At 49.9% G+C, this 57190-nt stretch carries 60 protein-coding genes, 2 tRNA genes and 1 pseudogene (2 of these 63 cut by a window edge); 15 read left to right on the top strand and 48 right to left on the bottom strand.

Annotated elements, in window-relative coordinates; all coding sequences use genetic code 11:
- Positions 1 to 82 carry the beginning of a peptide MFS transporter gene (locus tag AB3Y96_RS09860; protein ID WP_367299088.1) on the bottom strand. It extends 1400 nt beyond the left edge of the window, so only the first 82 of its 1482 coding nucleotides appear in the window; the start codon lies at positions 80 to 82; the stop codon falls past the left edge of the window.
- 317 nt (positions 83 to 399) lie between these two features.
- On the opposite strand from AB3Y96_RS09860, the gene AB3Y96_RS09855 reads away from it, so the two are divergent.
- From AB3Y96_RS09855 to AB3Y96_RS09845, 3 genes are all read left to right on the top strand, one after another.
- Complete coding sequence (locus tag AB3Y96_RS09855; RefSeq protein ID WP_367299087.1) at positions 400 to 1581, top strand: ABC transporter substrate-binding protein; 1182 nt, start codon at positions 400 to 402, stop codon at positions 1579 to 1581.
- Positions 1582 to 1733: 152 nt separating this feature from the next.
- A tRNA-Ser gene (locus AB3Y96_RS09850) sits at positions 1734 to 1823 on the top strand.
- Positions 1824 to 2052: 229 nt separating this feature from the next.
- Positions 2053 to 3084: an HNH endonuclease gene (locus AB3Y96_RS09845; protein ID WP_367299086.1), complete on the top strand. Its 1032-nt coding sequence runs from the start codon at positions 2053 to 2055 to the stop codon at positions 3082 to 3084.
- Between the two features lie 85 nt (positions 3085 to 3169).
- Here the strand turns inward: AB3Y96_RS09845 and AB3Y96_RS09840 are convergent, their stop codons facing one another.
- Positions 3170 to 3595: an organic hydroperoxide resistance protein gene (locus AB3Y96_RS09840; protein ID WP_072307485.1), complete on the bottom strand. Its 426-nt coding sequence runs from the start codon at positions 3593 to 3595 to the stop codon at positions 3170 to 3172.
- A gap of 225 nt (positions 3596 to 3820) precedes the next feature.
- Between AB3Y96_RS09840 and AB3Y96_RS09835 the strand changes: the two genes are divergently transcribed.
- Positions 3821 to 3910, top strand: a tRNA-Ser gene (locus tag AB3Y96_RS09835).
- Positions 3911 to 4024: 114 nt separating this feature from the next.
- On the opposite strand, the gene AB3Y96_RS09830 is transcribed toward AB3Y96_RS09835, so the two are convergent.
- From AB3Y96_RS09830 to AB3Y96_RS09810, 5 genes are read right to left on the bottom strand one after another with little or no spacing between them, the layout of a single operon-like run.
- Positions 4025 to 6109 carry a heavy metal translocating P-type ATPase gene (locus AB3Y96_RS09830; RefSeq protein ID WP_367299085.1) on the bottom strand — a complete coding sequence of 695 codons (2085 nt, stop codon included), beginning with the start codon at positions 6107 to 6109 and terminating at the stop codon, positions 4025 to 4027.
- Positions 6106 to 6441, bottom strand: a complete 336-nt coding sequence (locus AB3Y96_RS09825) for a YtxH domain-containing protein (protein ID WP_367299084.1) — start codon at positions 6439 to 6441, stop codon at positions 6106 to 6108. Before AB3Y96_RS09825 ends, AB3Y96_RS09830 begins: the two co-directional genes overlap by 4 nt.
- Complete coding sequence (locus AB3Y96_RS09820; protein WP_004090330.1) at positions 6428 to 6742, bottom strand: hypothetical protein; 315 nt, start codon at positions 6740 to 6742, stop codon at positions 6428 to 6430. Before AB3Y96_RS09820 ends, AB3Y96_RS09825 begins: the two co-directional genes overlap by 14 nt.
- The gene (locus tag AB3Y96_RS09815; RefSeq protein ID WP_072307483.1) at positions 6726 to 7448 is read right to left on the bottom strand and encodes a YtxH domain-containing protein; all 723 of its coding nucleotides are present in this window, start codon (positions 7446 to 7448) and stop codon (positions 6726 to 6728) included. The genes AB3Y96_RS09820 and AB3Y96_RS09815 overlap by 17 nt, the downstream gene beginning before the upstream one ends.
- 11 nt (positions 7449 to 7459) lie before the next feature.
- Entirely contained in the window at positions 7460 to 7792 is a 333-nt protein-coding gene (locus AB3Y96_RS09810; protein WP_367299083.1) for an HMA2 domain-containing protein, read from the bottom strand.
- A gap of 249 nt (positions 7793 to 8041) precedes the next feature.
- Here AB3Y96_RS09810 and AB3Y96_RS09805 point away from each other — a divergent pair, with 249 nt between their 5' ends.
- The 3 genes from AB3Y96_RS09805 (at position 8042) to dauA (ending at position 11936) form a co-directional block, all read left to right on the top strand.
- The gene (locus tag AB3Y96_RS09805; protein ID WP_072307481.1) at positions 8042 to 8407 is read left to right on the top strand and encodes an HMA2 domain-containing protein; all 366 of its coding nucleotides are present in this window, start codon (positions 8042 to 8044) and stop codon (positions 8405 to 8407) included.
- A 183-nt stretch (positions 8408 to 8590) separates the two neighbouring features.
- Positions 8591 to 9067, top strand: a complete 477-nt coding sequence (locus AB3Y96_RS09800) for a heme-degrading domain-containing protein (protein ID WP_367299082.1) — start codon at positions 8591 to 8593, stop codon at positions 9065 to 9067.
- Between the two features lie 1162 nt (positions 9068 to 10229).
- Entirely contained in the window at positions 10230 to 11936 is a 1707-nt protein-coding gene (gene dauA / locus AB3Y96_RS09795; RefSeq protein ID WP_367299081.1) for a C4-dicarboxylic acid transporter DauA, read from the top strand.
- Between the two features lie 77 nt (positions 11937 to 12013).
- Here the strand turns inward: dauA and kdsA are convergent, their stop codons facing one another.
- From kdsA to hemA, 6 genes are all read right to left on the bottom strand, one after another.
- Positions 12014 to 12868, bottom strand: a complete 855-nt coding sequence (kdsA, locus tag AB3Y96_RS09790) for a 3-deoxy-8-phosphooctulonate synthase (protein ID WP_040045137.1) — start codon at positions 12866 to 12868, stop codon at positions 12014 to 12016.
- Between the two features lie 161 nt (positions 12869 to 13029).
- A complete protein-coding gene (sirB1, locus tag AB3Y96_RS09785; protein WP_072307478.1) occupies positions 13030 to 13839 on the bottom strand; it encodes an invasion regulator SirB1 in 810 nt (269 codons plus the stop codon).
- On the bottom strand, positions 13836 to 14234 hold the full coding sequence (locus AB3Y96_RS09780; RefSeq protein ID WP_025801852.1) for a SirB2 family protein: 399 nt from the start codon (positions 14232 to 14234) through the stop codon (positions 13836 to 13838). Before AB3Y96_RS09780 ends, sirB1 begins: the two co-directional genes overlap by 4 nt.
- A gap of 59 nt (positions 14235 to 14293) precedes the next feature.
- Positions 14294 to 15130: a peptide chain release factor N(5)-glutamine methyltransferase gene (gene prmC, locus AB3Y96_RS09775; protein ID WP_367299080.1), complete on the bottom strand. Its 837-nt coding sequence runs from the start codon at positions 15128 to 15130 to the stop codon at positions 14294 to 14296.
- Positions 15130 to 16212, bottom strand: coding sequence for a peptide chain release factor 1 (prfA, locus tag AB3Y96_RS09770; RefSeq protein WP_025801849.1), 1083 nt, complete (start codon positions 16210 to 16212; stop codon positions 15130 to 15132). The genes prmC and prfA overlap by 1 nt, the downstream gene beginning before the upstream one ends.
- 33 nt (positions 16213 to 16245) lie before the next feature.
- The gene (hemA, locus tag AB3Y96_RS09765) at positions 16246 to 17523 is read right to left on the bottom strand and encodes a glutamyl-tRNA reductase (RefSeq protein ID WP_025801847.1); all 1278 of its coding nucleotides are present in this window, start codon (positions 17521 to 17523) and stop codon (positions 16246 to 16248) included.
- Positions 17524 to 17893: 370 nt separating this feature from the next.
- On the opposite strand from hemA, the gene lolB reads away from it, so the two are divergent.
- The 3 genes from lolB to prs all read left to right on the top strand — a co-directional run bounded on the left by lolB (position 17894) and on the right by prs (position 20624).
- Complete coding sequence (gene lolB, locus AB3Y96_RS09760; protein WP_282814641.1) at positions 17894 to 18514, top strand: lipoprotein insertase outer membrane protein LolB; 621 nt, start codon at positions 17894 to 17896, stop codon at positions 18512 to 18514.
- On the top strand, positions 18511 to 19383 hold the full coding sequence (gene ispE, locus AB3Y96_RS09755) for a 4-(cytidine 5'-diphospho)-2-C-methyl-D-erythritol kinase (protein ID WP_367299079.1): 873 nt from the start codon (positions 18511 to 18513) through the stop codon (positions 19381 to 19383). The genes lolB and ispE overlap by 4 nt, the downstream gene beginning before the upstream one ends.
- Positions 19384 to 19676: 293 nt before the next feature.
- The gene (gene prs, locus AB3Y96_RS09750; RefSeq protein WP_008813270.1) at positions 19677 to 20624 is read left to right on the top strand and encodes a ribose-phosphate diphosphokinase; all 948 of its coding nucleotides are present in this window, start codon (positions 19677 to 19679) and stop codon (positions 20622 to 20624) included.
- Positions 20625 to 20821: 197 nt separating this feature from the next.
- Here the strand turns inward: prs and ychH are convergent, their stop codons facing one another.
- Positions 20822 to 21094: a stress-induced protein YchH gene (gene ychH / locus AB3Y96_RS09745; protein WP_025801841.1), complete on the bottom strand. Its 273-nt coding sequence runs from the start codon at positions 21092 to 21094 to the stop codon at positions 20822 to 20824.
- 313 nt (positions 21095 to 21407) lie between these two features.
- Here ychH and pth point away from each other — a divergent pair, with 313 nt between their 5' ends.
- The 3 genes from pth to AB3Y96_RS09730 all read left to right on the top strand — a co-directional run bounded on the left by pth (position 21408) and on the right by AB3Y96_RS09730 (position 24857).
- Positions 21408 to 21998, top strand: coding sequence for an aminoacyl-tRNA hydrolase (pth, locus tag AB3Y96_RS09740; RefSeq protein ID WP_367299078.1), 591 nt, complete (start codon positions 21408 to 21410; stop codon positions 21996 to 21998).
- 135 nt (positions 21999 to 22133) lie between these two features.
- Positions 22134 to 23225, top strand: a complete 1092-nt coding sequence (gene ychF, locus AB3Y96_RS09735) for a redox-regulated ATPase YchF (protein ID WP_025801837.1) — start codon at positions 22134 to 22136, stop codon at positions 23223 to 23225.
- Between the two features lie 309 nt (positions 23226 to 23534).
- Positions 23535 to 24857 (top strand): hypothetical protein, encoded by a 1323-nt coding sequence (locus AB3Y96_RS09730; RefSeq protein WP_367299077.1) that lies wholly within the window; start codon positions 23535 to 23537, stop codon positions 24855 to 24857.
- Between the two features lie 63 nt (positions 24858 to 24920).
- Here the strand turns inward: AB3Y96_RS09730 and eutR are convergent, their stop codons facing one another.
- From eutR to eutS, 19 genes and pseudogenes are all read right to left on the bottom strand, one after another.
- Positions 24921 to 25970, bottom strand: a complete 1050-nt coding sequence (gene eutR / locus AB3Y96_RS09725; protein WP_072307471.1) for an HTH-type transcriptional regulator EutR — start codon at positions 25968 to 25970, stop codon at positions 24921 to 24923.
- Between the two features lie 26 nt (positions 25971 to 25996).
- The gene (locus AB3Y96_RS09720) at positions 25997 to 26584 is read right to left on the bottom strand and encodes a BMC domain-containing protein (RefSeq protein ID WP_367299076.1); all 588 of its coding nucleotides are present in this window, start codon (positions 26582 to 26584) and stop codon (positions 25997 to 25999) included.
- Positions 26585 to 26590: 6 nt separating this feature from the next.
- Positions 26591 to 27943: a 4Fe-4S dicluster domain-containing protein gene (locus AB3Y96_RS09715; protein ID WP_367299075.1), complete on the bottom strand. Its 1353-nt coding sequence runs from the start codon at positions 27941 to 27943 to the stop codon at positions 26591 to 26593.
- Positions 27936 to 28502: a BMC domain-containing protein gene (locus AB3Y96_RS09710; protein WP_072307468.1), complete on the bottom strand. Its 567-nt coding sequence runs from the start codon at positions 28500 to 28502 to the stop codon at positions 27936 to 27938. The genes AB3Y96_RS09715 and AB3Y96_RS09710 overlap by 8 nt, the downstream gene beginning before the upstream one ends.
- Before the next feature lie 12 nt (positions 28503 to 28514).
- Complete coding sequence (gene eutL, locus AB3Y96_RS09705) at positions 28515 to 29174, bottom strand: ethanolamine utilization microcompartment protein EutL (RefSeq protein WP_072307467.1); 660 nt, start codon at positions 29172 to 29174, stop codon at positions 28515 to 28517.
- Positions 29175 to 29186: 12 nt separating this feature from the next.
- Complete coding sequence (gene eutC / locus AB3Y96_RS09700) at positions 29187 to 30068, bottom strand: ethanolamine ammonia-lyase subunit EutC (protein WP_072307466.1); 882 nt, start codon at positions 30066 to 30068, stop codon at positions 29187 to 29189.
- Positions 30069 to 30086: 18 nt separating this feature from the next.
- Positions 30087 to 31448, bottom strand: coding sequence for an ethanolamine ammonia-lyase subunit EutB (locus tag AB3Y96_RS09695; protein ID WP_025801782.1), 1362 nt, complete (start codon positions 31446 to 31448; stop codon positions 30087 to 30089).
- A gap of 12 nt (positions 31449 to 31460) precedes the next feature.
- Positions 31461 to 32873 (bottom strand): ethanolamine ammonia-lyase reactivating factor EutA, encoded by a 1413-nt coding sequence (gene eutA, locus AB3Y96_RS09690; protein ID WP_072307465.1) that lies wholly within the window; start codon positions 32871 to 32873, stop codon positions 31461 to 31463.
- A gap of 1 nt (position 32874) precedes the next feature.
- Entirely contained in the window at positions 32875 to 34122 is a 1248-nt protein-coding gene (gene eutH, locus AB3Y96_RS09685) for an ethanolamine utilization protein EutH (RefSeq protein WP_367299074.1), read from the bottom strand.
- 34 nt (positions 34123 to 34156) lie between these two features.
- The gene (locus AB3Y96_RS09680; protein WP_367299073.1) at positions 34157 to 35371 is read right to left on the bottom strand and encodes an iron-containing alcohol dehydrogenase; all 1215 of its coding nucleotides are present in this window, start codon (positions 35369 to 35371) and stop codon (positions 34157 to 34159) included.
- Positions 35364 to 36206 (bottom strand): ethanolamine utilization protein EutJ, encoded by an 843-nt coding sequence (eutJ, locus tag AB3Y96_RS09675; protein ID WP_367299072.1) that lies wholly within the window; start codon positions 36204 to 36206, stop codon positions 35364 to 35366. Before eutJ ends, AB3Y96_RS09680 begins: the two co-directional genes overlap by 8 nt.
- An 11-nt stretch (positions 36207 to 36217) precedes the next feature.
- Complete coding sequence (locus AB3Y96_RS09670) at positions 36218 to 37645, bottom strand: aldehyde dehydrogenase family protein (protein ID WP_367299071.1); 1428 nt, start codon at positions 37643 to 37645, stop codon at positions 36218 to 36220.
- A 58-nt stretch (positions 37646 to 37703) separates the two neighbouring features.
- The gene (gene eutN, locus AB3Y96_RS09665) at positions 37704 to 37991 is read right to left on the bottom strand and encodes an ethanolamine utilization microcompartment protein EutN (RefSeq protein ID WP_025801770.1); all 288 of its coding nucleotides are present in this window, start codon (positions 37989 to 37991) and stop codon (positions 37704 to 37706) included.
- A 135-nt stretch (positions 37992 to 38126) separates the two neighbouring features.
- Positions 38127 to 38420, bottom strand: coding sequence for an ethanolamine utilization microcompartment protein EutM (eutM, locus tag AB3Y96_RS09660; RefSeq protein ID WP_005189879.1), 294 nt, complete (start codon positions 38418 to 38420; stop codon positions 38127 to 38129).
- 74 nt (positions 38421 to 38494) lie between these two features.
- Positions 38495 to 39547, bottom strand: coding sequence for a phosphate acetyltransferase (gene pta, locus AB3Y96_RS09655; protein WP_367299070.1), 1053 nt, complete (start codon positions 39545 to 39547; stop codon positions 38495 to 38497).
- Entirely contained in the window at positions 39537 to 40391 is an 855-nt protein-coding gene (gene eutT, locus AB3Y96_RS09650) for an ethanolamine utilization cob(I)yrinic acid a,c-diamide adenosyltransferase EutT (protein ID WP_072307459.1), read from the bottom strand. Before eutT ends, pta begins: the two co-directional genes overlap by 11 nt.
- A gap of 37 nt (positions 40392 to 40428) precedes the next feature.
- Complete coding sequence (gene eutQ / locus AB3Y96_RS09645) at positions 40429 to 41178, bottom strand: ethanolamine utilization acetate kinase EutQ (protein ID WP_367299069.1); 750 nt, start codon at positions 41176 to 41178, stop codon at positions 40429 to 40431.
- Positions 41153 to 41639 (bottom strand): annotated as a pseudogene (eutP, locus tag AB3Y96_RS09640) (EutP/PduV family microcompartment system protein). Before eutP ends, eutQ begins: the two are co-directional and overlap by 26 nt.
- Positions 41640 to 41641: 2 nt before the next feature.
- Positions 41642 to 41977 carry an ethanolamine utilization microcompartment protein EutS gene (gene eutS / locus AB3Y96_RS09635; protein WP_025801761.1) on the bottom strand — a complete coding sequence of 112 codons (336 nt, stop codon included), beginning with the start codon at positions 41975 to 41977 and terminating at the stop codon, positions 41642 to 41644.
- Positions 41978 to 42376: 399 nt separating this feature from the next.
- Between eutS and AB3Y96_RS09630 the strand changes: the two genes are divergently transcribed.
- Both AB3Y96_RS09630 and AB3Y96_RS09625 read left to right on the top strand, forming a co-directional pair.
- The gene (locus AB3Y96_RS09630; protein ID WP_367299068.1) at positions 42377 to 43711 is read left to right on the top strand and encodes an AppA family phytase/histidine-type acid phosphatase; all 1335 of its coding nucleotides are present in this window, start codon (positions 42377 to 42379) and stop codon (positions 43709 to 43711) included.
- 94 nt (positions 43712 to 43805) lie between these two features.
- Positions 43806 to 44306 carry a YbjP/YqhG family protein gene (locus tag AB3Y96_RS09625; RefSeq protein ID WP_072307455.1) on the top strand — a complete coding sequence of 167 codons (501 nt, stop codon included), beginning with the start codon at positions 43806 to 43808 and terminating at the stop codon, positions 44304 to 44306.
- Between the two features lie 64 nt (positions 44307 to 44370).
- Here AB3Y96_RS09625 and AB3Y96_RS09620 read toward each other — a convergent pair whose 3' ends face one another.
- From AB3Y96_RS09620 to AB3Y96_RS09550, 15 genes are all read right to left on the bottom strand, one after another.
- Positions 44371 to 44766, bottom strand: a complete 396-nt coding sequence (locus AB3Y96_RS09620) for a helix-turn-helix transcriptional regulator (protein ID WP_367299067.1) — start codon at positions 44764 to 44766, stop codon at positions 44371 to 44373.
- A 384-nt stretch (positions 44767 to 45150) separates the two neighbouring features.
- Positions 45151 to 45663, bottom strand: a complete 513-nt coding sequence (locus AB3Y96_RS09615; protein ID WP_367299066.1) for a hypothetical protein — start codon at positions 45661 to 45663, stop codon at positions 45151 to 45153.
- Positions 45664 to 45676: 13 nt separating this feature from the next.
- Positions 45677 to 46570, bottom strand: coding sequence for a hypothetical protein (locus tag AB3Y96_RS09610; protein WP_367299065.1), 894 nt, complete (start codon positions 46568 to 46570; stop codon positions 45677 to 45679).
- A 3-nt stretch (positions 46571 to 46573) separates the two neighbouring features.
- On the bottom strand, positions 46574 to 47287 hold the full coding sequence (locus AB3Y96_RS09605) for a hypothetical protein (RefSeq protein WP_367299064.1): 714 nt from the start codon (positions 47285 to 47287) through the stop codon (positions 46574 to 46576).
- Positions 47274 to 49838, bottom strand: coding sequence for a TcfC E-set like domain-containing protein (locus AB3Y96_RS09600; protein ID WP_367299063.1), 2565 nt, complete (start codon positions 49836 to 49838; stop codon positions 47274 to 47276). Before AB3Y96_RS09600 ends, AB3Y96_RS09605 begins: the two co-directional genes overlap by 14 nt.
- A 16-nt stretch (positions 49839 to 49854) precedes the next feature.
- On the bottom strand, positions 49855 to 50370 hold the full coding sequence (locus tag AB3Y96_RS09595) for a hypothetical protein (protein WP_072307449.1): 516 nt from the start codon (positions 50368 to 50370) through the stop codon (positions 49855 to 49857).
- 53 nt (positions 50371 to 50423) lie between these two features.
- Positions 50424 to 50966, bottom strand: coding sequence for a hypothetical protein (locus AB3Y96_RS09590; RefSeq protein ID WP_025801741.1), 543 nt, complete (start codon positions 50964 to 50966; stop codon positions 50424 to 50426).
- 374 nt (positions 50967 to 51340) lie between these two features.
- On the bottom strand, positions 51341 to 52591 hold the full coding sequence (locus AB3Y96_RS09585; RefSeq protein WP_367299062.1) for a pilus assembly protein TadG-related protein: 1251 nt from the start codon (positions 52589 to 52591) through the stop codon (positions 51341 to 51343).
- Entirely contained in the window at positions 52567 to 52938 is a 372-nt protein-coding gene (locus tag AB3Y96_RS09580) for a hypothetical protein (protein WP_367299061.1), read from the bottom strand. The genes AB3Y96_RS09585 and AB3Y96_RS09580 overlap by 25 nt, the downstream gene beginning before the upstream one ends.
- Positions 52939 to 53526, bottom strand: coding sequence for a tight adherence pilus pseudopilin TadF (tadF, locus tag AB3Y96_RS09575; protein ID WP_367299060.1), 588 nt, complete (start codon positions 53524 to 53526; stop codon positions 52939 to 52941).
- On the bottom strand, positions 53489 to 53980 hold the full coding sequence (locus tag AB3Y96_RS09570; protein WP_072307446.1) for a TadE/TadG family type IV pilus assembly protein: 492 nt from the start codon (positions 53978 to 53980) through the stop codon (positions 53489 to 53491). Before AB3Y96_RS09570 ends, tadF begins: the two co-directional genes overlap by 38 nt.
- Entirely contained in the window at positions 53980 to 54717 is a 738-nt protein-coding gene (locus tag AB3Y96_RS09565; protein WP_072307445.1) for a lipopolysaccharide assembly protein LapB, read from the bottom strand. Before AB3Y96_RS09565 ends, AB3Y96_RS09570 begins: the two co-directional genes overlap by 1 nt.
- A complete protein-coding gene (locus AB3Y96_RS09560; protein WP_367299059.1) occupies positions 54704 to 55543 on the bottom strand; it encodes a type II secretion system F family protein in 840 nt (279 codons plus the stop codon). Before AB3Y96_RS09560 ends, AB3Y96_RS09565 begins: the two co-directional genes overlap by 14 nt.
- The gene (locus tag AB3Y96_RS09555; RefSeq protein WP_367299058.1) at positions 55543 to 56415 is read right to left on the bottom strand and encodes a type II secretion system F family protein; all 873 of its coding nucleotides are present in this window, start codon (positions 56413 to 56415) and stop codon (positions 55543 to 55545) included. The genes AB3Y96_RS09560 and AB3Y96_RS09555 overlap by 1 nt, the downstream gene beginning before the upstream one ends.
- A gap of 3 nt (positions 56416 to 56418) precedes the next feature.
- Positions 56419 to 57190, bottom strand: partial view of a CpaF family protein gene (locus AB3Y96_RS09550; protein WP_025801730.1) — the 3' portion only. Its footprint extends 509 nt past the window's final position; 772 of the gene's 1281 nt are visible here — the last part of the coding sequence; the start codon falls outside the window, past its right edge — the gene reads right to left on this strand; the stop codon is at positions 56419 to 56421.

Raw genomic sequence — 57190 nt, 5'->3', positions numbered from 1 at the left:
TTTGGATAAAGAATAGTGCACCAGAGCCAGCCGGAATGGCGCTGCGGTGTGATGATGGTTGAATGGGTGTCGTCGAGCTCACCGCTGTCCCCTTACTAAATGATGTTGTAGACACTCTTCCTGAGGATTACCTGGGCCTAGGATCGGCGGGCTTGTTGGCTATTATTCCGTTATCTTTTGTTCAAGCCTCGTTCTCATTTAGCGAGATAAATATCCAAAACACCAGAGTTAATGTTGTTATTTCGTCTGTTTAGTCATTATTTATCCAGTTTATTGGCGTAACTATTCACGTTTGCTGGTTTTAAAAACTTACGTCGCCTTCATGTATACATCTTGAAGCTAATGTTTTTATATACAAAGGCCATTACAATCTGGTTTTCATTATTGATAAGGCTGATTATGCGTCTGCGAAATCTACTCCCTACCCTTTTGACCAGTTTGTGTTTGCTCACCCCAGCGGTGTACGCCGATACAGCGGAACCTACGGCGGCATGGGTGCAAACTCTAAAACAGGCAGAGGGTCAAACGGTTTATTTCAACGCTTGGGGTGGTAGCACGCAGGTGAATCACTATCTCGACTGGGTAACGGCCGAGCTGCAAACCCGCTACGGTATTACGCTAAAACAGGTAAAAGTGGCAGATATTGCTGAGACAGTTAATCGCATTCGTGCTGAGAAAGCCGCTGGCAATACCGCAAATGGCAGCACCGATCTGGTGTGGGTCAACGGCGAAAACTTCAACGCCTTAAAACAAAATGGTTTACTGTATGGCCCATTCGTACAGGCTTTACCCAACTGGCAATGGGTGGATAAAAAACTGCCGGTAACGCAGGACTTCACCGTACCTACCGACGGATTTGAAGCGCCTTGGGGCGTCGGGCAACTGGTCTTTATTCATGATGTAAAAGCCACGCCGAATCCTCCTGCCGATCTTTCCGCATTGCTTAATTATGCGAAAGTTCATCCAGGACGTATTACCTATCCACGCCCTCCTCAATTTCACGGTTCCAGTTTCTTGAAAATGGCGCTGATCGGGCTAACGTCGGGCGTTGCGCTAGACAAACCGGTCGATGCAGAGACATTTGCCCGCGATACGGCACCGCTGTGGGCTTATCTCGACGCCCTGCATCCGTTCCTGTGGCGGCAAGGGAAAGTATTCCCAACCAGCGATGCGCAGATGATCCAGATGTTTAACGATAATGAACTTGATATGGCGATTACGTTCAATCCTGGCATTGCGCCAGCGGCTATTGCCGCCGGTAGCCTCCCGCCCGATGCGCAAACTTACGCATTAAATCAGGGTGCACTCACCAACGTGCACTTCTTAGCGATCCCCTTCAACGCACGCGCCAAACCCGCTGCCGAAGTTGTGATTAATTTCCTCATGTCGCCAGAGGCACAGGCACGTAAGGCTGATAGTAAACAGTGGGGAGATCCGAGCGTTTTAGACGTTGAGCGTTTACCACCGGCTGAGCGCGCACTATTTACCGCGCAGAAACCGCTGTTTAATGCCATCGCGGAGCCTCATCCGTCGTGGCAAGTGGCATTGGAAGCTGAATGGCAAAAACGCTACGGGCACTAACAGGGTGTTGTAAAAGACGCCAGCTATCGTTGAGGAAAACAACAATCTGCTGATTGTTTAGCTAAACAGTTGGTTTTGATAAAAATAAAGTTGACGCATCACGCTGTTTTCCCTACATTAGCGCCCATCGCAACGGCGACGCTGCGATAAACGGTGAGGTGTCTGAGTGGCTGAAGGAGCACGCCTGGAAAGTGTGTATACGCGAAAGCGTATCGAGGGTTCGAACCCCTCTCTCACCGCCATATTCTAACAAAAAGCCCTGAATGAAAATTCAGGGCTTTTTGTTTTTCCCCTCGTCTAGCATCACACATGCCCATCCTCTCTAATTCGCAAATCGGCATACGATAAAAATACAGTTTTATCTTAATACAAGATACAGATCATTTATGTGTTGGATTTTTGAGTATATAAATAGATACGTTGCTTATTTAGCATAACAATCTATTAAAGCTAAATTTTATGGATGAAAAAATGGATAATAAAATAGCTCGTATCTGCTGGAATAGTAATGATTGGAAAAAGCCTTCAGGCCCGAATGGAAAAAGTACTGATAACAACTCATTCGAAGTGAACCCTGGATTTGGACACGAGGAATGGTTGTTCGACTATACAAATTTAATTCACGGATATCAGTACTCTTTTCTTCAACCCATTAATAACAATGCTCATAAAGGGAGGGTCTACACGATATATTTATATTACTTTGAGAAGGCATCTAGCAAAAAAATCTGTATAGGTCACATAGCGAATGTGGTCTGTATAGATGAGCATGAAGCCCAAAGTGCTATTAACCACTTCGGGGAAAATGGTCGATTAGCAAAAATGCAGCATGATTTATCCTCAATTGGATTAGAGCCTACATCGATAACTAAAAACACATCAGCCCTTCTAAATTTCAATATAAAGTTCAAACCGGATGATGTTGTATTATATAACAATCCAATAGATATTACAGAGAACATAAAAAACCATAGATATATTTTACTGAATACAGATGAAGCTCCCTTCGAAGGGAAAAAAGACAATATTGATCCATTATCATCCGATATAACTAGCATTCTTACCTCCGATTTGAGCGATACTGAGAAGGATACGCTTATCAAGGCGCGTATTGGTCAAGGCCGTTTTAAAGAGAATGTGATTAAAACCTGGGGCGGGGAAAAATGCGCAGTAACATTAGTAAATATTAGAGAGATGCTAATAGCATCTCACATAAAACCCTGGCGAGATTGTGAAAGCTCGGATGAAAGGTTAGATGGCGCTAATGGTATATTATTGTGTTCTCACATAGATAAACTGTTTGACCGTTATATGATTACTTTTAAATTTCAAGGCTACAAGTGCATATTAAAAATTTCTCAGCATTGTGATAAGCAGCAACTGAAGGGATTGGGTATATGTGATGGCGAAGAGTTAAATCTAGATAATATCAATGTAACTGAGTTAAGTCGTTTTAAAAAATATATAGAACATCACAATGCTATTTTTGACCAAAATAACTAATGCGGGCTCTCTGTTCTAACAAAAAGCCCTGAATGAAAATTCAGGGCTTTTTGTTTTTTATCATTCAGGCGTGCGTGCTAAATGGCTAAATGACGTTCAGTTTCACATCAATATTGCCACGGGTTGCGTTGGAATATGGGCATACCTGATGCGCTTTCTTCACCAGATCCTCTGCCACGCTACGTTCGATACCTGGCAAACTGATATCCAGCTGAACCTCAATCCCAAAGCCTCCTGGAATTTCGCCTATTCCCACGGTACCTTCAATCTGAGCATCGGCGGGAACTTTGACCTTTTCTTTCGAGGCCACAAATTTCAGTGCGCCGAGAAAACAGGCCGAATACCCTGCGGCAAAGAGCTGCTCTGGATTGGTCACCGCACCACCGGCACCGCCCATTTCCTTTGGTACGCCCAACTTAACATCCAACACACCGTCAGATGAGGTGGCACGACCATCTCGGCCGCCGGTGGCTTTCGCTTTTGCACGATAGACAACTTTTTCAATCGACATAACGTTTTCCTTTTGGCTGATTAGAGAATTGTGGTTTAGTCACTTTAATTTGGTAACTCACTTATATTGGGTAACTGTAGTACATCTCGACCAAGGATGATGTCAGAGCACTCCGATTGGCTATTCCCTCGCCAGACGCGCGTTTTTACTGAAATTATTCTTGACCCTGCGAGGGTGAATCCCTATAGTAGCGCCCCGTTGCAGTGCATAGCACGGCAACGAAACGGTGAGGTGTCTGAGTGGCTGAAGGAGCACGCCTGGAAAGTGTGTATACGCGAAAGCGTATCGAGGGTTCGAACCCCTCTCTCACCGCCATATTCTATAAAAAAGCCCCGAATGAAAATTCGGGGCTTTTTTATATCTAAAATTTAGGTTGGGGTATGACTCTTGGCCTCACACTATTCCGTCAGGCCAAGAATCGTTAGCCACCTACTTTCCGGCGTTTTTAGCTGCCAAAGAGCGCAGTAGCACACCCAGCGTAGTGCCGTTATGCAGCAACGCACTGGCGGTTGGCGTTAACCAGCCCAGCGCCGCAGCCAGCATAATGGAACTGTTCACCCACTCCGTTAGACGAATATTGCTGTTGACCAGCTTCATCGCTTCCAAAGAGAGCTCACGTGCGGCCACAATGCCGTGCAGATGATCCTGCAACAGCACGGCGTCTGCCGCCTGCTGAGCCAGCTCCGTGCTCTGGTTCATCGCTAAGCCTACGTTGGCCTGCGTTAGCACCGGAGCATCGTTGATACCGTCGCCCACGAACAAGACACGGTGTCCCTGCTCTTGTAACTGACGCACCACGTCAACTTTGCTTTCTGGCGTTGCCTGCGCATAAAAACGATCAATGCCCAGTTCCGCGGCTAATTGCTCCGCTTTCTCCGCTTTATCGCCGGTCAGCAACACAACGTTGTTGATGCCATGCTCGCGCAGCTGTGCAATTACCTGAGCAGCCTCTTCACGCACGTTGTCCTGTAGACCAATCATACCCACGAGCTGATTATCCAAACCGATAAACAGAAGATGACGGCCTTGCTGTTCCAGCTCAGCAATTTCATCCGCATACGGGGCAAAATCGATATCATAGTGACAGCTGAGGAAGTGACGGCTACCAATCACCATCTGGTGATCGTCCAACTCACTCAATAGGCCATGAGCAATCACGTATTCAACTTCGCCGTGGTTAATGTGCGGTAATTCGTGATGTTCTGCCGCTGCTACCACCGCACGCGCCAATGGATGATTGCTGTGCTCTTCAACCGACGCGGCAATAGCCAGCAAACGTTCAGCCCACGTGCGCTCCGGATCGAAGCTCACCACATCGGTCACCAGCATGTCGCCATGGGTGAGCGTGCCGGTTTTATCGAAGACGACGGTATCAACCGCTGCCAACTGCTCGATTGCACGACCGCCTTTCAACAGCAGGCCGTTGCGCGCAGCACGATACATGATCGACTTGAACGCGATTGGCGTACTAAGTTTTAACGCACATGAGTAATCGACCAAGAACACCGAGGCCAAGCGTTGCCAGTCACGGGTCATTGCAAATACCGCTGCGCCCACGCCCATGGTGATCGCCACACGGCGATCGGCCATTTCCTGCGTGACCTTCTGCGTCTCACTACGCTGGCTTAATGAGTCAGTGATAAAGCGGCGGATATTGGCCGTAGAAGAATCATCGCCAACGCGTTCGGCACGCACGGCGATATTGCCATCTTGTACCTGCGTACCCGCATAGATCCACGCGCCAACCTCGCGGCGAACGGGAACGCCCTCGCCGGTCATCGATGCTTGGTTGATTAACCCGACGCCACGAATCACGGTGCCATCGGCGGGAATATTATCGCCCGGCCCCAATAGCATCACATCGCCGTTAACCAGAGCTTCAGACTGGATTTCAACGCTTTGCCCATCACGCTCAACCCAAACCGGATGCTCGCGCGGCTGCATGAGGCTTGCCAACAACGCATCGGAATGACGGCTGGTTTCCTGCTCCATATATTCGCCAAGCGTCAACAGCGATTGGGTCAGCATCGCGGTACGATAATCACCGCGCGCCATCGATAACCCTAGCGCCAGCGCGTCCAGCACTTCGACTTTCAGCTTACGCTGGGCAAGCTGATGTGCCCCTTCGCTCAACGTCGATGACGTCAGCAATAAGGTTGGCAACGCCGCCCATTTTTTGGGTAACAGCTGAGAAAGCGCCAGCCCACCGATGTTAAGTAGGTTATCCCCGCCACAGTATTCGGTTTCGTATTCGCCTTCGGTTCGCTGCGCCCAATCGAGGCTGCGCAGCTTAGCTAATAGCGGTTCCTCGCTGGTCGCCGCCACGTCATAGGTGATGACTGCCGAACGTGCCTCAGGCCGCAGGCGTGTCCCCGTCACACCGGGGAATGAAAGCAGCTGACGCTTCAACCATGCCGCACAATCTGGCATGGTGCGAAGCTGAGGAACACGCACGCGCATACGCCCTGGCAGACGGTGTACAACAACAATCATGTCAGGAGAGATAGCTTTCACTCGGCGTCCTGTTCCTTGCTGTGGTAATAATCGAGCTCGGCCTGTAAATCTGCCAGACGCTCTTTGAGCTCTTCCACTTCGCCCCGCACGGTTCCCCATGCTTTGCTCGCTGTGGTGGTGATCCCCTGCTGAACCTGACGATTAGTCAGTAAGTACGCGATAGCTGCACCAGCCACCATGCCAGTTAGCAAGTGAGTACGTCCATTCGCCTGACGATAGTTCGAAGGCTGAGACGCAGCGGGCTGTGCAGGCATCTGCTGTGGATTAACATAGCCTTGCGCATTGTTGTAGTAGTAATACGGGTAACCATAAGGATAGTTAGGCTGATTCATTGTCATTTTCCTTATTTTTCATTGCGTCCATCAGATAAAGTCCGGCAGCTCCGGCACTGATCACGGTCAACATCGTTAAGAGTGGGCGGCCCGCCGTTGCGCTGGCGACCGCCATCACAGCACCGCTAACCAAACCCGCTTTGGTGGCATCGCTAACCACTTTCGCCGCCGTTTGATTGAGGCTTTTCTCACCGTTCTGATAGCTGCGCCACTGTTCAATACAAGACGTCGTCGTTCCTACCAAGGCGCCAGCAATCAACGCGCGGCTGACGGAACTTAATTCATCACGATTGTTGCTCATCCAGAGATCCTTCCGTCTCTTGCCCTTCTCCCATCGCAGCGGCGGCAGGCGCAGGCTGGCGATGACGTTCTACTGACTCAGTGAAACCATCTTTACCGGCTTTCAGCGTGTCACGAAAAATCGTGCTGCTGGTAGTAGCGGTTTCTTTGATCGTTTCTGCTCCGCTCATCACGCCATCTTTCACTTTCGCACCGCCGGTTTTCAACAAATCGCCAGCGTTAGCCACGGTTTGCATCAACATGTTGCGTACGCTTTCGTTGGTCAACAGCAGCGTGGCAGCTGCGCCGATCATCGCGCCTTTCCAGAATTCTTTATCGTCGGCACCAATTGTGCTGATGATGTTTTTCAGCAAACCAGCCTGTTCGCCCATCATGCCTTCAACCATACCCTGCGCCTGTGAGCTCCAATCAAATCCCGGAGCAGCTGCGTGATGATGGTGATGTGGATGATGCGGATGTGGCATAGCCTGTTGCGGTGGCATCATTGGCTGCTGCGGCATCGGATAGCCCATTGGAGGGAATCCCGGCATCATGTGCGGATACCAAACCGGCTGCTGTGGCCAGCCCATCGGCGGCTGCTGCGGCTGCGGGGGCATCTGCTGAGCAGGCTGTTGTTGCATCTCAGGCATCGGCGGGTAATACGGATAGCCAAACGGTGGATAATAAGGTGCACCCTGATTCATTGGGTTATTGTTGTCGTTACTCATAGTGTGATCCCTTATTTGCTTTCTGAATGTGAAAGAATGGAGTAAATCTGCTCAAGAGCCTGATGAGCGAGAGCGTCGTCATCGCCAAAAAGCTGATTAAGTGTTGTTGGTGAAATGTGCGCGGCACTGTATTCCAGCACCAGACTTCCCGTGGCCGTATTCAGTGAATAGCTACGCAGATAGCCCTCTGGGTGGCATATTTCTTCAAGTGCAGACAGCTTGTTCTTGCTTAAACCTGAAATCAGGCGATTGGTGAAGCGCAAACGAATGCGCCCTGGAATATGATGAGCCACCTCAACAAAGCGACGTAGCGTCATGAGTCCGTTTAAATCTTCTAACTGCATGAAAAATCCCGTTCATCATTGGCGTTCAAGTGCAAAGTACTTTGGATGTCTAGGGCTAATCTATCGTATAAAGCTATAGGTATTCACACTAAAAGTAAGCTTTTAGCGCTATGTTTGCGGTCCATCAATTAATGATCGAAAGTGAGAATTGATACGTTCTGAAAGTGCGGAAAAAGTCGACAAGGGATAGACAGAGTGATTTCATTAATATAAATTATTCTCATTACGGTTATCATGTATGAGGCTCACATGTCACCTTACCTGCACCAAACTCAAAATCGCATCCGTGTACGTTCGGATTTTATTCAGCGCAATCCAAAGCTTGTCAAAGAAGCGATCAAACAACTGCAAGCGACAGATGGAATTGAAGAGATCACTCACCGCCTTTATGCGGGCTCGGTGGCGATTCGTTTTGACTCTAAGCAGGTCAAAGCAGCAGCTCTGCTCGCTCAGATTGAGGCAATGGGCTGGTTGTCTGTGCAAAAGGACAAAGACTACATTGATAGCACCATTCGCCGTAGCGCGGTCTCTTTAGTTAAAGGCATCGCCATTCTGACCTTAAAACGTACCGTGGGTGGCTCACTGGTAAGCGCGGTTACTGCCCTCGCCCGCTAATGTATATTCTTTCTTAAACGCCGTTTCTGCCCGCAGAGACGGCGTTTTGCTATCTAGTGAATTAGATTCGTGATTAGCATCGCGGCTGAATTAACGTTGAACGTGCTGAGTTATAACTAACCGGTCTAGCTCTGCGCTATGCCAAACGTTATGCTGCCATTTTTAGATGAAGGAAAACCCTCAATGAATACTGAAGACGAATTAGCCCTGCTTGCCGCAGAAGAAGCCAACTTGCAGTTTTCTTCATTTAATACCGATAGCGCATGGGAAATTGGCTCTGCGCTGAAAGCCGAAGCTGAACGCCGTGGGGTTGCCGTCAGTATTGATATTCAGTTAGCTGGGCACACGCTATTCCATTACGCCATGCACGGCACATCTCCAGATAATGCCGAATGGATCCGTCGGAAACGCAACGTGGTTAATCGCTTTCATAAGAGCTCTTATGCTATCGGTCTGCGGTTACAGCAACGCAATTCGACGCTGGAAGAACGCTACGGCCTAAGTTTAAATGACTACGCCGCGCACGGCGGCTGTTTTCCGCTGATCATTAAGGACACTGGATGTGTAGGAACCATCACTGTTTCTGGTGCTCCGCAACTTGACGATCACCAGATAGTAACAACCGTAATATCTCGTTTTCTCAAGTTAACCGCTCGTTAACCGCTATACCGACTAAAAGTAGAAATTGACTTCATTCAGCTTCGCCATTGCTATAGCGTAATATACTGTCTGTATTGAGCAATGGCGCAGCAATAAACCACGATATCTATCGCAAAAAAATAGCGTTATTCACCCGCAATGTTGCTGTCGGCACCACAATTTTCTACTAATTAGTCATTAGCCACCACGGTGTCAATTAAGCATTCGCACCGATATATATTAATTGCTCATCTTTAATTTACGCATGCGCCATTTAAGCGGAGTATTTCGCGCTGACGTTCATCTCTAGAAGACTTACCTGCCAGCATCGCTAAAGCACTGGTTAATGACTCATCAGATAGATGAGCGCCGAAGCGCTGAGTATAATCAATAAAAACACCATGAAAACAAATAATTTAGCTGACGACGTATAGTTCACCCACAAACTCCATTGCTTAAAATAATAGTAAAAAAAATTGAAAAGCTCACTGCTATGCTCAGCCATATGTCATTAATAGCGCTTTATGTAGACTTATCTAAAAGTAAATAGTCGATGGCATTAGCGTGATAAGAATCAACAGAAAATAGTTTCGCTGGTAGATAACCTATGAGTAAAAGCGATCAAATAACTTAGCGTTCCTCAAATTCATGCGAATTTATCTTCTAATAAGAATAAATATTATCATAAGAGTCAATATAGGATTTTTATTCCACTTTTAATTATCGCTAACATAATCCATTCTTTCTCACCCTCATTTTCGCGAGTCTAGGCCCGACTTTGGCATCAGGTTTAATTTGCTCTTTAAGATTGATAAACCAGCTTTTTTTTGACTTTGAGAGAGAGTTATAGACTTTAGTCAAGGCAATTTCAGCCAACTGGGTGTAAACTGTCATGGATGGTGGTTGATTCAGTAACCTAGTTCTAGGTCTGATGAAAACAGTGGTTAGAAATTGTGCCCTTCTTTGAGATTCTGTTTCATCCGTTATATTCCGGTTCCAAAGCGATTCGTCGCTGGAGTGATTCTTTTGTGTGAATCAGCGGATTTATCGCGATAAAGCAAGCTTGGGGTGTACCAAAATTGTGCCCATTTTGTCACCAGCGGGAGTCCATTTGGCCAGATGCCAATGGTGTAGTCGTTGAACCTCTCTTAGGGAGCTAGGTCACTAGCTAACAATTCGTATAATGAAAACGCATAAAATTAACGGTGTGATGCCGTTTAGCGCGCTGATAGAGGCCTGCTGGCGTGAGCCTTATAACGCACAGCGCTTTGTTAAAGATATTATTGCCGGCATCACCGTCGGCATTATTGCGATTCCTTTGGCGATGGCCCTTGCCATCGGCAGCGGCGTACCGCCTCAATATGGTTTATATACCTCAGCCGTTGCGGGTATTGTGATCGCATTAAGCGGCGGTTCACGTTTTAGTGTTTCAGGCCCGACGGCTGCTTTTGTCGTTATTTTGTATCCAGTGTCGCAACAGTTTGGTCTATCCGGCCTGTTACTGGCAACGTTGATGTCTGGGGTATTTTTACTGCTGATGGGGCTGGCTCGTTTTGGCCGTCTGATTGAATATATCCCCCTTTCTGTCACCCTTGGTTTCACCTCTGGTATTGCGATTACCATTGGAACCATGCAAATCAAAGATTTCTTTGGTTTGCATCTCGAACATGTGCCAGAAAGTTATCTCATGAAAGTCGCGGCGTTAGCGCAGGCTCTGCCCACCATTAGTTGGGCAGATACGCTGATTGGCGTAACCACGCTGGCAGTATTAATTTTCTGGCCTCGATTAGGGCTGCGTTTACCGGGGCATTTACCTGCGCTACTGGCTGGTACTGCCATCATGGGTATTTTTGCGCTCTTTGATACGCACGTAGCCACTATCGGTTCTCGCTTTAGTTACCTGCTCGCCGACGGTACCCAAGGCCAAGGCATACCGCCGATTTTGCCGCAGTTTGTGCTGCCGTGGAATCTGCCATCGGGAAATGGGCAGCCTATTGATTTAAGCTGGAACACGCTCACCGCCTTGATGCCAGCGGCCTTCTCTATGGCGATGTTGGGTGCTATTGAGTCCCTACTGTGCGCAGTGGTTCTCGACGGTATGACCGGGAAAAAGCACAATTCTAACGGCGAACTTATCGGGCAGGGATTGGGTAATATTGCTGCGCCTTTCTTTGGCGGTATCACTGCTACGGCGGCGATTGCGCGCTCAGCCGCTAACGTTCGCGCGGGAGCAACCTCCCCTGTCTCTGCCGTTATTCACTCACTGCTGGTGATCCTCGCCCTGCTGGTGTTAGCGCCATGGCTCTCCTTCCTGCCGCTGGCCGCAATGGCTTCACTGCTGCTAATGGTGGCGTGGAATATGAGCGAAGCGCATAAAGTGGTTTATCTGCTGCGTCGCGCCCCGAAAGACGACATCATCGTTATGCTGATGTGCATGTCATTGACGGTGCTATTCGACATGGTGATTGCCATAACAGTGGGGATTGTGCTGGCATCTCTGCTGTTTATGCGTCGTATTGCACGGATGACGCGCTTAAGCGTGTTGAGTGAATCGGCCGAAACGTCAACGCTGATGCTGCGCGTTAGCGGGCCTCTATTCTTCGCTGCTGCCGAACGTATCTTCTCTGAGCTGTTGGCACAAAGCGAAGATTACAATACCCTCGTTATGCAGTGGGACGCGGTTCCGGTGCTTGATGCGGGAGGGTTGAACGCATTCCAGCGCTTCGTTGAAGCGTTACCCGAAGGGAAACAGTTGATTATCACCGATATTCCTTTCCAACCGCTGAAAACCTTTGCTCGCGCTCGGATCGCGCCCATCGCGGGCAAACTCGCCTTCTTTTCTACCCTGCCAGACGCAGTTAAACATTTGAACGAGAGCGTTTCCTCTTAGTTCTAAGCTCGTTAGAGACAAAAAAGGCACGCCATCATGCGTGCCTTTTTCATATCCTAACTAAAATCTCAATAAGATTAGTTAGAAGTATCTAGCTCTGGGAAGTTTTTCACCAGATCGTCAATCGCTTTCATCTGAACCAAGAATGGCTCAAGTTTATCAAGCGGCAGTGCAGATGGGCCATCGCAGCGTGCATTGGCTGGATCTGGATGGGCTTCAATAAACAGGCCAGCCAAACCAATCGCCATGCCTGAACGAGCCAGCTCGGTCACCTGCGCACGACGTCCGCCAGATGCGGCGCCAAACGGGTCGCGGCACTGCAGTGAGTGGGTTACGTCGAAGATCACCGGGCTACCTTTAGACGCATTTTTCATCACGCCAAAACCCAGCATATCAACAACCAGATTGTCGTAGCCGAAGTTAGCGCCGCGATCGCACAGAATGATTTTATCGTTGCCGCCTTCTTCAAACTTATCAACGATGTTCCCCATCTGGCCTGGGCTCAGGAACTGTGGTTTTTTCACGTTGATTACCGCACCGGTTTTCGCCATGGCTTCAACCAGATCGGTTTGGCGGGCCAAAAATGCAGGCAGCTGGATCACATCAACCACGTCGGCAACAGGCTGTGCCTGTTCTGGCGTATGCACGTCAGTGATAATTTTAACGCCGAAAGCCTGTTTGATATCTTGGAAGATGCGCATTCCCTCTTCCAGACCTGGGCCACGGTAAGAGTGAATGGAAGAACGGTTGGCTTTATCAAAAGAAGCTTTGAAAACGTAAGGGATACCCAGTTTTTGAGTAACGGTAACGTAGTGCTCACAGATACGCATCGCCAAATCACGCGATTCCAGCACGTTCATGCCACCGAAAAGAACGAACGGTAAATCGTTCGCGACTTTGATATCACCAATGCTGACAACTTTCTGTTTCATGCTTGCGCCTTAATGTTCAAGTAACCGTGTATACCTTTTGGCTCTGAAGTCGCTGTTGTAACAGCGATAACAAAACGTCCGGCATAAGAATCAATAAATGGAGGCAAAAATAACGAATTTAAACCCCACAAGCGCGGTTGGCGTTCATGGGGAAAAATAAATCAGTGCAGAACAATATTTTTCTGCTCAATGGAGTGTATCTGAACCTTAATCACTTCAGACACGGGATCTTCTGGGCACTGTTCAACAAAGTAGCTGAGGTCAGAAACCGCAATATGATTACAATCCAGCTGCGCATAAATCAAGCCGCGGTCACGGATTTCGTAGGGATCTTCCGGGTCGAATTCCAGCAAGGCCTCGCAGGCACGCAGTGCAGATTCGATCTGTTTCTCTTCCATCAGCGCGGCTTTCAGGGTGCTCAACATTTTGCGCACCACCATGCTGTTTTCTGCTTCGTCAAAGTCGGTATCTTCAAGGCTGGCCATTAAGCCAAGATTGCCCTTCAACCAAACTTCTAGCGTATGCTCGTTTAACGTTTCGCCATTGAGCGGGTTAACCAGCCACATTTCTTCATCGAGCCAATCTGCACGCATGATCAGCTGGGTTGGGAAAATAACCGGCTGCAGAGGCAAATCAAGCTGGTGCGCGATATGCAGGAAAACAATCCCTAAAGAAACCGGCGTTCCCTGACGTGAGCTAAGAACCTTATCCAGCCAGAGCGCATCAGAGAGACGGTATACGCCGCCCACGCCGCCAAATCCCCACTCATTGAAGAACAGATCGATCAGCCGCTCAAGTTTCTGATCCTGATCTAATTCCGCATCAATACGCGCCAACGCCTGCTCAGACAGCTGCTGCAATGTTTCGCGCACTGTATCGGCAGGGAAATCACGACGTATAGCTTGCGAAACTAGAATAACCCCTTCGCTCAGAGGGAAGCGGTTAAACTCAAAATCAGCTATGGAACTCATACATACCCCATCAGCAACGGCATTTTCGTCATTGCCAGTTTAATAATTAAGTACAAACATACGAGTGCTGCCACAAAAGCAAAGCATCTTACTTTTTGGCTACGTGGTCGTTTGCCCAGAGCAACATAGCCAAGCACGACGTAAATAATAACACCGACCAGTTTTTCCGTCAGCCAAGTCCCCTGCGGGGTAAATGGATAAAATCGAGTGATAAAGACCAAGGCAATACCGGTTACAAATAGCAGGGTATCGTTCACATGTGGCGCAATCTTCACCCAACGGCGCTCTATCATAGCTGAATTACGCCATTTCCAGAAGAAACGCAGAATGAATAGCACAACGCTTATTGCTACCGTCAGCAAATGCAGATGTTTTATCCCAATATAAGCTTCCATACGTTATTTCCTCTTTTTGTAGTCAACGACATTGGGCACGATAAAAACGTGTGTTCCAGCTATTTGCCTATCCACTGACCGAATGAAATCCGGTCATTGTTGCCATAATCTCTCTGCGTGGCGACCTGCACAAATCCACGCGCGTTGAGTAATTGACGTACCGCTTCGCCCTGCTGCCAGCCATGCTCCATGATCAGCCATCCTTCATGGATAAGATGATCGGGCGCATATTCCACGATATGGCGTAAATCCGCTAACCCTTGCTCAGGAGCCACTAATGCACTCGCCGGCTCAAAGCGAACATCGCCCTGCGAAAGGTGCGGATCGGCTTCATCAATATAAGGCGGATTACTCGCGATCAGTGCAAACTGCTGTCCTGCAACCGGCTCAAACCAGCTCCCTGTAACAAATGAAGCATTAGTGAGGTTTAAACGTGTTGCGTTACGCAGGGCAAGCGCAGCGGCATCGGCTGAATAATCAACGCCGATGAACTGGCTATCCGCCCTTTCACTGGCAAGCGCCAAGGCAATTGCGCCAGTGCCAGTCCCTAAATCCAGCGCCCGACAAGGCGTTGCGGGTAGCAGCGAGAGCGCTTTCTCCACCAAACATTCGGTATCTGGACGAGGGATCAGCGTCGCAGGTGACACTTCTAGCGGAAGCGACCAAAACTCGCGCTCTCCAACCAGATAAGCCACCGGTTCACCCCGTTCGCGGCGCGCCAGCAGATGCTCTAGCTGTTGCGCCTGCTCTGACGAAAGCACAGTTTCGCCAAACGCTAAAATATAGCTGCGTGTTTTGCCAGTAACAAAACCCAGCAGGATCTCGGCGTCACGCTTAGGGCTTTCACCGGTAGACAGCCTGTCAATCGCCTGTTTTAGCCACTGGTCAAATCGCATCAGTCTTGCTCAGAAAGTGAAGCCAGCTGATCCGCTTGGTATTCTTGAACGATAGGTTCGATCAGCGAATCCAGTTTTCCTTCCATCACTTCATCCAGACGATAAATCGTCAGGTTGATGCGGTGGTCGGTCACACGACCCTGCGGGAAGTTGTAGGTACGGTTACGGTCCGAACGATCGCCACTGCCTAACAGGTTACGACGCGTTGACGCTTCTTCCTGCTGGCGCTTAGCCATTTCAGCCGCACGGATACGCGCGCCCAACACCGACAACGCTTTCGCTTTGTTTTTATGCTGGGAACGTTCGTCCTGGCACTCAACCACGATACCGGTTGGTAAGTGAGTAATACGAATCGCTGAGTCCGTGGTGTTAACGTGCTGTCCACCCGCGCCCGATGAGCGGAAGGTGTCAATACGCAAATCGCCTGGGTTGATATCCGGCAATTCAGCTTCTGGAATTTCTGGCATCACCGCAACGGTACAGGCAGAAGTATGGATACGACCTTGCGATTCCGTTGCTGGGACGCGCTGCACGCGATGGCCGCCAGATTCAAACTTCAAGCGACCATAGGCACCCTCGCCGATCACTTTGGCGATAACTTCTTTGAAGCCGCCGTGTTCGCCTTCGTTAGCACTCATCACTTCAACTTTCCAGCGACGTGCCTCGGCATAACGGCTGTACATGCGGAACATATCGCCAGCAAACAATGCGGCTTCATCGCCGCCGGTTCCTGCACGAATTTCTAGATAGCAGCTGCGCTCATCGTCAGGGTCTTTCGGCAACAGCAGAATTTGCAATTGTTGCTCAAGGTCTGCGATCTGATTTTTAGCTTCAGAAATCTCTTCCTGCGCCATTTCACGCATTTCAGGATCGTCTAGCATCAGCTCAGCCGTGGCGAGATCCTCCTGTACCTGTTGCCAGGTCTGGAAACAACGAGTGACGTCGGTCAACTGCGCGTACTCGCGTGACAGCGCGCGGAAACGGTCTTGGTCGGCAATCACTCCGGCATCTCCGAGGTGCGCCTGCACCTCTTCGTGACGCTCTTGTAATGCTTCTAGTTTGGCAACGATAGAAGGCTTCATGCGTGGCTATTTACCTGTATGTAATAAGAGGAACTAATTTTGGTCCAGCCCGAGACTGTCGCGCAACACCTGTAATTTTTCGATGTCGCCGTTACTCGCGGCCTGCTGGAGGGATTTGGTTGGTGCGTGAATCAGTCGATTGGTTAGCCGATGCGCCAATTTATGGATGACGGTTTCAACATCGGCACCCTGTGCAATCGCGGCCAGTGCTTCAGCTTCCGCCTCGGCGCGCATTTGATCGGCCTGTGAACGATAATCTCGGATAGTTTCCACCGCACCTTGGGCTCGTAGCCAGGCCATAAAATTGGCACTTTCCTGCTGCACAATATGCTCAGCCTGAACGGCTGCGGCTTTGCGCTGGGCAAGATTGCTTTGAATGATCGAATGCAAATCATCGACGCTATACAAATAGGCGCTGGCTAGTTTGCCGACTTCCGGCTCAATATCACGCGGAACCGCGATATCAACGAACAGCATCGGCTGGTTACGGCGAGCTTTAAGCGCACGCTCGACCATGCCTTTACCGATGATCGGCAACGGGCTTGCGGTAGAACTAATGATGATATCAGCCTGCGCCAAACGCTCATCAATTTCGGGTAACGTAATCACTTCCGCGTTAACTTCATCCGCCAACGCCTGAGCGCGTTCACGGGTGCGGTTAGCAATCATCATATGCCGCACTTTATGTTCACGCAGATGACGCGCCACCAGCTCGATGGTTTCACCTGCGCCAACCAGCAGCACATTGACTTCAGAAAGCGATTCAAAGATCTGGCGCGCCAGCGTACAAGCGGCAAAAGCCACCGATACCGCACTCGCACCGATATCTGTTTCCGTACGCACGCGCTTGGCGACCGAAAACGTTTTTTGGAACAGACGCTCAAGGTCAGCAGACATCGACTGCTCACGTTGAGATTCCGTGTAGGCCTTTTTGACCTGCCCTAAAATTTGCGGTTCGCCCAATACCAAAGAGTCCAATCCACTTGCTACACGCATCAAATGGTTCACGGCATCGTTATCTTGATACCAATAGAGGCTCTTGTTGACTTCGTCAGGGGACAGTTTGTGGTAAGCGCACAGCCAATCAACGATCTGTTTATGCAGATCCTGCGGCGGCACATCTTCCGGTTGCTCCATGCTGAGATACAGCTCGGTGCGGTTACACGTAGACAGCACAACGCCAGCCTGCACCAGGGGTTGCTGGCGTAAGCTTTCAATAGCATGGTTCAGTGTTTCAGGTGAAAACGTCACCCGCTCACGGAGTGCTACCGGCGCAGTTTTGTGATTGATTCCAAGTGCAAGCAGGCTCATGACAAATCGTCGAATAGTATCGCTTCAGATACCCTAAGTAATTCGAACTGCAGGCAGGCGGCGAGAGAATGAATCCCGATGGGCTTACATCAAGTAAGTGATTCGGGTGATTGAACGCAGCCAACGCACATGCAGCTTGAAGTATGACGGGTATATTCGTTTATTTATGCGGGCATTCTACTTGATGCGCGAGATCAATAAAAGCCACACGAAATCGGGATGTATCTTATTGAATCAATTTCTCTGACTTTTACCCTTAATATTTGCTACACAACACGCAGAAAGCATTGACGCTGCTAGATAAGACCGCTAGCGTTAGCCGCAATGATCATTCTCCGCCCCACCCTCGAGAATCTGAACGGACAACCCGATGCAAAAACTAAAACTACTTAAATTACTGCCGCTTAGCTGTGTTTTATTGGCTGCTTGTAGCACTACGCAAAATAAAGGCCCAGCCGGTAGCCCTACCGCACCGCAGTGGCGCGAACATGAGTCTCAGGTTCAGAAAATCGCCGAATATCAAACTCGCGGAGCTTTTGCCTATCTTTCCGATAAGCAAAAAGTATATGCCCGCTTCTTCTGGCAACAAACGGCCCCCGAACGTTATCGACTGCTGCTGACTAACCCGCTAGGCAGCACTGAAATGGAATTAAACGTTATTCCGGGCGTGGTGCAACTGACAGACAATAAAGGCAAGCGCTATGTCAGCGATAACGCTGACGAAATGATCCAAAAACTGACCGGCATGCAAATTCCGCTGCAGAGCCTGCGTCTATGGATGCTGGGCCTGCCGGGTGACGCAACAGAGTTCACCCTCGATAGCCAGTATCGTTTGCAAGATCTGACATACAGTAAAGATGGCCTCACGTGGAAAGTGAACTACCTGAAATATGATGCCGACAGCAAACCTTCTCTGCCCGCTCAGTTAGAAATTACGCAAGGTGAACAACGTATCAAGCTCAAAATGGATAATTGGACGCTGCAAAAATGATGTCGACCACCCGCGTTTGGCCTGCGCCCGCCAAGCTAAACTTGTTTTTATATATCACGGGCCGTCGTCCAGACGGCTACCATAATCTGCAAACGCTGTTTCAGTTTTTGGATTATGGCGATCGGCTCACTATCACGCCGCGTAATGATGGTCAGATCAATTTGCTCACGCCTATCGACGGCGTGCCAAATGAGCAAAACCTCATTATTCGTGCAGCAAAACTGCTGCGCGACAATTTGCCTGAACGCTTCTCACACTGTGGAGCGGATATTGCGCTAGAAAAGATCATTCCGATGGGGGGAGGTCTTGGTGGAGGTTCGTCCGATGCGGCAACCGTGCTCGTGGCACTCAATACATTATGGCAAGCCAATCTCAGCGACAGCGAGCTGGCAAAGTTAGGTTTAACGCTCGGCGCGGATGTACCTATTTTTGTTAATGGCTTTGCATCTTTTGCAGAAGGTGTTGGTGAATTGTTACATCCAGCACATCCTGAAGAAAAATGGTACCTTGTTGCACACCCCGGTGTAAATATTCCTACCCCTGCTATCTTCGGCGATCCGGAGCTGAAAAGAGATACTCCTGTGCGGTCTTTGCAGGAACTTCTCCGTATTCCGTACGCAAATGATTGCGAACTTACCGCAAGAAAACGTTTCCGTGAGGTTGAACAGGTCATTTCATGGCTGTTACAATACGCGCCGTCGCGTCTGACTGGCACAGGTGCTTGTGTGTTTGCTGAATTTGACACCGAGTCTTCTGCCCGTCAGGTGCTTTGCAGAGCCCCCGAGTGGATCAAGGGTTTTGTTGCGCGTGGCGTTAATACCTCACCGTTACACCTTGTCCGCTCAGAGCTTATTGAGTCCGTAAAATGATTTTTACGTTTGATGCACCCTGTTCGATACGTGTTTTAAGTATCAGCAACGCATCAATAGCGCGAACTATGAGCACAATTGAGCGCAAGTAGCCACGTTTTGACTCGGCCATTTGTCTTGTTTGGCAAATGAAGAGAACTTAGACATATTCAAAGTCCTGAGCATTTGGTTGCAACCGCTTTGAATATTTGAGTTCTGAAACACCCGTAGGGTATTGCAGCACGCTATTACCACCCCCTGTTTAACGTGTCTGTACTGCCAACTTCTCTGGACGCAAGCCTGAGGTTCTTCTCGTGCCTGATATGAAGCTTTTTGCTGGTAACGCTACCCCGGAACTAGCACAACGTATTGCCAACCGTTTGTACACCAGCCTTGGTGACGCCGCTGTAGGTCGTTTTAGCGACGGCGAAGTGAGCGTACAAATCAACGAAAATGTACGCGGTGGTGATATTTTCATCATCCAGTCCACCTGTGCACCAACCAACGATAACCTAATGGAACTGGTTGTTATGGTTGACGCGCTGCGCCGCGCTTCTGCCGGCCGCATTACCGCAGTTATCCCTTACTTTGGCTATGCCCGTCAGGACCGCCGCGTGCGTTCTGCGCGTGTGCCAATCACGGCGAAAGTCGTGGCTGACTTCCTGTCAAGCGTAGGTGTTGACCGCGTTCTTACCGTGGACCTGCATGCTGAACAGATTCAAGGCTTCTTCGACGTGCCGGTAGACAACGTATTCGGTAGCCCGATCCTGCTGGAAGATATGCTGCAACAGAATCTGGAAAACCCAATTGTGGTTTCTCCGGATATCGGTGGTGTTGTTCGCGCCCGTGCTATCGCTAAACTGCTTAACGATACTGACATGGCTATCATCGACAAACGTCGCCCTCGTGCTAACGTTTCTCAGGTGATGCACATTATCGGTGACGTTGCAGGCCGCGACTGCGTGCTGGTTGATGACATGATCGACACCGGTGGTACGCTTTGTAAAGCCGCTGAAGCACTGAAAGAACGTGGTGCTAAACGTGTATTTGCTTACGCAACCCACCCTATCTTCTCTGGCAACGCGATCGACAACATCAAAAACTCTGTGATTGATGAAATCATCGTCTGCGATACCATCCCTCTGTCTGACGAAATCAAGGCGCTGAAGAAAGTTCGCACCCTGACACTGTCTGGCATGTTGGCTGAAGCTATCCGCCGTATCAGCAATGAAGAATCTATCTCTGCGATGTTCGAACACTAAGATTTCGTTCAACATGCAGCAAAACGGCGGAGAAATCCGCCGTTTTTTGTTTGTACTGGGTAGGACGCAAACAAAAAAACGCCGCGTTGCGAAAGCAGTGCGGCGTTTTAATTTATCAAGCTAATATTCATTTAATCTTATTCACTAACAACTTCTAAAACGCAATCTTATTATTCAAAGCAACCGTTTGTGAAAGGTTAAGAATGACGAGTATTACGATTACAGCGTTTATCAAAGTGGCGAACCCACCAGTAACGGTCGGCAACACGTTCATGACCACCGATACGCGCACCGGCCAACCATAACAGCGCCCCAACGAAGATACTCATAACAGCGCCGTGTGACAGAAACTGAGGTAAATTGAGCTGAGGCAGCTGGGCAAGAACGGAGTAACCTACGCCGCCAACCATGGTGATCAGGCCTAACCCCATAAAAACGTTACCGAGCCTCATGGCAGTTTTACGTTTCATAAATCACCTCCTCAAGTTAGAACACTTAATGTGTTACGCCTTTCGGCGTTCAATCTTTCCTTATGCTTAAAGTATAGACTCATATGGCGTATGGTTATTGCGCCATACATCACAATTTGTGCTTTTTCGCTTATCTTTCTTTACGTTATTTTTACATAAACCTTAACACCACGGGTTCATAGCGTGCTCATGGTTTATCCAACCAATAATTATTTTTTAACTTACCCCCCTCCTTTAAGCCAAGTTTTTGCATTCCCGCCGCATAGGGGTAAAATGCGCGGCTGAATTTCTTCTCTGATACGTGGAATAAAACGTGACTATCAAACTAATTGTCGGCCTTGCCAATCCTGGAGCGGAATACGCACAAACACGTCATAACGCAGGGGCATGGTTTGTCGATGCGCTGGCTGAACGTAACGGCCAGTCACTGAAAGAAGAAAGTAAATTTTACGGCTATACCGCACGCCTGAATCTGGCTGGCAACGACGTACGTTTATTGGTGCCAACCACCTTTATGAACTTAAGTGGCAAAGCCGTTGCCGCCCTCGCCACTTTTTACCGTATTCAACCCGATGAAATTCTGGTTGCGCACGATGAACTCGACCTCCCACCGGGCGTTGCCAAATTAAAGTTAGGCGGCGGAAACGGTGGTCATAACGGCCTCAAAGATATTCAGAGCAAACTAGGTAATAACCCAAACTTTTACCGTCTACGCATCGGTATTGGCCATCCAGGCGATAAAAGCAAGGTTGTCGGCTTTGTGTTGGGCAAGCCGCTCGCCAGCGAACAGCCATTGATTGACGACGCTATTGATGAAGCGCTGCGCTGTACCGAAGTACTGCTGAAAGAAGGCATCGATCGTGCAATGGCGAGTATGAACGGATTCAAATCTACGCCACGCTGATGATATACGCGCGCCCTTTCCCGATGGATGATTCGAGAAAAAGGTACTTTGCGTGTATAATTGGCGGATAATTTCCAATTTCTTCGACATACTATCATTTAGTTGTTGATATTCAATAAGTTAAGGTGATAACACATGGGATTCAAATGCGGTATTGTGGGCCTACCAAACGTGGGTAAATCCACTCTGTTCAATGCGCTGACCAAAGCGGGTATCGAAGCGGCGAACTTCCCGTTCTGTACCATTGAACCGAACACCGGCGTCGTTCCTATGCCTGATCCGCGTCTGGACAAACTGGCTGAGATCGTAAAACCACAGCGCATCCTGCCAACCACCATGGAATTCGTTGATATCGCAGGTTTGGTAAAAGGTGCCTCTAAGGGCGAAGGCTTGGGCAACCAGTTCCTGACCAACATCCGTGAAACCGAAGCGATCGGCCACGTTGTTCGTTGTTTCGAAAACGACAACATCATTCACGTGAACAACAAAGTTGATCCTGCTGACGATATCGACGTTATCAACACTGAACTGGCGCTGTCTGACTTAGACACCTGCGAACGTGCCATGCATCGCGTGCAGAAGAAAGCCAAAGGCGGTGATAAAGATGCAAAAGCTGAACTGGCTGCGCTAGAGAAATGCCTGCCACAGCTGGAAAATGCAGGCATGCTGCGTGCGCTGGATTTAACCGATGAAGACAAGGCTGCCATCCGCTACCTGAGCTTCCTGACGCTGAAACCAACCATGTACATCGCTAACGTCAACGAAGACGGTTTTGAAAATAACCCGTATTTGGATATCGTACGCGAAATTGCTGCAAAAGAAGGTTCTGTAGTCGTTGCCGTGTGTGCTGCGGTTGAATCTGATATCGCTGAGCTTGACGATGCCGACCGTGACGAATTCATGGCTGAACTCGGCTTGGAAGAACCCGGTCTGAACCGCGTTATTCGCGCTGGTTACGAACTGCTGAATCTGCAAACCTACTTCACCGCTGGCGTGAAAGAAGTGCGCGCATGGACCATTCCTGTTGGCGCTACCGCACCACAGGCTGCCGGTAAAATCCACACCGACTTCGAAAAAGGCTTTATCCGCGCTCAAACCATCGCATTCGACGACTTCATCACCTACAAGGGTGAACAAGGCGCGAAAGAAGCCGGTAAAATGCGTTCAGAAGGTAAAGACTACATCGTTAAAGATGGCGATGTGATGAACTTCTTGTTCAACGTCTAAATCGCCCCTTCTTGCTCTTGCTAGCTAAAAAAATCCACGCTTCGGCGTGGATTTTTGTTTTGACCATCTAATTTCTCGAATCGGAGCATTGTGACTACTGAACTCACATCTAACGCAGCGATGAAATATATTTCACATGATGTATTGCTCATATAGGATAAAATTACATTCCAACTTTAGTATTTATTTTCTTATGCCAATATAATATACGTGAAATTTTTACTATTCATTATTAGCATCGATTATTATAATGGTCTAACCATTCAATCTTTGGAACTACACAGAGAATAATAAGCAAGGATAATTATCATGGAAAATATTTATTTTTCAGAAACCGCTGGCTCATACAATAAGTTTTACTTTAGACTGTTTATTAAGAAACTACATACTACTCAATTAGATACTGAAAAAACGCTAGATTGTTTTAGTGATGAAGAAACTGCCGTGCTTTTTCATGAGTACATTCACCATTTGCAAAACATCTCGTGTGCCTCAGGCCTTTGGCACTGTGATTCGCTCATATCAATTTGGCATAACACAAGAAACTTCGTTGATAAAAATAGTGATTTAGAATCTCGTGACAGAGCATTATATGCTCATGGGAATTTAAAATTCTTTTTCAAAACAAAAAATCAGTATAGTGGTAAAAAAAATATTACTTTCAAACAACTGCCAGAGATTACATTATCTGCATCCAACGATAACGAGTCTGATGTCGCTAGACTTGAGAAACTGCTTAAGCCTGTAATATTTGAAGGTTATATTGATGGAAATAAATATAACCTTCAATTTGGACTGTCTGATTTTTTGGAGAGCGCGGCATACGAACTAGAAAAGGCTTATAGATTAAAAATAGGAATGAAAAACCCTGATGATGGTATAGCGTCTATACCTTATAAATTTGGACAATCGCTTAAAAATCACTATGCAGAATTTTTAGATGAAACACAATTTATTAAATTAATACTGGTCTGTACTCAGCATATCGCCCCACACGCTGCTTTTTTGTATATATTGCAAAACATCAAAAATAAATCTAACATCGATAATATTTTAAATAATAACTTTATCTCATTGATTTCTCAGCAGGAGGAGTGGGTAGATAGAATCGTAGCTCAGATCCAAACTGGATTTCCTTACGATGATCCTATTCATGGCAATTTTATAAAATCATTATTCAAAACCATTAAGAAAAACATTCAAAATCGAAAGATAAAAAACTATCCTGAATTGGATTTTATAGAAAGCATTAATAAAAGAAACCATAAGGAAAAGCTAAGAGAACTTATTGAAAGTTCAGGAGGATGCATTGTTTGTGTAAATAATGAATTTGAAGGTGATAGCAATTTTATTATTGGTGAAGATAATGCTACATTTAAAAATTCTCAAGGATGGCAAATCCTGCAAGCTAGTACACATTATACGATGTTGCACTATAACGGAGACACCATAACAAACGAGCCAACCTTTAATTCTGAATGTCCTATGTACTCATTTTGTCTTCTCAAAGATAAGATTAATGATCACATAAATTGCACAAAATCGCCTTGGCTTCTTCCTGAAGCTACTGGAAATGGTAGTGATTGCCCGTATCAGCTCGCCGTTTTTAAATCCCAATTAAAGAATGCGTAGCCCTCAAAATCAGTACAGCGAAATAATAATGCTGTACTGATTGTTATATAAATGCTTTAAGACCTAAATAAACCTCGCCCCACGCGCCGCTAACGAAGCCGAAGGCTTCTCGTTAAACAGGCGCTGATAGTCAGTAGCAAACTGGCTTAAATGCCAAAAACCCCACTGCATGGCGGCATCCTTCACGGTATGGCACTCAGAATATGGGCTGACCAGTTCGCGGCGTACCGCGTTCAGGCGCAGTGCTTTTAGCCATGCATTCGGCCCAATGCCCAGCACCTGATGAAATCCGTTTTGCAGCGTTCGGCGGCTGACGTGTAATTCACGGCATAAATCGAGCACCGTCACCGGTTCAGACGTTTGGCTCAGCAAATATTCCCGCGCCTGTGAAACTAAGTGCTGGTAGTTAATTCGGCTATAAACTTGGCGAGTTGAAACTGGCTGTGCGCCTTCCAGTAAGTGGGTCATCGCAGTAAGTAGGTTGTGGCATAACACCTTACGCACGTTTGCCTGCTGCATCGATTCAGGATCAACGCTGCCGTGCGATAACGCCTGATTAATGAAATACCACAGCGCTTCTTTTTGATACGCATTGACTTCGAGCGCGGGGTTATTGTTAAGCAGTTGCAATAATCGGTCGGGATCGATGAGCGACGAGGCGTGGCTAAACAACACATCGTACGAAACCACCACGCCAAGAATGGTGTAATCATCTGGCGTACTAAGCTCAAACTCTTTACCTCCAGGACGTACCGCAATTTCTTGCGAATCCAACGGCTGTGAGCCGATAAAACCGTGCTCACCGCGCACATCAGGAATGCCAAACCAGAACGCATTCGGCCACACCATGCAAGATTGACGCAGCGTCAGGTTGGTGTACTCGCGGAAAATCTGCACGCCGTCGAACAAGATTTCGGTGAGTTCGCCTTTAAACTTGCCGGGGCGGAGCTGATCATAAAGTTGCTGCCATGCCGTGATGGTACAGGCGTGTTCATACACATCTTGCGACTCGCGCTGATGAACATTTTCACGCTCAACCAGCGGTTTACTGTTTACAGGGTCGATATCCCCCGAAAAAAGATGATGCAAATTACGATCTGGCTTCTTTTTCATATGCGCTCCTCGACGGCAACCACGCGTTAACTCACCAGTTGCTGCCAGAATTCTGGATGTGGGTTAGGCACCACCATGCTGTATACCAGCGCGCCTTTTTCTCCTGCTGATTCACTTGCCGCCTGCGTAGCCGTAGTAACGCCAGCCACATCGCCGCTCATCACCACATAACATTTCCCGCCAATACCGTACGCCATATGCAAGCGAATTAGTGTGATGTTTGCGGTTTTAACCGCACAATCAGCCGCTTCGATACAGGCCGCTACGCTGAAGGTTTCTATAACGCCCACCGCCTGCTTATCGGGCATATCGGTCACGCCGCTGATAGCGGGCAGGACGTCAGGGTGCACGTTGGCCAGCAAAAAACTGTCAACCAACAGCGTGCCGCCCTGCTGCTCGCCGGTACTTATCGCCTGCGTCACGGCAGCAACGTCCCCTCCCACCATCACCACATATTTGCCGGGGCAAACGGTCTTGGCCATTAGCAAACCGACGTTGGCGCTTTTCAGCATGAAGTCTGTCACCTGCATCCCCTTAGCGATGCTCGACAGCTCAACCATCCCGATAGCGTTATAGGTCTTAACCCCAGTGATAATCCTGCTCTGCGACACCATAACTCGCTACTCCCTCACCAACGTGATACTGCATGATCCCACTTGGCTAACCACGCCGGAAATACTGGCGTGTAGCGCTGCGCCCAAAGCACCGTTCTGCATCTGCGCAATGCACTCACCCTGCGTGATACGCTGTCCGATCTCGACACAAGGCGTGGCTGGCGCGCCAATGTGCTGATTAAGCGTCAGCCCGACCCGATGAGGCTGCCACGTCGTCTCTTGCATCGGCGCTTTATGCATGAAGGGCGCCAATCCCAAACGCGCCACCAGCCGTTTAACCGGCAGCAGTCGATACTCTGCCATCGGCGAAACTGGGCCTAGTTCACCTTGATAACGAACGCCCTTGGCACGCAGCTCCGCCTTCAGCAATTGATTAATTCGCATCGGGGAGATCTCTACCGGACACGACCACGCCTCGCACACGCCACACTCGGAGCAGGTTAACGCCGCCGTCACAGAAGAAAGTGAAGAGAGCTGACCATAGCTCACCGAACGCACAATCAAATGCGGCGGCAGTTCATGCCCCATCAGATGTCTAGGGCACAATTCGGTGCACATGCCACACTGTTCACACACCGTTTTCGCTTGATTGAGCACCGTCCGCTCACTGCGCATTCGACGTTCAATCAACAGATGATCGCTTGGCAGAACCAGCAGTCCGCCGGTCGTTTTCGTGATCGGTTCATCCAACGATGCCAACAAGCGTCCCATCATCGGGCCGCCGTTGATAAAGGCAGGATTGGCGACGGTTGCACCGCCGGCCAGCGCCAGCGCCTCGCGCAATGAAGTCCCCAGCGGCAGCGTGAGCGTCATCGGTTCAGCCACCGCGCCGTTAATGGTTAAGGTGCGTTGAGTCACCGGCGTTTGTGTTTCCACCGCTGCGGCAACGTTCAGCAGCGTTTGCACATTGTTCACCACCACGCCAACCGACAGCGGCAGCGACGCAGGGGGAACGCGCCGTCCGGTCGCCAGCCAAATGGTGATCACTTCATCTCCCGCAGGATAGACATCCGGTAAAATATGCAGCCGAATTCCGGCTGTCAGCAGCGGCGTTAGCGCCTCTATGGCGACATGATATTTACGCTTAATCGCAACTATGCCCTCGGTGGCACCCGTGGCACACATGGCATACTGCAGCCCACGCAGCAAGCGAGCCGCCGACTGAGCAGCCAGCTGCTGATCGACCTGCAACAGCGGCTCACATTCGGCGGCGTTGACTAAATAAATCTCCGCCTGCGCCTGAAGTTTCACGTGAGTCGGAAAGCCAGCACCGCCCGATCCCACCACACCCGCCGCTGCTACCCGAGTACGGATCTCCTCAGGCGTTAGCGCCATGCGTATTTGGCTCGGGTTATTCATGCCCCTCCTCCTTCGCCACTTTTATACGATAGCGGCTGCCCCGCTTACGCAGTTTGCCTTCCCGCAACAGCGTTTCTAACGTATGTCTGGTCTGCTTCAAGCTCAGTTGAAAGCGAGCCGCCATTTCGCCCGCCGTCATACCTTGGGCATGGCTGGCGATCTCCGCTAGCCATACTTGCGTTACCGCAATTTCATCGTCTGAAGTCTCGGTTTCCGTCAGCGCTGGCTGTGCTATTTCAGGCGCGGGCGCAGCTTCAGGCGTAGGAGACGGTTTTGGCGCTAAACCTCTCAGCCCTAAAATTAACCATTCAGTATCAGGATCGGGGCGGCCAATCTCTTTGCGACTAATCACCATACCGGTTCGGCTGGCTGCCGCCGCACCGGCGTCCAATGCCGCACGACAGGCCGCCAGATCGCCTTCAATCACCAGCGTCACCAGACCCGGATCAACCACTTCATGATTGAGGACCCGAACCTGAGCCGCTTTCAGCATGGCGTCGGCGGCGTCAATGCCCGCCACCAAACCTGACACTTCCAGTAATCCTAGTGCGTTGATCATGGCCGTCCTCCGTTAAGCGCGCTGAATAGGACAGCGTGCTATTTCCAATACTGCTTCGCTAAACGCATTACACGCCGCTTTACACGCCGCCTGACTACCGCTTAAAAACGCGGCGGAATAGTTAGTTTCTGACGGCGGTGCAACATAGGTCACCAGCTGCACATCGGCGGCTTTCAGCGCCGCATCAATGCCAAAGGTCGCTTCTAGCGGCGGTGCAACCAAATACGCCAACGGATCGCCTAACCGAATGCCGGAAGAACCAGACAGATAAGAGCCGGTGCGCGAGACCACATGCGCGAGAAACGCCGTGTCTTCGGCATCGCTAGCCCATTGGAAGGCCGGCCCTTGTTCGATCATGGCTTGCATCGCATCTAAACCAGCGCGCACTTCAGCTGGGTTTGGCCCCCCGAGCATAATAATTACCTCACCCGAAGAGGGTGACGGCGAGTGCGCGGCACCGGCGTACAAAGAACGGCCATAAACGACTTCGACCTGAGCCTGTTTAGTGGCCTCATCGGCGGCAATATAAGCCACATCGTCGGAGTCCACGGTAATCAGGCCAAGGCTGCGAATATGCGACGGCAGCTTCAGCTCACGGTGGAAATCTTCCTGCAGCGCGGCAATCACCCTCATCGCTTTGACGCTCGGCTTAATCAAATCTAATGCTGGCATGGTGCTTACTCCTTAACGAGTCATCGAAATACCGGAGGCTTTCTGTTCCAGCATCCGTTTGGCCAAATCCACAATCACCGCTGCTGCTTCTACCGGAGGCGTGCCGCCACGATGGATATTTGAAATGCAGGTACGATCGGCCTCTACCGTGGTAGCCATGCGTGGTGAATAGACCGCATAACAGGAAAGGCTTTCTGACTGCCCCAGGCCTGGACGTTCTCCCACCAGCAAAATCACCACTTTCGCGCCCAATAACTCGCCAATCTGATCTTCTATTTTCACGCGCCCATAGCGCACAAAGAACGGCGTGCCGACGTTCATCCCCGCCTGCTCCAGCCCTTTCAGCAACGGCGGAAGGATCTCGTCATAGTTAGCGGTAATCGCATCGGTTGATAAACCATCAGAAATCACCACCTGTACATCGGGATTGGCTTTGCACTGGGTTTTCAAGGTTTCAATGGCATTAGCGCTAAGACGTCGTCCCATATCTGGACGGGTGAGATACAGATTTTTGTCGCTGATCTCCGACTGCACTTCCAACAGCCCGTGCTTTTGTACCCACTCCGGCGGCACTTCTTTCAATACCGTATCTTTGGAGCGCGAATGGTCAGCCAAAAAACGCAGCAGCGCCTGAGTACGTGGTCGAGGGCCAGCGCGTCCAGTACATACGCGGGCCGCGGTGCTCGCCCGCAGCTCCTGTAGCACGTCTAGGCGATGCGGGTTCTTAACCCCGATCCACTGCTTAGCCTCGTCAGAACCGAGATCGACAGCACAACATTCGCCGCTCTCCACGCCCGTGACGACTCCAGCTGCGGTCGGTTGCGCAGCGGTTTCTGGCTGCGCCATACGTGACATCACGCTGCGCACAATCTCTTCTATTTGCTTTTGATCCATGATGATTTACCTCAGAAATCAGAAAAAGAGCGACGGATCACCGGCGCGCGCGGTCAAACGGCCATTCGCCATCAGCCCCATGGTTTCGAGCCAGCGCTCAAACTCCGGCGATGGACGCAGGTTCAACAGCTGGCGCACCGTAGCCGTGTCGTGGAATGCCGTGGTCTGGTAGTTGAGCATGATGTCGTCGCCCAACGGCATCCCCATGATGTAGTTACATCCGGCGGTCGCCAGCAGGATCATCAGGTTTTCGTTCAGGTTCTGATCGGCATCCGCATGGTTGGTGTAGCAGCAGTCGCAGCCCATAGAAATTCCGCTCAGTTTGCCCATGAAATGGTCTTCTAAACCGGCGCGAATAATCTGGCGATCGTTGTACAAATACTCTGGCCCAATGAAGCCGACCACGGTATTCACAATGAACGGATCGTAGTGATGCGCTAAGCCATAGTTGCGCGCTTCCATCGTGACCTGATCGGCTCCGAAGTTAGCCCCAGCCGACAGCGCAGAGCCTTGGCCAGTTTCAAAATAGAGACAGTTGCTACCGGCAATTCGGTTGTATTCCGCACCGACTGCGCGTGCTTCATCAAGCATCGCCAGCTCAACGCCAAACTCTTTCAGCCCTTTTTCACTGCCGCAGATACTTTGGAAAATCAGACCACCCGGCGCACCACGCTTGATCGCTTCGATTTGCGTCGTCACATGCGCCAGCACGCAGCCTTGGGTCGGAATAGAAAATTTGTCGATGACGCCGTAGATGGTATCTAACACACGGCTCAGGTTATCGACGTCGTCGGTGACCGGATTCACCCCGATGACCGCATCGCCCAGTCCAAATGAGAGCCCTTCATAAATCTGCGCCACAATGCTCTGCACATCGTCGCGCGTATCGTTCGGCTGTAGACGTGCGCTAAACGTGCCGGGAATGCCAATGGTGGTATTGGCTTTCTTAATCACCGGCATCTTTTTAGCACCGTAGATTAAATCGGCGTTGGAGCAAATTTTCGCCACGGCGGCAACCACTTCGGAGCTGATCCCTTTGCGTAAAAAAGCGATGTCATCCACGCTGGTTTCATCATCCAGAATGTATTCGCGCAGCTCGCTAATGCTCCAGTTTTTTACTCGGGCATAGGCGGTTTCATTGATGTCATCTTGAATAATGCGCGTGACACAGTCTTCTTCATAAGGGATCACCGGATTCATGCGGATATCCGCAATCGTCATCTCTGACAGCACCTGCTTGGCCGCTACGCGCTCTTGCGAACTCTCCGCCACCACGCCAGCTAACACATCCCCCGAACGCAGTTCGTTGGCCTTCGCCAACACCTGCTTCACATCCTTGAACTGATACGACTTACCGAATAACTGTGTTTTTAGTTTCATAAACAAATTCCCTTAAGAAGGAAAAGCCAGTGACTTGACGGTGACCGGCACCACTGCGCCGCCAAAGAGCGGTGTGCCGATATCGATGTAATCGCCGGTTCGAGTGATCACTTCATCGATCACCGCCAGCTGACGTTGTGCCATCATCGGCCGCAGCAGCATGCCCAAAGCCTTGCCAAAATCCTGACAGGCAACGACCAGCAGCGGATGCGGATTTGAAAAGCGAGTGCTGAATTCCTGCAAGGCGTCGATACAGTGCTGTACCGAGGCATAGTTCACCGGCAGCTCGGTAGGTAACGCCAATGCATAGAGATCGTGCTGGGGCTGTAAATCCATTTGGGTGAGCGCCTGCAACCACGCGTCTACCAGCGAGGTCGCATGACTCGCATCAGGATGAACAACCGGAATATTGCGAATAGGCAGAGATAAGCCATCCAGCCAGATAGTGCTGCCAGAAAGGGAAAGCGTATGCGCCCCCGCGCCGATCACCGTGGCTCGCACGGTTTGATTCGGTACCTGCACCGGCAGCGCGGCAAATCCCGGTTCTTGGTGAATCGCCTGCGCCAACAGCGGGCCGATATCGCCAAACCGGAATGGATTACTATTGTCGTTCGAGCGAAAACACTCGCCCACCCCGCCCGAAAGCGTTAAGGCGTATAGAGAATCACAGGCGGGTAGCGCATCGGTCATCAGTAACCGCTGAGCTAACGGAGAAGGTGCGCCATTGAACACTTCGAGCAGCAGCTGCGCCATGCGTGCGGCAATCTGATCAAGCTGTGCCCGCGTCAGGCTTGTCACGTTAACCCCTGCGCCAAACAGGGAATCCGCGATCCATTGCCCCGCCGGATGGGCACGCAGTACGCGACCGTCGGGGCTGGTTTCAATCAACCGCCCACCCACGTTTAAGCAGGCGGAGCTTATCACCCGTCCCGCTTCAAACAGCACATAGTTCGCCGTGCCGCCGCCGATATCAATGTTTAAAACCCGCGCCATTTTTTGTTCGGATAAGGCCTGTGCCCCCGAGCCAAAACCGGCAATAACCGACTCTAAATGCGGCCCCGCAGTGGCCACCACAAAATCCCCCAGCCGTTGAGAAAGCGCCACGATCGCCGGGCGTGCATTACGGGTTTTGGCCGTTTCACCGGTGATAATAATGGCGCCCGAGTCGATGGTTTCAGGCGCAATGCCTGCGGCCTGATACTGTGCGAGCACCAGAGCCAGCAGCTCTTCTTCGCGCAGAAAACCGGCAAAATCAACCGGTGTAAACAACACCGGGCTTTGCCAAATAATCTCGCGCTTCACGAACTCATAGCGAGGCACCTGAGAAATGGACGCACGGTTCACCAACGACAGGCGTGAGAAGATCACCTGCGTGGTAGTGGTGCCAATATCAATACCAACGCTAAGCAGTTCGAGAGTTTTCACGCTAGGCCTCCTCAGACACAGGTTGCTCAGCGTTAACGGCGACGTCTTCCCCTTTCGGCACTAACATCATGGCGACGCCGATAGCCGTAACCCCACCAACTAACTTGCCGACGATCATCGGGAAAATCATGCTAGGCATATTCGCCGCGGCAAAACCGAGGTGGTCGCCCAGCGCAAAGGCGGCGGATACCGCAAACGCACAGTTGATCACTTTGCCGCGCGCATCCATTTGTTTCATCATGCCAAACATCGGGATGTTGTTAGCCAGCGTGGCGACCATGCCACCCGCGGCCATATTGTTAATCCGCAGAACACCCCCCACGCGCATTAACGGTTTTTCAAACCAACGGGTTAGCAGCAATACCATCGGGTAGGCGCCGAGCAGAACACAGGAGATGGAGCCGATCACTTCAATCGCGCGCATCACCTGACCGGGCTTATCGCCTTCGCTCATGAAGATAGGATCTAGCCCAGGAATGATCGTCCAGCCAACGGCAAACTCAGCCACCGCAGCGGCCAACCCCACGGTGATAATCGCCACCAAGATTTTGGCGAAAATCTGAAAACCGTTGATCATTTTTTCGGGGATCAGCTTCAGCCCCAGCGCGACCAGCGCGGCCACGATAAGTACGGGGATCATGTTCATCAGGATCAGGCTAAGCGTAAATACCACCGGCTGACCGTTCACTTCCACGCCGGAATACATCGCTACCAAGCCGCCCGCAATACAGCCAATCGGGATGGTGACAATGCCTGCTAATACACCTAACGCCAAATAACGACGATCTGATTTTTCAATAATCCCCAACGCTACGGGAATAGAGAACACGATGGTTGGCCCCATCATGGAACCGAGAATCAAGCCAGAGTAAAGCCATGCAGCGATGTCTCCGCCCGCCAGCTCTTTGGCAAGGAAGAAACCGCCCATATCACAGGCCAACAAGGTGCCTGCAAACATGGAGGGATTCGCCCCCAGCATTTCATAAATAGGGATAATGATCGGTCCCAGCAAATACGCCAACACCGGCGCCAGCGCGGTCATCCCCACCATCGCTAAGCCCAAGGCCCCCATCGCCATAAAGCCTTCTTCGAATTGACCACCCGAGCCAGAAATACTCTTTCCTACCGAGCCAAGGCCGATTTTGCCTAAAATCTGTTCCGAGCCGCCAAACTGGGTAAATATGCGATCCACTGCCGCAATCAGCATGAAGATCATCATGATGTACATGATAATTTCGTTAATGCCCATAGCCTGTTCTCCTTCAAAGCCTGTTTAAGTCAGCTCACGAGCCCCGATACAGCGCCAAAATTTGAGCCTCAGTGACGGTGCGTGGATTACTTTGAATGCACACGTCTTGTAATGCTGCACGGGCGAATTCGGCATAGTCAGATTCCTGCCCGCCATAGCTCGCCAGATTGCCGCCCAATCCCACATCGTCAATCAACTGCGCGATTGCACGAATGGTGCCTGCCGCGTCGCAGGTTTCCCGCGTCAGGGCATGACCAATTTCGGCAAACGTTCTTTTGCATACCAAGCGGTTAAAATCCATCACCTGCGGCAGCATGATGGCGTTCGCCACGCCGTGCGCAATGCCATACGCCGCGCCAATCTGATGCGCGCAGGCATGGCATAGGCCTAAACCGGCGTTAGAAAACGCCATTCCCGCCATGTAAGACGCCATCATCAGCGACTCACGCGCAGCCAGATCTTGCCCCTGCCCAACCGCCTGCGGTAATGCCTGACCAATTAGCGTAATCGCACGATGTGCCAACGCACGGGTCAGCCCTGTTACATTGGTAGCAACATAGGCCTCGATGGCGTGAGTCAGCGCATCAATACCGGTGGCGGCCGTCACGTGCGACGGCACGCCCAGCGTTAAACAGGCATCAATAATGGCCATATCAGGAATGAGCAGCGCGTGAACCAAAACCTGCTTACGGTGCTGGGGCATGGCGATAATGACCGAAACGTTGGTCGCCTCTGAGCCCGTTCCGGCGGTGGTCGGAATGGCAATCAGCGGCAAGCGACGTTTAAGGCGCAAAGACGGAGTCAGCTCAGCAAAATTCAGCGAGGGATTGGCCGCCTGTAGCGCAGCGGCCTTCGCCGCATCCAGCACCGAGCCGCCGCCCAAAGCAATCACGCCGTCGCACTGCACCTGTAATAGTTGTGCCACCGCGGCGCTAACATCGGTATCAATAGGCTCACCCGGCGGACAGGCCCAAATTTCATAGGCCACGCCGCTTTGCTCCAGACTTCGCAGCAAAACCTGCGTCATTCCAGCCTGATGCAAACCGCCGTCAACCATCAGAAAGACACGCTCAATGCCGCGATCCACCAGAGACTGACCGCAACGGCTAACCGCCCCCGGCCCCATCAGGGTGGAAGGAGGCACTGCAAACTCACGCACCTGACGCGCATTCATCATGTCCAAGGCCTGATAAAGTGCGGTCTGGACTAAATCGTCCGGTGACGTTTCACATAATGATGCGTTATGCATGGCACCCTTCCTCTTCGCTGATCCCGCAGGCGGCAATCGCCAGCGGCGTCATAAAGATCGACTGCGGTGGCAGATGGATTTGATGTTGCGGAAAGCGCTGTTCAAATAGCGCCTTAACCCCTGGCTGCATACAAGAACCGCCAGCGAGCCAGAGCTCATCCACGCGGTGACCTTGCAGATGCAGCTCAACGATATCCGCCATTTTTTCGTAAACCGGACGCACCGCGGGCCAGATCTCAGCGCCGCGCTCGCGCTTTATTTGCTCGGCCTCTTCTAACGAAATTCGTTGATTTCCCGCAAGCGTAAGAGAAATGTGGTGGCCGCCGGTGGCCTCATCGCCGGAGTAAACCACCTTACCCTGCGCCACCACGGCAATACCGGTGGTTCCACCACCGATATCCACCACCGCCGCGCGGGTTAGGCCCATCATGTCCGCCACGGCGGTGGGTTCATCTAACACCTTGGTGACGCTGAGCCCTGCGGCTTCCAGCACATTGATGGAAATACGCGGATCGGTGCCCGGAGGAAATGAGGTCGCAGCATATTCAAAACGCCGACCAAACTGCGCCTCTAAGGTGTTTAAGTGCTGGCGCACGATATTGACGGCGCCAAAAAAGTCCCACACCACGCCATCTCTCACCACATCCGCCCAGTCCAAACACACCGCGACGGGAACAACGTCTGCATCAACCACCATCGACACCACGTCGCAGGTACCCAAATCAATTCCTAGCCAAAGTGGCTGGCTGGTTTCAATTGGCGCGGCGGATCCTTGCTGCAATTCGGCGGCACGTAACAAACGCGGGTGAAGCCATTCCTGTGCGGTTCGAGTCATTGACGCCTCCGTTATACGATGCGGAATGTATCCACCAGCACGCAGCGGCGCAGACGGACAAAGGTTCTGGCGGAAGTCACACCCTCACCGGTTGGCGTGGTAATGGTCATTGACGTCCAGCCTTCACCGCCAAGCCCCAGCCCCGCGATGCACGGCCCGTTTTTGACAAAAATGCTGGTATCAATGGCATTGGCCATCTGGTTGAGATTTTCAATGTGGCGAGAATGCATCGCCGCCGTGTGATGGCAGTCGCCTTCCAATTTCACCGCCAGCGCAATCGCCTGTTCGACGTTGCCCACGCGGATCACCGGCAGTACCGGCATCATCATTTCTGTCACGGCAAAAGGATGTGAAGACGACGTTTCGGCCAGCAGCAGGCGCGTTTTAGCATCCACTTCTAACCCAATCGCCGCGGCAATTTTGGCGGCGTCACGGCCCACCCAGTCACGACAAACCGTTCCTTTGCCATGCTCATCGATATTTTTCAGCAGCAGAGGCATTAGCTGTTCCACCTGCGCCGAGCTCAGTAACACCGCATGTTGCAGCTTCATCTCAGCCAGCAGCTGGTCGGCCACGCTGTCGACGACGATCAGCACTTTTTCATCGGCGCAGATGATGTTGTTATCGAAAGAAGCGCCGTGCACGATAGCGCGTGCCGCGCGAGGAATATCGGCCGTTTCGTCGACGACTACCGGTGGATTACCCGCGCCTGCGGCGATCAAACGCTTGTTAGTATGCTTACGCGCCGACTCCACCACGGCTTCGCCGCCGGTCACGACTAACAAACCGATACCTGGGTATTTAAATAGGCGCTGTGCGGTATCAATGTCTGGGTTGGCGACGGTCACCATCAGGTTGGCTGGCCCACCTGCGGCCACCACCGCTTCATTTAATAGCGAGATGGTTTTCTGGGAGACTTTTTTTGCCGCCGGATGCGGCGCAAAAACCACGCTGTTCCCCGCAGAGATCATGCTGATGGCGTTGTTGATCACCGTTGCAGCCGGATTAGTGGACGGTGTGACGGATGCCACTACGCCCCACGGCGCATTTTCAATCAGCGTTAAGCCGTTATCTCCGGTCAGCACCTGCGGCGCTAAACATTCCACGCCCGGCGTGCCGCGAGCCTGAGCCACATTTTTAGCGAATTTATCTTCAACGCGTCCCATGCCCGTTTCAGCCACGGCCATTTCAGCCAATACCTGAGCATGTTTTTCCGCCGCGTGGCGAATAGCATCCACCGCGATCTTGCGCATACTCACGGTTTTGAGACCCGCAACGGCCGTTTTGGCAGCCGAAACGGCGTCGTCCAGCGAGGCGAAAACGCCTGCGCCGTACACGTGCGTATCGGGTGTTTTAGGTGCCGAAGCCGTTACCGCTGGAGCTGACGCTATGCCAGCGAGTACCGCCTTCACCACTTGTTCGATTTCTTTCTGATCCATGTTCACTGTTCGCCCCGAATTGATAGCTGCTTGAATTTAAGCGGCTCACTGTGGGAAATTACTTATGGAAAATCACCTGACTCTCCATCACGGCTTCATCTACGATGCCAATGACGCTGAGATCGACCGGTGACGCCTCGCTGTGCTGTGCGCGGCGGGCGGAACTTCCTCCCACCACCAGCACCCATTCACCGTTGCCTGCACCTATGCTGTCGGTGGCGACGCTGCATTCCCCGCTTGGTTCACCCTGTCGGTTGATGGTCTCAACCAGCAACAGCTTGTCGTGCTCAAGCCCGGGATGCCGCACGGTACATACGATCTGTCCTATCACGACGGCCAATTTCACGTTTAACTCCTTGCTCTGTTAAAAACGTTTTGGGTAAATGCAGGGTAAAAGCGTCCCACACCGCCCGCAGGCAGCAAAAAATGATGTGTTGCTAAAATAGCGTGACGTCAGATGACGACGTCACGCGAACATCGATTAATCCAGCGGGTTGTCGCCAGACATTTTGATAGGGAAAATTTCTTCCAGATCGCCATGCGGACGTGGAATAACGTGCACAGAAACCAGCTCGCCGATACGCTGCGCCGCTGCCGCGCCTGCATCGGTGGCCGCTTTACACGCCGCCACATCACCGCGAACCATCGCGGTAACCAAACCGCCGCCAATTTGCTTCACGCCCACCAATTTAACGCGAGCGGCCTTGACCATGGCATCCGATGCTTCGATCAGTGCGACCAGACCCTTGGTTTCAATCAATCCTAATGCTTCCATGATATATACCTCTCAATGAGATCCCGTTGGGACCGGTTTTATAACCACGTTTTCACTTGATGCAGCAACGCGGGCTACATCAACTCATTTGCAGATGCCGCCATTTCTGGCTGGCGCTGCGTTACAGATTTATTCGCTGTGACTGGCGCGATTGGCGACGTGCACTGCGTTTGTGCCACCAGCACCAGCTCAATAATTTCACGCGCGCTACATCCGCGAGACAAATCATGCATAGGCGCATTAAGCCCTTGAATCAACGGCCCTAAAGCGCGATACCCGCCCAAACGCTGAGCAATTTTGTAGCCGATATTTCCCGCCTCAAGCGAAGGAAATACCATCACATTGGCACGTCCTTCTAATACGCTATCCGGCGCTTTTTGCCGCGCAACATCAGGCACAAAAGCTGCATCAAACTGAATTTCACCATCCACGGTTAAAGCAGGTACGCGCTGACGAACCAGCTCCGCCGCCTGCTGCACTGAGGCCACCGCCGGATGCTTGGCGCTGCCGCGGGTCGAAAATGACAGCATCGCCACGCGAGGCTCTTCGCCCGTAATCGCGTGATAGGTCGCCGCGCTGCTGATAGCAATATCCGCCAGCTGTGCCGACGTGGGCTGAGGAACCACGCTGCAATCGGCAAATCCCAGCGTTTCCCCCTGCGGTGACAGCATTAAAAAGAGCGATGACAGCGTTTGGGTTCCCGCCCGAAGTCCGATAACCCGCAGCCCCGCACGTAATACCGCAGCCGTGGATGAGAGATTACCGGCAATGCATAAATCGGCTTTATCACCGGTCACCATCGCGGCGGCAAACCACAGCGGCTGACGCATTTTCTCTGCGCAGTCGGCGGGCGTTTTCTCACCCAAACGCTGAGTTAGGCGCTGGCAAAACTCATGGTGCCAATCATCGGCGCTTTGCGGATCAATCACCGTTAGGCCGTCCAGCGTTAAACGGTGACTGAGCGCGAAATGACGTAGGGCAAAGGGATTCGCCAGCAAAATGGGCTGAGCCAAACCGTGGTGCAATAAATAGTGCGCAGCCTCAAGCACGCGCTTATCCAGCGCATCGGGGAACACCACCCGCCGTGGATGGTTCTGCGCTAGGCGGCGGCAGCGATCAATTAACATGAGCCCCTCCGCGTGCGATCGATTGTTTAAGCTGCTCAGCGCTCGGCCATTCACCTTGCTGCCTGTTTTGCCGTACGCACAGGATCATCAGCACATACACCGCACTGGATAAGCGATTAAGCGCCTGCAGCAAATCGGCTTTCTGCACATGATAATCAGCACCGATAAACACCTTAGCCGCCGTGATTTCCGTTTCACGCACCGAGGCGCGCAGCAAATTCAGCAGCGCAACGTCGCGCCCTTGATTTACGTCGGGAACGATATGATCGTGCCCGAGGAATTTAAGCGGCTGATGCGATAAGCGATGGATCTCATCTGCCGTTAGCCCTGCAATCTCCTGAGCCGCCAAGGGAATGTCCAAGGCATCGGCGCGCATAATGTTACCCAGCAGCGAGCGAATATCAGCCAGCCAGTGGGCTGCCGAATCCATCGCGCTCAGTTCACTTTGCAACCAGACGGCGGTGGCGATACTGGCATCCAAGCGAGCGCGAAAGGCTAAGCGTGGATCGTTTTTAGCAACCATGACCTGTGCATTAAGGTGTGTCAGCGTATCGGGCTTATCCACTACGGCCTGATGACACAGCTCGCAGCTTGCCGCCGCAGCACGATCTTGGCTGGTCAGCCCATGCACCGGCTGCAGCTCAGGCTGCGCTTTATCTTCATCTAGCGACGCAGCGACAAATAATCGCCCTTGCTCATCCTGAAATTTCACCAACAGACGACGCCCTTCTATCAGCTCACGCGCCGATGGCGTCATGCGGCTATCTGACGGCAAACGAATTTCACTTCCCTCACTCAGGGTATGATTGGCTCGTAACCAGTCTTCAGTGATAAAAGTTGTCATAATTGTCCCCCTGCTTAGGGCCTATCCCAGTAGGCTCTTAGCATTCCTGCCAATTAGCGGGCCATGCGACGTAAAGAAAACGCACATGGCTGGTAGTACCAAATTCGATGCTCGAACCGCGCGGGATAAACATCACATCGCCCGCTTTACCCACCAGCGTTTCGCCTTGGTGACGGACGTGCAGTTCGCCTTCCAAAATCATGTCAACTTCGTCGTAATTCAGCGTCCAAGGGAAAAAACCGTTTTCCCACTGCATGAACCCCGCCGCCATACTGCTGCCGTCTTGGGCCGTGATCAGATCGGTCAGTCCCACCTGATGCTCTTTCGCCCCGTCAAAACGGCCAAAAGTCACCGAAGAACCATCCACCACTTTGACCCCGCCTTTACCTGTCACAGAACGAAAGCTCGGCTGGGCGCTATTTGATGCAGCCGCTGGCTGCTTCTGCGCACGCTGCTCTTGCTGTACCTTTTCGATAAGCTGCGCGAGCAATGTTTCCGTCACGCTGCCTTCCGGCAGTTGGGCTAAGATGTGTTCACGAATACGCTGGCGTTCAGCGGCTGAGCTGCCCGCTTGCGACACAGTGACTGGCACATCCGTGGCGGTGCTTGCCGCAGATGTGAGCGCTGTAGGTGCCGCGGTTAATTGCTCGATAATTTCAACCCCGAGCTGCTCGGCAACCACCCGCGCCTCTGGCGTGACGATGTAGTCGGCTAAAACGATATTGATGCTCTTTTGGCCTTGAACCTGTGCGGTGCGAATGTCATTCGCCGTGATCAGTTTTTTCATCACTTAACCCTTTTGTCCTGACCGTATTGTGCGGTCAAAAATGCCTTAAACTCGTCTAGGCTGTCGCTCGAGTGGCTGTTCACCACGAACATCGGAGGCTTGAATCCGGCCTCTGCCAGCATCTGTTTTACGCCTGCCACATCTGCATCGGGCAAATCAGCTTTGCTGATCACGGCAACGCGCTGTAAGCGCGGATAAATATCCAGTAACCCTGCCGGAATGCGGCATTCAGGATCGTTGGCGGCGTGAACATAAATCAGCAATTCGCACTCAACTAACGTATTGATTAACGCGTGATAGAGACGTGGGTGACTAAAATATTCACCAGGGGTATCAATATCGCCCTCGTTATTAAACTCAATGGCCTGCGTTTTTCTGGCCAGCGCGTAATCACCCTGTAGCGCATTAAATAAAGTGGTTTTCCCGGCGCCGACCGCGCCCACAAAAATAGCGCGCGTCATCGTTAGCTCCGTGTCAACGAACACACGGCGTAGTTGAGCAAATTGCCCAGCCCGGTGACCGTTTGTTGTAGTGACTCTTCCACCGCACCGACCGAGCCATAAACCACTAACGCACCGGTAAAGCGGTCGAGAAAACCGATTTGCACGTTCGCCGCTTTGGTTGCTAAGTCGCCGGCAATCATTGCGGTTTCACCCGGCGTTAGCGTCATAATGCCAATCGCTTCGGCTCCGGGGACGCCTATCTTTTTGGCTAAATCCTCACCGGGATGCGCAATGATATGAGCCAGAGTCACCTGTTTACCGGGAACAAACTCTTGAATAATCCGTTCCTTTTCCATTGTGTCCCTTGTTTTTTTAAGCCCGATCCCCGCTGCAGCTACAACGGCTATGTTCAGCCCCATAAAGTGATGGGTATCATTTTATGGGGGTTAACCTAACGGCAGCGCCCACTCATCTGAAGTCATCCTCGCAGCAATAATAAAAAGGGAATAACAAAAATCGGCACACAAACAGAAAGGTTGAAGTGGGTCACAACCGGAGGGTTTTGAGCCAGAGGTTTGAACCAGAGTTAAATATTTCCTCACCGTCACACGTAAAACTCGCGCTGGCGCACCGCTCGCTTTCTCTTCTGGCGTATAGTGATTCGCATGCGGCCTATGCTCGGCATCGGCTCCCTGTAAACGCGTTTTTCACGCCGCAATGACTGGCATGACAATTCGAAAATTAAGAGGCGATAAATGACAATTTCTCTGTTTACGCACTGCCCCACTCGGTTGCTAAAGCGCATACCTCTGGCACTGATCGCCGCCAGCATCCTAACCACGACGAGCTACGCCAGCGAAACCGTGCCTTCCGGCTATCAGCTTGAGAAAGTGGTTATCCTCAGCCGACATGGCGTTCGCGCCCCGACTAAAATGACGCAAACCATGCGTGACGTTACGCCTGATGCTTGGCCTGAATGGCCGGTCAAACTGGGGTATATCACGCCAAGAGGCGAGCATTTGGTGAGCCTGATGGGCGGGTTTTATCGACAGACATTTCAGCAGTTAGGGATCCTGTCTAAAGATCGCTGTCCGACCGCGAATGATGTCTATGTTTGGGCCGACGTCGATCAGCGCACGCGTAAAACAGGCGAGGCGTTTTTGGCGGGGCTCGCACCTGAATGCCATCTGAGTATTCATCATCAGCAAGACATCAAGCAGGCCGATCCGCTATTTCATCCGGTGAAAGCGGGCGTCTGCAGCATGGAGAAAACACAGGTACAGCAGGCCGTCGAACAACAGGCCGGTATGCCCATAGCTCAGCTAAACCAGCACTATCGCCCTGCACTGGCGCTGATGAGCCGCGTGCTGAATTTTCCAAAGTCAGCGTACTGCCAGCAACATAGCGCAGACCAAACCTGCGACTTCGCACAGGTCATGCCAAGCAAGCTCTCAATCAAAGACGATGGTAATAAAGTGGCACTCGACGGGGCCGTAGGTTTATCGTCAACGCTGGCCGAAATTTTCCTGCTTGAACATGCGCAGGGCATGCCGAATGCCGCGTGGGGAAAAATCCACTCCGAGCAAGACTGGAACGCTTTGCTGGCGCTGCATAACGCGCAATTTGATTTGATGTCACGCACGCCATATATCGCCAAACATAACGGCACACCGCTATTACAAACCATCGTTAGTGCAATCAACTCACAAACGGGCACGCGAGAATTGCCCGAGTTATCAGCGGATAACAAGATCCTGTTTCTGGCAGGGCATGACACCAACATTGCCAATATTGCAGGCATGCTCGGCCTGTCGTGGACACTCGCCGGCCAGCCGGATAACACGCCTCCCGGCGGCGCTTTAGTTTTTGAACGTTGGTCAGATAAAGCGGGTAAAAAATACGTGAGCGTACAGATGATGTATCAAACGCTGGCACAGCTGCGTAATCAAACCCCACTCACGCTGGATGAACCTGCGGGCAGCATGGCGCTAAAAATACCGGGGTGTGACGATCAAACCGCGCTGGGATATTGCCCGCTAGATACCTTCACCCGTCTGGCGAAACAAAATGAATTGGCGGAGTGTCAATAGTTTAGTTTTACTCTGACTTTCAGCAACGAGATATGTGGGGCGGACCAGGCTATCGCTCGCATAAACCACCCCACATAATTTACAGGAAAGACTAATGCGCCTTTTAATCCTGCTTTTTAGCTTTTTTATCTCAGGCTGTGTGCATCAAAGCGCTGAAAAGCGTACTGAGGATTTTTATCAAAAATACCTTCGTGCTTATGCCGAAAACACATCGGAGATAAAGGATGATTCATCAGTTTCTCACGACTACATTGCCGCCGATACCGCACGGCGACTCACGGAAATTCATGCAATTCGCGAGCAGGAGATAACGGGATCTGACTATTTCACCTACACGCAGGATTATGCGCCAGAATGGATACCGCTATTAAAAGTTGGCCATGCTAGAGATTTTATGGGAGGGAAAGTGGTTGATGTCTGGCTCGGAATAGAGGATACGAAACATATTAAAATTGAGGTTTATCTCCGGTTAGAAGATGGAAAATGGAAAATTTATCGTGTCCGTAATATTTCAGGCAATACGGAGCAATACATTTTCGACGACCGAGCAATCGCTTCAGCAAAAGCCTATGCCGCAACAATACCCACAGAGTGACACTCTATGCAACAAACCTCCGCCCCCTATTTGGGGACGGGAGTCCTATATCATTATCTGCGCACTAAGGAATAAAACACACTTTGGAGTGATTGCTTATTTGCAGCGTCACTTTGCACAGCGTGATTAATTCTACGTTGCTTCTGATATTAAACTTTCGCATCACGCGGCGCTTATGTGCACTCACCGTTTTCACACTCAAACCCAAAATATTCGCAATGCGTGCAATGGTAAACCCGTGAGAAATATAGCTAATGATCTTTATCTCTTGCAGCGAAAGCTCTACCGACTTGCAATCACGGCACCCTTTCCGACAGCCGGTTCTTCCATCAACTTTTATTTTTGCACGCATCCATGCAAACAGAATTCGATTCATCAGCCGTTTTATCGGCTCTGTTCGATGAATAAAAATCGTATTATCAAAGCAATTCGGCATTAATGATGAGTTTAACGTCTGCATATCCCCTTCATAAATTCCGACCAATAAGCTCCCCTGCTTACGTTCAATCAGCTCTGGGTGACATAATGTCTCTGCCCCTGCGGGATAGGCGCGAATAATAATATCAGCCCGCGTTAATTTTTTCTCTGAGCCTAATAGATGTATTTTTTGATCGGTATGAAGTTCTATAATCTCATGTAATAAACCTAGCAGCCCAAATTTATAATATTCATTCCTATCATCAAAAAAGATGTTTATCACTCAAGAAGCCCCGATAAAATAAAAGCGACATCCACATTCAATCAACTCCCCTATCGCATGAGTCTCATCGCTTTTACTATTCAATAATAAATATCTGATGACCGCTATCAGGGCATTTAAGCATCATTAAATGCCCTGATAGGACTATACGGATGGCGTTACAATAACTTCATACGTTCCGCTGTAGGTGCCGAGTGGATACGTTTCACTGCGTTTAGCCGAGGTAAACTGCACTTTTACGCCCTGAGACGGATCGGGAATATCCTGAACAGTCGGATAAACAACCTGATTATTCAGTGGATATGATGCTGAAACCTCACCGCCATTCACGCGGATCCATGCGGGGTTAATTTGCATGGTATCGCCGTTATCCCCTACCAGCAGATTCCCTGCTGGCGTATTCAATGAAAGAGAGACTGCGCTGGCATTTCCCACAAAGTTAAATGCCGGCGTAACGCCGTACATATAGCCATTTTTATCGTTGAGCTTCAGGCGAATCGAGCCATTGGTGACATCGTTTCCCGCCACATAGACCCGCACGCTGGTGCTAATTTCAGCCTGCACATCGATGCTGGTTCTCACCGAGATCGCAGCCTGTGAACTGCTTACCGTCGTCAATGACATTGCCGCGAGGCTCAGCGCTAAATAATATTTCATGTCGCTTTTCCTTTTAACTATTTGGCGTAATAACAGCCGTCAACGTATCAATCAGCCGTGTTCCCGCGGCCAATCCACGGGTCGATTTACCGCTCAGTGCAAATTGGATATCCACCCAATCCACCGTTGCCGTGCCGCTGGGTATGGTTCCTCGATATTGAAAACCGGGCGCTATCTCTTTTCCGTCAATGCTTATTCGATACGGGATCGACATCGCGCCTTTCGACGCTCGCAGCTGATAGTGATTATCACGCTGCTGCGTAGACTCGAACGTTAGGATGTAAGGCAGTGCCTCATCGCCGGACTGCGATGTTTTAGCTATCTTCAAGCGCGCGTTAGCCGTGGCGTCGTTGAGTTCGCCCACTAAACCCATCGACAGTGCCGGCTTATCAAATGAGGCTTGAATGGTGACTGCTTCAGTGTGTAATGCGGTAAGATCCAGATAGATAGGGTAATTTTCGCCACCGCTATCACCCTCAACGTTAAAGCTGATGTTACCTACCTGCACGCGTGGAAACGCGCCAAACTCGCTGAATGAGCGCTCCCCTTTAACGCTGCGGTTTACCGCCCGCACCCCCACCCGAGTTTCGTTCGGCTGAGCTGAAAATTGCACCAGATCGCCACATACCACGGGGCGTTCCTGCATAAAAAGCTGCAGCGGAAAACGCAGGGTTCCGAGCACCAGATCGCCCCCCTCACAGCGTCCTCCGCCCGCAGGAGAAACCAGTAAAGTCAGCGATTTATGCGCGGGCTGACGCACTGTGAGCGTATCCGATCCACTCGCATCGCCGATCCCCTCATGCAGCATACGAATCGCGCCATTCGGCTGGGGCTGAATCACCCAAGCGCCCGCCATCACGCTGCTTGCCTGTAGCAGCAACGCGGCAAATAACACCGGAGATTTCATGAATTACTCCTTAAGCTGGCACTTTTCATAGGTATAAAGTTTGCCATCCATGTTAAATGCCAAGTTGTTATGCACCGCCAGCGTGCGCGAATGCTCTGGATAAACATTGAATATGGCTTTGTCCTTACGCCCATCGATCACTAAATCACGCATTTCACTGCGCACGTTGCCCGTTGCCGTCAACGTCCACTCATTACTGCTACAGGTCACCGCCAGCCCCTGAGTCCGCTTGCCTTCGGGCAAATAACGCAGCAAAACGTCATAGCCGATAGCAAAACGCACCTTACCTTTATCCATCTCTTGCTCTGGATAACTTGGCCGAATACGCAGGCGATATACGGTTTCGCGCTCAACCGGCTTCAGCGGCATAATTCTCACTTTGCGTTCTTCGCCAAAGGGAATAATCAGTTTGGTGGGTGAAAAAACTAGCGTCGGATCTTGAGCCCCGAGCTCTTTCACCTTATTTTCCTTGGTGTCGCCTGGATTAGTAATATGGAATAGCTCCAGCGTGACAAATTCATAGCTTTTATTTTCTGACTTATTAACGTCTACGCTATCCACCGCGCGATACATTGATTTAACGGTAATAAAATTATCACGCGGCGTTTCTTGCTTAATTTCTTTCACGATAGGAAAAACTTCAATGGCCTGCGAGAATCCCGCAGTCATCAGCAAAGCCATACCCACTGGCAGAATTGCCAATTTACTCAGTTTCACAATTAACCTCACGTATTTGCATAATGCCTTGAGTCATTTTGACGTTCGAACTATTTAATGGGCATACATAGCCTTGCCCTTCTTTATTCACCTTCAACTTATCTAACTGGCTATCGGTATCTAACGTGAAGTCACCCACAAATAAGCCTTCAGCATCGGTCATGGCGTTGCCACCCACCACGCGCGCATTGGCTAATGGCACACCGTCGAGATATAAGCGCCCGGTGACCGTCTGATTTTTCGTGGCGTTCACTTTGACGTGATAGACCTGCCCCGGCATGGCCCAGGTTGAAGATGATTGGGTAGAAAGGTTATAAAATGCGTTGGTATCGGTGGTGTAAACCTGCTCAGCCTTCGGTGAAATCTTTTGGTATGGCTGAATAGTCAGCGTGGTTTTTTTGCCACCTTCAACCACCACCGGTTCATTACTGCGGTTACGCACTTCAAAATATTGGTCTTCAGGCAGCGAGCTCGCATCCACAATCAGCGCCGCGGTATTGTCGACCTTACCGTATCCGAACTCACCGTCACCAATAGCAAACCCGCTACGTTGGGAAAGGTATTGTTGGCTATAGCTGTTATTACCAAATGATTTGGAGACGCCGACTGAGGTATAGCCATAATCGTTGTCCATAACGATGCCTGCACCGCTATTATTTTCGCTGTTTGGTCCGTGATTAACGCTGGCATTAACCGTGTATTTCCCACCGCGATCGAACTCTGGATTATCTAAATTAAGTGAATAGTCGGCGCTGTAGATATTTTGTTTGCTGCCCTCATCGCTCATCCGCGAACGTAAATAAAGCGATTGATAGTGGTTATAGCTGCGTTCACGCATGCCGAGAGTAAACTGAGCAAAAATTTTATCTTCCGTGGTGCTGTTATGAGAGTAACGGTTAACCAGCTCATTAATACCCCGGTGATAACCCAGATCGACGCGTAAATTAAGATAATCCGATAGCGTAAAGTCGCGATTTAAATTTACATCCCAGCTTTCAAATTCGGTTTTATTTTGTCGTCCGTAGTCTTGATACAGGGTATTTAAGCCGAAGTTAACGCCTAGGCCGATATTCCAAGGTAAAAACGTATTGGCACCGAACTGCAGATATTCAAAATCATAGGCGGGAACCAAACCATAGCGGTGATAATCCTGCTCATCGCCTTTAAATCGGTTATCGCGGTAGCTCATGTTCATACTCAGGGCATACAGATTTTTCATCAACCCAACCTGATAGCCGGTGCTGCCATCTGCGCCCATAACGCCATCGGCGTAAAGACGTTCGGCAAACCAGCTATTAATGGGCAAATCTAGGCTGGCATTGGCATAACCATCTTCGTTATCAAGGAGAAATCCACTGCCCAAAGACATCACGGAATTAGTGGTATATCCCAGAGATACGCCGGCAAAGTGGCTCGGACTGCCGTTTTGATTGGGGTCATTGTCATCTTTGTCACAATGGCGGCAGGCGTAGCGGTTCGACGAAAACTGCCCCTGATGATCGTCATAGCGCCCGAGCTGAACCACATACTCCAAATCACCGGAGCGAAACGACCCATTACGTTTAAGAAAAGGCTGTAGCTTCTCTTCGCGGCTGCCGTTCACCAGCTTAGACACCAGCAAAACGTCGTAACCGCCAGACGGCCACCCTTCAGTCTTTAAATGCTGCAAACCGGCGGGAAACTGCTGCAGATCGATTAAACGCCCGTTGCGATAGACCTCAACCGTACCGGCCTGCGGCAAATAGACGGTCACCGGCGAGGCGGCACCGTCGCCGGGGTTAAGATAGTTATCCGTCATATACCCCAGCGATATACCATCAAAACTGACAGGATTAAAAAAACTGTAGGTGACGGACGGCGTACTGGACACCAGATTGTCGCTTAACCGCTGACGCCCCGCTTTAAAACGGGTATTTTCATGCTCGAGATACAGCGCCAATTCATCCAAATTAAAATCAATCTCTTTGGAATAACTCCATGCGCCTTTCACATAGCTATTACCGGTGAGGTTTAAGGTATCGTTGGAAGATAGACTTAGGCTGTCGCCATAGGTATCAGACAGGTAATTCAGATTATGACTATGCACAAAACCGGCAAGACTGCGGTGTGGAATATAGGTTTTGTCATAGCCCTTATCGCCCGCTTTAAACAACGATGCGGGGAATATCAGATGCACTGACGCATCCGATTCATTGACCGTGGCGACAATTTCATCCTGTGAAAAACCTTGCTTATTCACCCGACGTAACGGAACAGAAAGCTTTTTGAGCAGTTCAGCGGCGGACACGCTGAGTGCGGGCATATCCACGGCGGTTATTTGATCGACAATCACCTGCGGCGACATCAACAAAACATCGTTTTGGTCGAACTCTACGCCAATAGAACCAATGGATGAGTCTGCATAAATAATATCAAGCACGCCGCTTTGTTTGGCATTAAAAATGTCTTCAAAGCCGGCAGGAAGCGGAATAGAAGACGCCATCAGCGGAGTAAATGCACAGCCAAAACCGACACCAAGAATAACAATGCTGGCAGTTATTTTATTATTCATTATTCTCTGTCTCTATCTATAAAATAGGCATTACAATTAATGTAAAGGTGTTTGCGTATTTACCCTTGGTATAATTTCCGGCTAACAGTTCAGAAATAAATTTGACCTTTACGCCGTTCGCCGTGGTGGCCTGACTAATATTATTTAAAACAGGCACGCGTAGATTTTTAGTAGCGTCGGTTTCTATCCCTTGGTGAATAAAGCTACCATCAAGATTAATGTGAGTATTGCCTCCAAACACCTGAGGGAGAACAAACTGCTTTTCTAAAAAGACAATTTCAGCATTATTCACATTCCCCACTAGGTGAAAAAAGCTCGACGTTTTTTCAAACTTTTGCGAGATGCCGTTAATAGGCAGTGGAAAGTCAAATTCTTTACCACTGAGCGGCTTATCTTCATAATATAAGGCGATTCTTGCTATCGACTCAGCGGTGACATCCAAATCAACCTGCGAATTGGGTACAGAAAACGCTGCCTGACTCCATAACAAAAGCACGGCAATAATTCCGGCGGCACAGTTATTTTTAATCATGTTTTAAACAGGGCCAGCATAATGCTGGCCCTGGCCTGATTTAATGAAGAGGATTAAGGCTTGGCATTGACGTTAGCGTATACAACGCCGGTGTAATGACCTTGGCCTAATGAATCATAGGTTTTATCTGAGACAAATTTAAACATCACTGGCAGTTCGCCGTGAGTACCGTTTGCATTCAGAGTAAAATCTTTGGAATCACCCGATGCAGCGAACTCCTGGCTCCCGGCAGAAGTAATGCTGCTGATTTTATAGGTCATATCGTTGAGCGTGCCGCCCTGAGTGCTATACAGGGTAAACGCATCACCGGTAACAGATTGGCTATCATCCATGGTCAGCGCGACTTCCAGCTTAGTCACATCGTTGTTCCAGAGTTTCAACGCCGTGGTTTGTGCTTCCATGTAGCCTGATGCCGCTGGCGTCAGCTCTACGTCCATATCAGTAATAGGACGACCACCTGGATCGGTAATCGTTGCACTATCAGGAACGTTGGCGCTAACGTTGAACTTGGTATCATAGCTGGCAGGCGTAGAAGCCATTGCAGAAGCAGACATCACGAGACCGGCCAATACAGACAACATAGTTTTGGTTTTCATTTAAAAATTAAATCCTTGTTATATAAAATGCCTCTTTACAGATAGAGCAATACCTCGCAGGAAAATAACTCACCTTCCAGCAATAATATTTATCCGTTCTATTCTGTTTCATTGCGTAATAGACAGATGACAATACTTAAAAAAAGGCATTACGCGTCATTAAATAAACGATCAACTTCAAATTTAACGTTGCGATGTAATACTCCTTATTACACATTTACATTTACCTTTTAGTTCGTATCGGCGTCGTTATATTACGAAAGCAAGCTTACGGAATGGATTAGTTTTATTCTTGAAAAAAACCTCACTTTTCCTCACAAAGCTTCAGCAGTAATTAAAGCGATAAAAGTAAGACAGATGAATTAAGATGAAATTTAATTATCTTTAAGAATATTATGCCCAACCTCTTCAAATACGGCGCGTCGTAAGTCGTCTTCTAACTCGCTAATAGTTTGAGGGAGATAGAAATTTTTATCACCTACGCAGCTTTTCCAATCAACGGTAGGTGAATAGGCGATCCCGATAAATGAAATTTTCCCTACCGATTCGTCCGTACTTAGCACCTGCCGGATCTTATCGCACATGCCTGCTTTAATCAGATTTGGCGTGATATAAACATTGCTAGGATCATCGGTACCATCAGAGACAATCACCATCACTTTTCTCGAAGCTGTCCCTGAGGCTAAATAAGGGACCCCGAGCAACACGCCAGAGCTCACCAAGGTGCCGCCGGAGGCTGTCATATTATTAATCTGATTAATTTCGCTAGGATTACTGGTCAGGGGAACTTTCCACGAAGAACTTTGCTGTAGACATGTGCTGGCGTTCACGGCTGAAAGCGGAATTTGGATATCATGAACCGGGCTAGGGATCGCCGCCACGCTGCCCGCTATATTCACATAGGGCTCCAGCGCTTTGTAATTACCGTTGGAAAGTATATTCGAAGGCACCGGACTGTTACTGACAAATGGAAAATCACAGTTCGCCCCTTCTTTTCCTCCCCAGCCGAAGGGAACGAACCCCACTTTATTGTCAATGTTGTAGGAAAACAGTTCATCCGACAGCTTTAATACAATACGTTTTAATTCGGTCAGCTTATTGCTGCCGCCAAACCCGTCATTCATCGAACCGGAAAAGTCGGTCACAAAAATTACGTCCATGTTTGAACGAAATTTACGCGCAGCGCCGTTGTCACCGATAACGACCCGATCGTCAAAGCTAGGAAAAAAAGTAGAAGAAAACCAAGAATCCTGCAAAGTCTGCCCGCTGACGCGATATTCCACGTAGGAGAGATTTTGATTATTCGGTGAAACACCGCTTTTCACAATGACGGTAGGTTTAAACACGTCAACGTCATGGCGCATATAGGCACGAAAATAGTCACTCGATAGATCATAATTTCGCTGTGCGCCGTCGCCGTTATCTTCTGCGGTTAACGCCAGAGCGGCTTGCTCCATCGCGTCGGAAAGACGCGCACGCTCGGTAATATAGCGCGATCCTTCCAGCCCAAAAGCCGCCATGCTAAGTAAAAAACCAGACATCATGACAAAACTAATCGCAAATGCCCCACTACGATCCTGTTTAAAACGTCGGATACTGGCTAACAATGGTTGGTACACAAACATAGTTGCTCCTTAGTATTTAAGGTTCCACGACTGCTGACTTTCTTCCCCGTTTGGCAAATTAAAAACGGCAACGGTCCCGGACGATATTGCGCAACAGCACGCCCAGTTCGGTCATGGATATATTTAATCTCACCGATAAACTCGGGCCCGTCAGGGTTTATATCGAAAACATTAATACTGATTTTAGCTCTCAGCGTTGGGCTGTAAAAAAGCATTTGGTTTATTTCACCAATTAACGCCTGCTGATTTACCTTGGATGAATCAATAAAAATGACCGCCTGATTTTTTGCCGCATTAACCGGAAGAAACAACAGCAGCAGGCTAAATAAAAGTCCGTATCGCATCATCTATCGCAGCATCACGATGGCGAATGAAGACATCATGGGCGTTTCTTCCGTCGACGTTAAACGCATAAACCAGCTAAACGTCGGCAAACAAACGGTCACCTGATACAACGGCACCCATCGCCCATAACTACCACGCGGCGTAAGTTGCTGAAGTTGGTTGAGCGGCTGCGGTGGTAAACATTGCCCCGCACTGCCGTTGTCCCACGACTTATACAGTTTGATCTGCTTTCTATCATCACCAAGACGAATGGGGTCTTCAAAATGCATCTCCTCAACGTGCAGACTCATTTGAGAAAGATCGATAGTGCTATTCATATCGGTGAGTATTTTTTTCGCCAAATCAGCGGCTGCGTCAACATCCTGCTGGTTCAGCGTTTCTCTGGCGTCATACAGTTGGATCCTTTCACGCAAAATACCGGCAACCGAATAGGACACGCGGTCTAATTTCCCGACCGTTGCCTGACGAACCACCAGATCGGTGAGAAAGAAAATAAAAAATATTAGCGCAATAGAGATAAGAACAAATTCGACGGAAACCGCAGCGCGTTTATCAGTCCATAAATTTGGAACGTTCATATTCTTGAACAAAGATCACCTCCCTATTTAATAAGTTATTAACCCAAAATCCGGGGAATGGGAAAAACATTGGCGTATATTTATATTCCAACTGATAGCGAGCCAATGGCTTATAGCGAGAATTTCCTGTATTGCCACCGGTATTAATCATGTCGGTAATTGAGTCAGCATAGGTAATATCCATCGTAACGGCATCAGGACGTGTCAGAAATCCCCATATCGCACCACCTTGTTGTGTGATGCGTGCCTGAAAGCGACTGTCATAGCCCCCGTTATCGGAGGCGGAAGCATTTTTCGATTCCTTGGCGGCTTCGGAAACGGCTAAATCAATCACTGAGGATATATAGGCCATCCTGGCAATCTCAGCGACAAACAGGACCAAGGCGATAAATAATATAACCGTTAAAGAAAACTCAATGGAGGCGACGCCTTTATTATCTCTGACAAAATGTCTACATCGTTTCATTATCCTAACCCTTTTTCTGCGGGATTAATCATGGCCAACGCATCGATTAATTCATCGCCTTTCTCTGATAAACTCTCATTTTGAATAATGTCTCGGGCGTAACGACGATCGCCAACCTTAACCAAAGATAAAACCAGATTATGCAGCAGTTGAGATTGCTTACGCCCGCGTAAATACTGTGGCAGCAGTAAACTCACCGCATCCTGATAACGGTGATCCAGTATGGCCACCATCGCCATATTGTTAATAGCAACATCGTCCGCAATGAATAAGCTGCGTGATTTCTCAATAGCGGCTAAGCCTTCCGTTAGCTTGCCTGACTGTGCCAGCGCGATCCCTTTGAGATTATAGGCTTCGGCGCTCTGAGGTTCGCGCTGCAACATTTTTTCAGTGACGCGAATGGCCTGAGGATAATCGCCTAAGGCGATCATATTCTGCGCCTGCAAGGTATAAACATTCAGGTCCGGCGTTTTAAACAGCGGCTGCATAAAATAGATCGACGATTTGTAATCTCCTGACTGGTAGTAATAACGTGCGAGCTTCAGACGTGCAGCCGGATCTTCTTTTTTCTTCAGCCAGCTACGATAAAGATTAATTAAACCATTATAGTTTTTTGCCTTAAGTAGAATATCCTCTTGATAATTCATATCACTGGTAGAAGTTGGTGCTCGTTGCACACATCCGCTTAATAAGACGACACACAAAAGTCCCATCGTGATTTTTTTAGAAATGTGCATTTTGCATAATCCTTAGAATACCTGGTGCGGCAATTAAAATAGTAATCGGGAACATAATAAAAAGAATAAGGGGTACGCTCATCTTGGCCGATAGCTTGCCAATTTTTTCTTCTGAGCTCAGCAGCTGCATATCGCGAATATCTTTCGATAGCTCCATCAAATTTTCATACAGCGACGTTCCGTAATGAACACTCTGCTGTAGCGTGGCACAAAACATACGCATTTCAGTCATATCCATTGAGCGATAAAGATCCATGAGTCCCTCTTCTAAACCGCTCACTTCGGCGCGCCTGACTAAATGCGACATCAAATCGGCCAAATTTTTATCCAGATCATCAGAGCGTTCGGCAATAAACTTTACCGAGCTTTCTACCGTCATCCCCGCTTGAACACATACGGCGATCAAATCGACGAAATAGGGAAGCGCATCCATCATTAACTTGATTCGTGTATTAATCGCCGGATTCAACATCATGGCCGGTAGCACCAAAATAATCATGAATACAAACAACATGATCATGGCTAAGGCTTTCATGCTGATAGAGAAAACACCGATAACCGTTAGAACCAGCAATACGCCACCAATAGCGCCACAAATGCGCGCTTTGAGCGGTAGGCTTTTCTCTAATTCATTGAGAAATGTCAGCCAAGCACTATTGCTAATAATCAACGCACGATAGTCGATGGTAGAAAACTGATTCTGTTGTTTGCCCTCTTTTCTCGGCTCAATAATTTCTCGCTGTTTCTTCCAATGCTGCTGTTGGCGTATAGCCACCAGCACCAGAAAAATACCGAGCAGCAGCATCGTTAAATAAAGCATCGTCATTAGAGCGCCCTTCTTAACAGAATCCAGATAATGATCATGCCAATCGCCTCACTGGCAATGACGTAATAAAGGATCAGGCGACCAACGGGATCGTGAACCACAAAATCAAAGTTTTGCGGGCTGAAATATTTCATGCCGCAGAAAAACAGCAGTGGAATAGATGCCACAATTTTGGCCGACGTTCTGGCCTCTGAGGTCATAGCAGACTTACGCCGCGCCATATTTTTGCTGTTATTCACAATTCGCGATAATCGGCCAATTAAGGTGCGCAGCTGCCCACCGTGTTGCAAACTCACCAGCATCACCACCACAAAGAAATAAAACTCTCGATAGCGATAGTTTTGCCACGCGTCATTAAAAACGCGCTCGGGTTCTTCTCCAAGATTCAAACGACGATCGATGCGATGAAACGTCGCGCCTAAGTCGCCATCAATGCCTTCGCCACAGCGATGCAATGCCTGATGGATGCTGTTCCCCGCGGATACCGCCGCATTGACCACCGATAGCACTTCTGGGAAACGATCTTCGAAATAGCGCCGATGCAGGCTGCGTCCAATTCTCAGCTGGGCAATAAACATCACGATCAACGTCACGGGTAGAAAAAATGAAACGTCAAACTGTAGCCAATTGGCATTCAGAAACAGCAAGACCAGCAGCAGCCCACAGGCAATGATTCCGCCCTTCATACCTTTTAGGCTGTAATCTCCCAGCGCATAGAGTTTCCACTCTTGCCACGTATTTTTGATATAGCTAAATACAAGGGACTGTCTGGGATTAAACGTGCTTTTAGCAGCAATCTTGGTCAGCTTTCGCCAGTTATAAAAGTTAAGACCAAAAACCACCAAACCAATAAATAGAATCAGAAACGACATTTCTCACTCCATGCCAAATATATGCTTTAGGTCATCGCTTACGTTGAACATCACCGCATTACGCATCACGGTAGAACGCATTAACAAACCATGGTTGATAAACTCACCTTTAATTTTTCCATTTTCGTCACGGTCAGATTGACTTTGAAAAGTAAAAATATCCTGCAGAATTACGCGATCGCCTTCAATCCCCATAACCTCACTAATGTTCATTACTTTTCGGCTACCATCATTTAATCTCGATACTTGAATAACGATGTTAATGGCGGAGACAATATTGCGGCGAATTGACTCCATGGGAATATTCATTCCAGCCATCATCACCATATTCTCCAAGCGGGAAATGGCATCACGAGGGTTATTCGCATGCAGCGTAGACATAGATCCATCATGCCCGGTATTCATTGCCTGAAGCATTTCAAAGGACTCTTCGCCACGGCACTCCCCAACAATTATTCGATCGGGACGCATGCGGAGTGAGTTAATTAATAAGGCTCGCATGGTAATTTGGCCGGTATTTTCAACCCCCGCCAAGCGCGTTTCCATTCTTAAAACGTGGGGCTGCATCATGCGCAGCTCGGCCGCATCCTCCATGGTAATAATGCGTTCACTGGGATCGATATACTTCGACAGCGCATTGAGCAGCGTGGTTTTCCCCGAGCCCGTCCCGCCGGAAATAATAATATTGACCCGACACCGCGCGGCGATGATCAAGAAGTTAGCCATCTGTCCGCTCATGGCGTTCATCCGAATAAGATCGGACAGCTCGATATTG

Source organism: Hafnia alvei (assembly GCF_964063325.1).
In the GTDB taxonomy this organism is placed as follows: Bacteria; Pseudomonadota; Gammaproteobacteria; order Enterobacterales; family Enterobacteriaceae; genus Hafnia; species Hafnia alvei_B.
This window is presented reverse-complemented; position numbering and strand designations above follow the sequence as displayed.

Excerpts from the sequence above, each read along its gene's own strand:
- ychF (WP_025801837.1), top strand. The coding sequence starts at position 22,134 with ATGGGATTCAAATGCGGTATTGTGGGCCTACCAAACGTGGGTAAATCC.
- AB3Y96_RS09715 (WP_367299075.1), bottom strand. The coding sequence starts at position 27,943 with ATGAATAACCCGAGCCAAATACGCATGGCGCTAACGCCTGAGGAGATC.
- eutT (WP_072307459.1), bottom strand. The coding sequence starts at position 40,391 with ATGACAACTTTTATCACTGAAGACTGGTTACGAGCCAATCATACCCTG.
- AB3Y96_RS09695 (WP_025801782.1), bottom strand. The coding sequence starts at position 31,448 with ATGAAACTAAAAACACAGTTATTCGGTAAGTCGTATCAGTTCAAGGAT.
- AB3Y96_RS09610 (WP_367299065.1), bottom strand. The coding sequence starts at position 46,570 with ATGAAATCTCCGGTGTTATTTGCCGCGTTGCTGCTACAGGCAAGCAGC.
- AB3Y96_RS09630 (WP_367299068.1), top strand. The coding sequence starts at position 42,377 with ATGACAATTTCTCTGTTTACGCACTGCCCCACTCGGTTGCTAAAGCGC.
- pta (WP_367299070.1), bottom strand. The coding sequence starts at position 39,547 with ATGTTAATTGATCGCTGCCGCCGCCTAGCGCAGAACCATCCACGGCGG.
- lolB (WP_282814641.1), top strand. The coding sequence starts at position 17,894 with ATGCAAAAACTAAAACTACTTAAATTACTGCCGCTTAGCTGTGTTTTA.
- AB3Y96_RS09565 (WP_072307445.1), bottom strand. The coding sequence starts at position 54,717 with ATGCACATTTCTAAAAAAATCACGATGGGACTTTTGTGTGTCGTCTTA.
- AB3Y96_RS09840 (WP_072307485.1), bottom strand. The coding sequence starts at position 3,595 with ATGTCGATTGAAAAAGTTGTCTATCGTGCAAAAGCGAAAGCCACCGGC.
- AB3Y96_RS09555 (WP_367299058.1), bottom strand. The coding sequence starts at position 56,415 with ATGTCGTTTCTGATTCTATTTATTGGTTTGGTGGTTTTTGGTCTTAAC.
- AB3Y96_RS09825 (WP_367299084.1), bottom strand. The coding sequence starts at position 6,441 with ATGAATCAGCCTAACTATCCTTATGGTTACCCGTATTACTACTACAAC.
- eutM (WP_005189879.1), bottom strand. The coding sequence starts at position 38,420 with ATGGAAGCATTAGGATTGATTGAAACCAAGGGTCTGGTCGCACTGATC.
- eutR (WP_072307471.1), bottom strand. The coding sequence starts at position 25,970 with ATGAAAAAGAAGCCAGATCGTAATTTGCATCATCTTTTTTCGGGGGAT.
- AB3Y96_RS09780 (WP_025801852.1), bottom strand. The coding sequence starts at position 14,234 with ATGGAAGCTTATATTGGGATAAAACATCTGCATTTGCTGACGGTAGCA.
- AB3Y96_RS09680 (WP_367299073.1), bottom strand. The coding sequence starts at position 35,371 with ATGCATAACGCATCATTATGTGAAACGTCACCGGACGATTTAGTCCAG.
- eutS (WP_025801761.1), bottom strand. The coding sequence starts at position 41,977 with ATGGAAAAGGAACGGATTATTCAAGAGTTTGTTCCCGGTAAACAGGTG.
- AB3Y96_RS09720 (WP_367299076.1), bottom strand. The coding sequence starts at position 26,584 with ATGGTGTCGCAGAGCAGGATTATCACTGGGGTTAAGACCTATAACGCT.
- eutQ (WP_367299069.1), bottom strand. The coding sequence starts at position 41,178 with ATGAAAAAACTGATCACGGCGAATGACATTCGCACCGCACAGGTTCAA.
- AB3Y96_RS09670 (WP_367299071.1), bottom strand. The coding sequence starts at position 37,645 with ATGGATCAGAAAGAAATCGAACAAGTGGTGAAGGCGGTACTCGCTGGC.
- hemA (WP_025801847.1), bottom strand. The coding sequence starts at position 17,523 with ATGAGCCTGCTTGCACTTGGAATCAATCACAAAACTGCGCCGGTAGCA.
- eutH (WP_367299074.1), bottom strand. The coding sequence starts at position 34,122 with ATGGGCATTAACGAAATTATCATGTACATCATGATGATCTTCATGCTG.
- sirB1 (WP_072307478.1), bottom strand. The coding sequence starts at position 13,839 with ATGAGTTCCATAGCTGATTTTGAGTTTAACCGCTTCCCTCTGAGCGAA.
- prmC (WP_367299080.1), bottom strand. The coding sequence starts at position 15,130 with ATGCGATTTGACCAGTGGCTAAAACAGGCGATTGACAGGCTGTCTACC.
- eutJ (WP_367299072.1), bottom strand. The coding sequence starts at position 36,206 with ATGACTCGAACCGCACAGGAATGGCTTCACCCGCGTTTGTTACGTGCC.
- eutL (WP_072307467.1), bottom strand. The coding sequence starts at position 29,174 with ATGCCAGCATTAGATTTGATTAAGCCGAGCGTCAAAGCGATGAGGGTG.
- AB3Y96_RS09815 (WP_072307483.1), bottom strand. The coding sequence starts at position 7,448 with ATGAGTAACGACAACAATAACCCAATGAATCAGGGTGCACCTTATTAT.
- AB3Y96_RS09820 (WP_004090330.1), bottom strand. The coding sequence starts at position 6,742 with ATGAGCAACAATCGTGATGAATTAAGTTCCGTCAGCCGCGCGTTGATT.
- AB3Y96_RS09620 (WP_367299067.1), bottom strand. The coding sequence starts at position 44,766 with ATGCAGACGTTAAACTCATCATTAATGCCGAATTGCTTTGATAATACG.
- AB3Y96_RS09615 (WP_367299066.1), bottom strand. The coding sequence starts at position 45,663 with ATGAAATATTATTTAGCGCTGAGCCTCGCGGCAATGTCATTGACGACG.
- AB3Y96_RS09580 (WP_367299061.1), bottom strand. The coding sequence starts at position 52,938 with ATGATGCGATACGGACTTTTATTTAGCCTGCTGCTGTTGTTTCTTCCG.
- eutC (WP_072307466.1), bottom strand. The coding sequence starts at position 30,068 with ATGGATCAAAAGCAAATAGAAGAGATTGTGCGCAGCGTGATGTCACGT.
- AB3Y96_RS09800 (WP_367299082.1), top strand. The coding sequence starts at position 8,591 with ATGAATACTGAAGACGAATTAGCCCTGCTTGCCGCAGAAGAAGCCAAC.
- AB3Y96_RS09590 (WP_025801741.1), bottom strand. The coding sequence starts at position 50,966 with ATGAAAACCAAAACTATGTTGTCTGTATTGGCCGGTCTCGTGATGTCT.
- AB3Y96_RS09600 (WP_367299063.1), bottom strand. The coding sequence starts at position 49,838 with ATGAATAATAAAATAACTGCCAGCATTGTTATTCTTGGTGTCGGTTTT.
- AB3Y96_RS09810 (WP_367299083.1), bottom strand. The coding sequence starts at position 7,792 with ATGCAGTTAGAAGATTTAAACGGACTCATGACGCTACGTCGCTTTGTT.
- AB3Y96_RS09710 (WP_072307468.1), bottom strand. The coding sequence starts at position 28,502 with ATGATCAACGCACTAGGATTACTGGAAGTGTCAGGTTTGGTGGCGGGC.
- AB3Y96_RS09845 (WP_367299086.1), top strand. The coding sequence starts at position 2,053 with ATGGATAATAAAATAGCTCGTATCTGCTGGAATAGTAATGATTGGAAA.
- AB3Y96_RS09595 (WP_072307449.1), bottom strand. The coding sequence starts at position 50,370 with ATGATTAAAAATAACTGTGCCGCCGGAATTATTGCCGTGCTTTTGTTA.
- AB3Y96_RS09570 (WP_072307446.1), bottom strand. The coding sequence starts at position 53,980 with ATGAAACGATGTAGACATTTTGTCAGAGATAATAAAGGCGTCGCCTCC.
- dauA (WP_367299081.1), top strand. The coding sequence starts at position 10,230 with ATGAAAACGCATAAAATTAACGGTGTGATGCCGTTTAGCGCGCTGATA.
- prfA (WP_025801849.1), bottom strand. The coding sequence starts at position 16,212 with ATGAAGCCTTCTATCGTTGCCAAACTAGAAGCATTACAAGAGCGTCAC.
- kdsA (WP_040045137.1), bottom strand. The coding sequence starts at position 12,868 with ATGAAACAGAAAGTTGTCAGCATTGGTGATATCAAAGTCGCGAACGAT.
- AB3Y96_RS09730 (WP_367299077.1), top strand. The coding sequence starts at position 23,535 with ATGGAAAATATTTATTTTTCAGAAACCGCTGGCTCATACAATAAGTTT.
- AB3Y96_RS09560 (WP_367299059.1), bottom strand. The coding sequence starts at position 55,543 with ATGACGATGCTTTATTTAACGATGCTGCTGCTCGGTATTTTTCTGGTG.
- ychH (WP_025801841.1), bottom strand. The coding sequence starts at position 21,094 with ATGAAACGTAAAACTGCCATGAGGCTCGGTAACGTTTTTATGGGGTTA.
- ispE (WP_367299079.1), top strand. The coding sequence starts at position 18,511 with ATGATGTCGACCACCCGCGTTTGGCCTGCGCCCGCCAAGCTAAACTTG.
- AB3Y96_RS09585 (WP_367299062.1), bottom strand. The coding sequence starts at position 52,591 with ATGTTTGTGTACCAACCATTGTTAGCCAGTATCCGACGTTTTAAACAG.
- AB3Y96_RS09855 (WP_367299087.1), top strand. The coding sequence starts at position 400 with ATGCGTCTGCGAAATCTACTCCCTACCCTTTTGACCAGTTTGTGTTTG.
- AB3Y96_RS09625 (WP_072307455.1), top strand. The coding sequence starts at position 43,806 with ATGCGCCTTTTAATCCTGCTTTTTAGCTTTTTTATCTCAGGCTGTGTG.
- AB3Y96_RS09805 (WP_072307481.1), top strand. The coding sequence starts at position 8,042 with ATGTCACCTTACCTGCACCAAACTCAAAATCGCATCCGTGTACGTTCG.